Genomic DNA, 57,314 nt, shown 5'->3' on the forward strand with positions numbered 1-57,314 from the left:
CCCGCAGGATCGCCGCTTGCTTGTCGCCCTCCGCCCCGAGGATGGCGGCCTGACGGCGTCCCTCCGCCTCGAGGATCTGAGACTGCTTCGAGCCCTCGGCGGTCAGGATCGTCGCGCGGCGCTCCCGCTCGGCGCGCATCTGCTTCTCCATCGAGTCCTGGATCGAGTGGGGCGGGTCGATGGCCTTGAGCTCGACGCGCGACACCCGCAGACCCCACTTCCCGGTCGCCTCGTCGAGCACGACGCGCAACTGGCCGTTGATGTTGTCACGGCTGGTGAGGGCCTGCTCGAGGTTCAGCCCGCCGACGACGTTGCGCAGTGTCGTCGTGGTGAGCTGCTCCACCGCCGACAGGTAGTTGGCGATCTCGTAGGTGGCCGCGCGTGCGTCGGTGACCTGGAAGTAGACGACCGTGTCGATCGAGACCACGAGGTTGTCCTCGGTGATGACCGGCTGCGGCGGGAACGAGACGACCTGCTCGCGCATGTCCACGAGCGGGCGCAGGCGGTCGATGAACGGGACGAGCAGGTTCAGGCCGGGGGAGAGGGTGCGCTGGTAGCGGCCGAGGCGCTCGACGACACCGGAGTAGGCCTGGGGGATGATGCGGATGGACCGGAAGAGGACCACGATCACGAAGATCGCGACGACGACCAGGAGGACGATCACGAAGATCTGTCCGACGAATGCTCCGACGTCGACCATCAGTCGGTGCTCCTTTCGGGGGAGTCGGATGCCGCGGGGGACCCCGGGGCGGGAAGCGGGGCGGCGGGCGCGACTTCGACGGTCGCCCCGCGCACGGCGGTGACCACGGCACGGTCGCCCGGGCCGAGCGGCGCGGCGGACGGCGCGAGCTCGGCGGTCCACTGCTCTCCGTTGTCGAGGCGGACGTATCCGCGCCCGTCGACGAAGGCGGCGCTGACGCGCGCACCCATCCCGTAGAGCGCGTCGACGTTCGTCGGGTGCGGCTGGCTGGAGCGGTGCAGTGCGCGCAGCAGGAGCGGGCGGATCGTGAACAGGAGCAGGGCCGACACGGCCGCGGCGATGAGCACCTGCAGCCACCAGGGGCCGCCGAGGAGGTTCACGCCGAGGCCGCCGATGAGCGAGCCCGCGGCCAGCATGAGGAAGGTGAACTCGAGGGTCAGCAGCTCGATGATCACGAAGATCACGGCCAGCACGAGCCAGGCGATCCACAGATACTGCGTCAGATCGGGCAGCATGCGAGCTCCCTTCGAGTTCTTGTTCGAACCCTAACACCCGGTCTCTCCGTTGCGGTGGCCGCTCGCCGGTCGGCGCGAGGCCCCGGTTGATAGTGTCGAGAAGGCCACGGCGAACTCCGCCCGGCATCCGTCATTTCGCAGGAGCAATCATGTCCCAGCCCATTCCCGCCGGTTCGCTCGCCGGAAGGACGGCGCTCGTCACCGGGTCCTCGCGCGGCATCGGCGCCGACACGGTCCGTTACCTCGCCGAAGGCGGCGCGAACGTCGTCATCAACTTCCGTAACAAGGCGCCGCGCGCGGAGAAGCTCGCCGCGCAGCTGCGCGAACTGGGCGTCGAGGTGCTCGTCGTGGGGGCCGACCTCACCGACCCGGGTTCCGTCGAGGCGATGATGACCGCCGTGCAGGAGACCTTCGGGCAGCTCGATCTGCTCGTCCTCAACGCCTCCGGCGGGATGGAGAGCGGCATGGGCGAGGACTACGCACTCGTGCTCAACCGTGACGCGCAGCTGAACGTGCTCGACGCGGCCCTGCCGCTTCTGCACGACGGTTCCCGCGTCGTCTTCGTGACCAGCCACCAGGCCCACTTCATCCGCACGACGCCGACCATGCCCGAGTACGAGCCGGTCGCCCTGTCCAAGCGCGCCGGCGAGGATGCGCTGCGTGAGCGGATCCCGGCTCTCGCCGAGCGCGGCATCGACTTCGTGGTCGTCTCCGGCGACATGATCGAGGGCACGATCACCGCGACGCTGCTCGAGCGCGCCAACCCGGGGGCCATCGCCGACCGTCGCGAGTCGGCGGGCAAGCTCTACAACGTGTCGGAGTTCGCCGCGGAGGTCGCTCTGGCCGCCGTCGAACCCGTTCCCGCCGACAACACGAGGCTCGTCGGAGACGTGAGCTCGTTCGGCGGGGAGTGAGCATGCGCGCCGTCGACATCACCTCCCTGACCACGGTCGGTCGCCCGAGCATCGCCCCCGACGGCGCGTTCTCGGTCTTCGCGACCTCGCGCCCCGACCGCGACGCCGACCGCAACGTCGGCCAGATCTGGCGGATCGACCTGCCCGACGGCGAGCCGCGTCGACTGACGCGCGGCACGGCCGACGCCGAGCCGCAGGTGTCACCGGACGGCGGACGCATCGCCTTCGTCCGCGGCGACGCCGACGGTACCCCGCAGGTGTTCGTCCTCCCCGCGACCGGCGGCGAGCCGGTGCAGGCGACCGACGCCCGCGGCGGCGTCGGCTCGTACGCCTGGTCTCCCGACGGCACGCGCATCGCCTTCACCGCCCGCGTGCCCGAGCAGGGCCGCTACGGCACCGTCGAGGGCCGCTCCGCCGATGCGGAGTCGCCGCGGCGCATCACCGGGGTGCGCTGGCACGCGAACGGTCTCGGTTACGTCGGCGACCGTCCGTCGCACGTCTTCGTCATCGATGCGCCGGATGCGGGTGCGGAGCCGTTCTACACGCCCGCGCCGACCGCGGACGGCGCGAACGCGGGCGCCAAGGCGAAGCGGGTCGCAGCGGATGCCGTCGCCCTGACCTCGGGGGCGGCATCGCACCATGGCGTCGTCTTCACCGCCGACGGTTCCCACGTGCTCACGGTGGTCGACGAGATCGAGCACGACCGCCGCGACCTGCGCACCCCCCTCGTCGCGGTCGCCGTCGACGGCTCGGGCAGCGTCGAGGTGATCGGGCGCGAGGCCGGCTATTCCGTCGACGAGGTCGCCGTCGCGGCGGACGGCACGATCGCGATCCTGGCATCGCGGCCGGGTGCGTCGGGCATCGACTTCATCGCCCCCGACGTCGCGCTGTACGTCCTCGACGGTCCGCTGTCGGCGGTCGTCCCGCGTCGACTCACCGATCCCGAGGCGACCGACCTCGGCGAGGTCGGTTCGCACATCACGCCCATCGGTGCCGAGTTCCTCGTGCAGAACCGCACGCGCGGCCGTGTCGAGTTGCTTCGTGTCACCCGCGACGGCGACGTCTCGGTGCTCGTCGACGGCGACGTCGAGGTCGGTGGACACGCGGCGGCGGGGGAGCGGATCGTCTACGCCCACGCGACGCCGCGAAGCCTCGGCGAGCTCTCGCTGGTCGGCGAGGGTGCCCTCACCGCGTTCGGAGACGCGACGGAGCGCTCCATCGTGGTGCGTCCGGAGGAGCGGGAGATCGTCGGTCGCGACGGCTATCCCGTGCACGGCTGGGTCGCCGTCCCGGCGGGTGAGGGGCCTTTCCCCGTCATCCTGCAGATCCACGGAGGACCGTATGCGTCCTACGGCATACACGTCTTCGATGAGACCCAGGTGCTCGTCGATGCCGGCTACGCGGTCGTGTACTGCAATCCGCGGGGGAGTGCGGGCTACGGCCGCGCGCACGGACGCAGCATCCGTGGCGCGATGGGCACGCTCGACCTGGCCGATGTCCTCGACTTCCTCGACGGCGTGGTCGACGGCGACGACCGTCTGGACGGTGCCCGTGTCGGTATCCAGGGCGGCTCGTACGGCGGCTATCTGACCGCGTGGACGATCGCTCACGATCACCGGTTCGCGGCGGCGATCGTCGAGCGCGGGTTCCTCGATCCGGTCAGCTTCCAGGGAACGAGCGACATCGGCTCGTTCTTCGGCGACGAGTACGTCGGCACTGACCCGGAGGACATGGCGCGGCAGAGTCCGATGGCCGTCGTCGGTGCGGTGCGCACGCCCACGCTGGTGATGCACTCGGAGCTCGACTTCCGGTGCCCGCTGGAGCAGGCGACGCGCTACTACACCGCCCTGAAGCGGCAGGGCACCGAGGCGGAGATGCTGATCTTCCCCGGCGAGAACCACGAGCTCACCCGGTCGGGTCGACCCCGACACCGCGTCGAGCGCTTCGACGCGGTTCTCGACTGGTGGGCGCGCCATCTGCCGGCCGGCTGACCGACGGCATCCGCGACGCAGAAGCGCCCCGCGACCTCTCGGTCGGCGGGGCGCTTCTGCGTCGGATCACTTGCCGAACGAGAAGGCGCGTCCGATCTGGATGACACCCATCACGACGGCAGAGATGCCCAGCAGCCACCACAGCACCACGGCGCCCCAGAGCGGCGAGAACAGCAGGGTGACGCCGGCGATGATCGAGATGATCGCGTAGAAGATCGTCCAGCCGCGCGACGGGGCCAGGTCGAGGGTCGACAAGGCAACGACGCCCTCGATGATCCACATGATGCCGACGAGGATGCCGAGGAACGCGGCGAGGGTGACGGCGGTCGCACCGAGGTTGGTGAACGCGACGATACCGGCGACGACGAACAGGACACCGAGCAGCACGTGTCCGATCCGCGACCAGCCGCCCTTTCCGGCGGCGAAGATGCCCAGGCCCGCGTAGACGAGACCGGCGATGATCGCGTAGACCGCGATGAGCGCGGTGACGACCATCGCGGTCTTGCCGGGCCAGACGAGGATGACGATGCCGAGGATGACCGACAACACACCACCCAGACCCAGTGCGGTCCGGATGCCGTTCGTTGCCGTCTTCTCGAGGGACGGTTCAGCAGTCATGGCGAAGCCCTTTCTGAAAATCTCCTGTGAGCGGAGATGTTCTCAGGGTAGCGCTGTTGCGCGGACGGTGCGGAAAGTGACGCGCGGAGTACGCGACGGTTTCGCCGACGGGGGAGAGGGGGTCAGGGCCTCGCGGAGCCGGAATCCTTCTCTGGCTCGCCGCGGCGCTCGATCGCACCGAGGGCGAACGGAAGGCCGACGGCGAGGGAGGTCAGCAGGAGGCCTCCGATGAAGACCAGCCCTTCGTACTCGGCGACGTTGAAAGCGAACCCCATGAGGTACATGCCGCCGAGGAACAGGACGAGGTAGAGGACGAACACGGGGGAGTCTCCTTCGGAGGGAAGCGATCACACGCAGGTGATTCGTGTGCGTACTATTAGTGTACTAACTAATGATCTGCGCGGGTGTCATCACGACCCCGCCGGCGACCCCCAGCCGAGATGAGCATGACCGACCAGACTCTCCCTCCCTCCGCAGACTGCGATCTGCGGGGGATGATCGACCACACGCTGTTGACGCCGGAGGCCACCGCCGCCCAGGTCGACGCGCATCTCCGCGAGGCGCTCGACCTGGGTGTCGGTGCGGTGTGCATCCGTCCGACGCTGATTCCCGCCGATGCGTACGGGCTCCGTGTGGTCACGGTGTGCGGTTTCCCGTCGGGTGCCCACGATCCGCGGGTGAAGGCGCTCGAGGCCGAGCTGGCGCTGGCGCGGGGTGCGGACGACATCGACATGGTCGTCGACCTCGGCGCGGTGGCTTCGCACGACTGGGCTGCCGTTCGTCGTGACATCGATGCCGTCCGCGCGGTCGTGCCGAGCGAGAAGACGCTGAAGGCGATCATCGAGTCCGCGGCGCTCTCGGAGGACGAGATCATCCGCTGCAGCGAGATCGGTGCCGAGGCGGGTGTCGACTACATCAAGACGTCGACGGGCTATCATCCCGCCGGCGGGGCCTCGGTATCCGACGTCGCCCTGATCGCACGGATCGTCGGGCCCCACGTCGGAGTGAAGGCGTCGGGCGGCATTCGCACCCGGGCGCAGGCGATCGCGCTCGTGAACGCGGGAGCCTCCCGCCTCGGCGTCTCGTCGACACGCGCGTTGCTCGCCGACGCAGCTGCGGACGCCGCACCCGTCGGCGGGGATGCCGCGTCGTACTGACGCGCCCGGGGGGTCGCGCACGGGGCGCTCGGTGGCACCCGTCGCGTTCCCACTCGGCCTTCTCGTGTAACGCCGATAATGCACATTATGTCAACTCGAAGAGAGCATCCGATGGTCGAGTGGTGTGCGGCGACGGTCGATGGTCGGTGCGGGAGCGGCTTCCGCTGGCAGCCTCGCTACCCTGAACGGATGACGGACTCCCCTGAGACGTGGCGCGCGATCATCGCGGCGTTGCGCGACGACGACGTCCGTGCGGTCCTCGCGGAGACGGCATCCCCGCCGCGAACGCCACGGGCGCGCGAGCGAGCCCTCGACCGCCTCACGGCTCTCGGCCTGGTGGTGCGCGGCGGCGACGGCATCCGCTTCGACGATGCCCCGCTGCGGGCTCTGCTGGTGGCGCCGCCTCGCCCGCGCGGGCCCGAGCGCTTCCTCGACCACGACGGTCGCATCGATCGGTATCCCTCGCAGCAGGGTGAGCGTGTCGCGCTGCTCCGTCTCGTCACGGAGCGCGCCTTCTCCCCCGGCGTCCTCATGAGCGAGCGCGACGTCAACGAGCGGCTCGAGCCGTACGCGCCGAGCGGCGATGTCGCCGTGCTCCGACGTCACCTGGTCGATCACGGACTCCTCGTCCGCACGCCGTCCGGGTCCGAATACACGCTCGCACGCGAGTAGCGTTGAGGGGTGAGCTCGCCCCGCCTCTCCCCCGCGTCCGTCGGGCCGGATGCCAGAGCCTGGCTCATCTGGGGCGTGGGCGTCGCGGCCTACATGCTCGCCGTGATCAACCGCTCCTCGCTGTCGGCGGTGGGCGTCGACACCGCACAGCGATTCGGGGCGGATGCCGCGACGCTCTCGATGTTCGCCGTCGTCCAGCTCGCCGTCTACGGCGGCATGCAGATTCCGATCGGCCTCCTGCTCGACCGTTACGGCGCCCGCCCGATCATGACGGCGGGGATGCTGCTCATGGCGGCGGGACAGCTGACTCTCGCCTTCTCCCCCAGCGTCGGCGTCGCGATCTTCGCCCGGATGCTGCTCGGCGCCGGCGATGCGGCGATCTTCCCGGGGGTGCTGCGCCTCGTCGCCGTGTGGTTCCCGGCGCAGCGCGGTCCGCTGATGGGTCAGCTCACCGGACTCGTCGGACAAGCGGGACAGCTCCTGGCCCTCGCCCCGCTCGCCGTGATGCTCCATGCCACGAGCTGGGAGATCGTGTTCGGCGGCATCGCCGGGCTGTGCGTGCTGTTCGGCATCCTGGTGTGGGCCGTCATCCGCAATCATCCGCCCGCGCTGCGCGCCGATGTCTCGGTCGACACCAGCACCGGGGCGATCAGGGTGGTGCGCTCGTCCATGGACACCGGCGTCGGCATCCGCGCCGCCTGGGCGCACCCCGGCACCCGCCTCGCATTCTGGTCGCACTTCACCGCCCCCTTCGCCGGCACGGCGTTCGTGCTGCTGTGGGGAACGCCCTTCCTGACGGCCGGTGAGGGGCTCAGCGCCGCCCAGTCGGCGGGCGTGCTGTCCACGTACGTCGTCGTGGGCATGGCGCTCGGCCCGATCATGGGCGACATCTCCCGCCGTATCCCGCATCTGCGCTCGCGCGCCCTGGTGCTGCCGGCGGTGGCGACCCAGTTCAGCGTGTGGATGGTGGTCGTCGCCTGGCCCGGACCTGCGCCGCTCTGGCTGCTGTACGCGCTGGCGGTCGCTCTCGCCATGGGCGGTCCCGCCTCGATGATCGCCTTCGACCATGCGCGCACGCACAACCCGGCGCACCGGTTGAGCACGGCGACGGGTATCACCAACGTCGGCGGCTTCCTCGCCGCGCTGATCGCGATCTTCGCGATCGGTCTGGCCCTCGACCTGCAGGGCGCGGGCACTCCCGACACCTACCGGCTGGACGCGTTCCGCATCGCCTTCCTGGCCCAGGTGCCGCTGTGGGCGCTCGGATGGACCTTCATCGTCATCGAACGGCGCAAGACCCGGGTTCTTCTGGGCATGGACCCGCCGCGCCGCCCGCGCGCGAAGGGCTGAACGGGGCGAGGGTGAGCGCGCTCAGACGGTGCCGTCGCCGGAGGTGCGCGACTCGGTCTGGGTGATCCGCTCCCCCACCCCGGGCTCGACGGTGCGCGTCACCTGCTGCGTCGAGCGACGACGAAGCAGGAGGACGAGCCCGATGATGAAGACGAGCACACCGGCGCCCATCAGGATGTAGCCGATCATGTCGAGGTCCACGTACGGGACGTCGACGTTCACCGCGAAGACCAGGATGGCTCCGATGACGAACAGCGCGATGCCGGCTCCGATGCTCATGGCGTTCTCCTTGGGTGGGGTCCGGGTGGCGGGATGGGACGTCCCCATGGTGTCCGACCCGTGATCGCGTGCCCATGCCCTTGACAGTCACGGGCGCGCGACGCTAGCGCGGGGCGATCTCCACCCATCCGCCGCCGAACTTCGGCTCGCGTCCATCACCCGAGGACGTTCCGGTCAGCCGCCGGCGCACCCAGGGGCCCAGGTGCTCGCGGACGTAGTCGCGCTGAGCGAGCCGCACGGCATCGGGGATGGCCGGCATGCTCCACCATCCGTCGGGCACGGCCTCCCCCAGGGCGTCGAGCACGCGGGCGGCGACCCGATGGTGGCCGCGGCTGTTCATGTGGAGGCGATCCTCGGACCAGTAGGACGGGTCGGACAGTTCGGCGTCGGGCCAGTTGAGGGCGCGGACGACGTCATCACGGTCGCCGACACGGTCGATGACGGCATCCGACATCAGATCGCCCCGCCGCTGGATCAGGCGGCCCATCGGCAGTTGCGCCGACGGGTTCGCGCCCGAGAGGAGGACGAGCGTGACGCCCTCCTCGTCGCAGCGGCGCAGCACCTGGCTGAAGGCGTCGGCGATGTGCGCGATGGACGTCCTCGGGCGCAGCATGTCGTTGCCGCCGCCGTTGAAGGACAGATGCGTCGGCTTCAGCGCCAGTGCCGCCTCCAGCTGCTGACGCACGATCGGCCAGATCAGCTTCCCGCGGATCGCGAGGTTCGCGTACTGAAGGGGTTCCCCACGCGAGTCGGCCCACCCCTGCGCCGCGAGATCCGCCCAGCCGCGGACCCGGCCGTCGGGAAGCTCGTCGCCGACACCCTCCGTGAACGAGTCCCCGATCGCCACGAAACGCACGTCTGTCACCCGCTCAGCCTACGCCGCGCGTCACCCGACACGTCTCCTTCATTCGTCCCCTGTGGTCGCATCCCTGTGCGCAGAGCGACCACAGGGGACGGATGAAGCGGATGCCGGGGCGTCAGCGGTCGTCGAGGGCCGCGCCGCGGTGGTCGGCCGACCCCCATGCCGCAGCGGCGGCGAGGACGAAGAACGCGGCGAACACCACGAACAGCAGCGGGGCTCCGCCGCCCGCGAGCAGGGGCGGCACGCTCAGCGGTGCGACGATCGACGCGATGCGTCCGACGCCGGCCGCCCATCCGGCCCCGGTCGCGCGCAGCGACGTCGGATAGTTCTCGGGCGTGACCGCGTACAGCGCGCCCCACGCGCCCAGGTTGAAGAACGACAGGGCCATCCCCGCCCCGATGATCATGCCCTCGGTCGATGCGGTTCCGAAGACGACGGCGGCCGCGGCGGATCCGGCGAGGAACACCGAGAGCGTGAGGCGGCGACCCCAGACCTCGATCAACCAGGCCGCCACCGCGTAGCCCGGCAGCTGTGCGAGGGTGATGATCAGCGTGAACCCGAACGACTTCACGAGGCCATAGCCCTGCGCGAAGAGGATCGTCGGCATCCAGATGAATGCGCCGTAGTAGGCGAAGTTGACGCAGAACCAGACGGTCCACAGCGCCGCGGTCCGCACGCGGAACTCGCTCGACCAGAGCGCGCGAACGCCTCCCGTGGCGAGTGCGGGGCCGTCCGCCGACCCCGCCGGGGCGTGGCGGCGGTGTCCCCCGCCGAGCACGGGCGACGACTCGAAGCCGGCCGTGATCGCCTCCGCCTGCGCAACGCGCCCGCGGCGCACGAGCCAGCGCGGCGACTCCGGCAGGCCCCAGCGCACCACGAGCGCGTACACGGCCGGAACCGCACCCAGCGCGAACGCCCAGCGCCAGCCGTCGGCGGATGCCGGGACCACGAAGAAGCCGATGAGGGCCGCCGCCGTCCACCCGACGGCCCAGAACGCCTCGAGGATCACGATGAGCCGTCCGCGCATCCGCGCCGGGGCGATCTCGCTCACGTAGGTGCTCGCCACGGGGAGCTCCGCGCCGAGTCCCAGCCCGACCAGTACCCGCAGGGCGATCAGGGCGGCCAGCCCGCCGGCGAGGGCGCTCGCGCCCGTCGCGACGCCGTAGACGAGCAGTGTGATCGCGAACACCGACCGACGGCCGAACCGATCGGCGAGCAGGCCGCCGAGACTCGCCCCGATCGCCATGCCGACGAAGCCCGCCGAGGCGATCCACGACGCCTGCTCCCCCGTCAGCGACCATTGCGCGATGAGCGCCGTCAAGACGAAGGAGACCAGGCCGACATCCATCGCATCCAGTGCCCACCCGAGGCCGGAACCGGTGAGCACCTTCAGGTGCCGACGGGTGAACGGCAGCGCGTCCAGCCTCTCGCCCACGTCGGCGCGCGCCGAGACGCGGGGGGCCGCCGCAGCATCCGTCATGACTGAACCCTTCTCAGGATGCCGCGAGCATCTCGCTCACGAGCGGTGCGACCCGGGTGCCGTACAGCTCGATGGAGTGCATCAGCTTCGCGTGCGACAGGGTGCCGTTCGCGTACTTCAGGTCGAAACGCGTGGCGCCGAGGGTCTTCATCGTGGCCGCGATCTTGCGGGCCACGGTCTCGGGCGAGCCTGCGTAGACGGAGCCCTCGGGCCCGATGTCGTGCTGGAACTGCAGCCGGCTGTACGGCGGCCAGCCGCGCTCGGCGCCGATCGCATTGCGGTTGATCTCCATCGCCGGGTACAGCTCGTCCCAGGCCTGGGCGTCGGTGTCGGCGATGTGGCCCGGCGAGTGCACGCCCACCGGCATCGGGGCGGTGTGACCGAACGAGGCGAGCGAGCGGTGGTAGAGATCGACGTAGGGACGGAAGCGGTCCGCGGACCCGCCGATGATCGCGAGCATGAGGCCGTACCCGTACCGCGCGGTGCGCACCACCGACTCCGGCGAGCCGCCGACACCGACCCAGGCGCGGAGACCGTTCTCCGTCTTCGGGTAGACGTCCGCGGCGGTGAGCGACGCGCGTGTCGTCCCCTGCCACGTCACGGGCTTCTCGGTCAGCAGCTGCGAGAAGAGGTCGAGCTTCTCCTCGAACAGCACCTCGTAGTCGCTGAGGTCGTAGCCGAACAGCGGGAACGACTCGATGAACGAGCCCCGTCCGAGGATCACCTCGGCGCGACCGGACGACAGCGCGTCGAGGGTCGCGAAGCGCTCGTAGACACGCACCGGATCGTCGCTGGAGAGCACGGTGACGGCCGTACCGAGATGGATCTTCTCGGTACGGGCCGCCGCCGCGGCGAGCACGAGTTCGGGGCTCGACACCGCGAACTCGTGCCGGTGGTGCTCCCCCACGCCGAAGAACGACAGGCCGACCTGATCGGCCAGCACCGCCTGATCGACGATGTCGCGGATCGTCTGCGCGTCGCTCAAGCGCGTGCCGTCGTCGCCGACCGTGACGTCGCCGAAGGTGTCCAGTCCCAACTCTGCATTCATGTGAATGAGAACCTTCCGCGCGTCGGCCGCATTCCCGGTCAGCCCTGCGCGAGGGCCATCCGCAGGGTGTCGAGTCCGACACCGCCCAGTCGCAGCGCCCGCATGTGGAAGCGCTTGATGTCGAAGTCGTCGCCCTCGCGTTCGGCGGTCTCGTCGCGGATCTGCTCCCAGATACGCTGTCCGACCTTGTAGGAGGGCGCCTGACCCGGCCAGCCGAGGTAGCGGTTCACCTCGAACTGGATGAACTCGTCCGACATGTTGACGTTGCGGCGCATGAACTCGAGCGCGAAGTCGGCATCCCAGATGCCCTCGCCGTCGGGGCGCGGCTTGCCCAGGTGCACGCCGATGTCGAGGACGACGCGGGCGGCGCGCATACGCTGACCGTCGAGCATGCCGAGACGGTCGGCGGGGTCGTCGAGGTAGCCCAGCTGCTCCATGAGGCGCTCCGCGTACAGGGCCCAGCCCTCCGCGTGACCGCTGGAGCCCGCGAGGAGGCGGCGCCAGGAGTTGAGCTCGGCACGGTTGTAGACGGCCTGCGCGATCTGCAGGTGGTGACCGGGGACGCCCTCGTGGTAGACCGTCGTCAGCTCGCGCCAGGTGTCGAAGGAGTCGACGCCCTCGGGCACCGACCACCACATGCGGCCGGGACGGGAGAAGTCGTCCGTGGGACCGGTGTAGTAGATGCCGCCCTCGTTGGTGGGCGCGATCATGCACTCCAGGCGACGGATCTGCTCCGGGATGTCGAAATGGGTCTTGCCGAGCTCCTCGACCGCGCGGTCGCTCGTCGCCTGCATCCACTCCTGCAGCGCGACGGTGCCGCGAAGCTTGCGGGCCTCGTCGTTCTCCAGGAACGCGACGGCCTCCTCGACGCTGGCTCCCGGAAGGATCTCGTTCGCGATGGCCTCCTGCTCGGCGACCATGCGGGCGAGCTCTTCCAGACCCCACTCGTAGGTCTCATCCAGGTCGATGACCGCGCCGAGGAAGCTCCGGGAGTGCAGTGCGTACAGCTCACGACCGACGCCGTCCACCTCGGAGGCCGCGGGAGCGAGCTCGGTGCGCAGGAAGTTCGCGAGCTCGTCGTACGCGACCCGCGCCGCACCGGCGTGACCGGACAGCGTCTTGGCGAGCGAGGCGGGCAGCTGCCCCTCGGCGGGGGCGGCATCGGCGGCGAAGGTCGCGAAGAAGCCGTTGTCGGACGTGTACCGCGCGATCTGACCGATGACCTCGGTGACCTGGCGGCGGGCCGGCACGACCCCGGTCGCGATCCCTTCGCGGAGGGTCTCGATGTAGCCGCCGATCGCCTCGGGGATGGCGGACAGCCGCGTGGCGATGACCGACCAGTCGTCGATCGTGTCGGTGGGCATGAGGTCGAAGACGCTGCGCAGCTCCTGCGCGGGCGAGGCGATGACGTTGACGTCGCGCAGGTGGGCGCCCGCCTCGTACAGCGCGATCGAGAGCTCCAGGTCTCCGCTCAGGTCGGCCTTGGTGACGACGTCGACGTCGTCGACCGGCTCGGCGGCCTGCAGGGCGGCGAGGGCGGCGCGCGCGGCGTCCACGCGCGCGGCGGCGCCGGCGAGCGAGTAGTCGTCGAGTCGACCGTTGTGCTCGAAGCGTCCGATGTAGGTGGCCAATCCCGGGGAAAGCTCGGCACAGGTGTCGACCCATGCCTCAGCGATCGCGTCGATCGGCGTGGGGGTACGGGGGGAATCAGTCATTCTTCGAGCCTAATCCCGACACGGCCTCGACGTGGGGCGGGATGCCGACGACCGCGGAACCGGATGCCACCGCGACCGCGCCCTCTCAGTGCCCCGCGATGTCCCAGTTCTCGCCCCGGCCGATCTGGACGTCGAGCGGCACCGACAGCTCCGCGGCGTCGCCCATGCGGTCGTGGACGATCTTCTCGACCGTGTCCCACTCCCCCGGTGCCACCTCCACCACGAGCTCGTCGTGGATCTGGAGCAGGACCCGCGACGCGACGCCCTGCGCGCGGAACTCGTCGTGGATGCGGAACAGCGCGATCTTCATGATGTCCGCGGCGCTGCCCTGGATCGGGGCGTTCAACGCGGCGCGCTCCGCGTTCTCGCGCAGCACGCGGTTGGGGCTCGCGAGATCGGGGAAGGGGCGGCGGCGCCCGAAGATCGTCTCCGTGTAGCCGTCGATGCGCGCCTGCTCGACGGAGGAGCGCAGGTAGTCGCGCACCGCGCCGAAGCGGGCGAAGTACTCGGTCATCAGCAGCTTCGCCTCGGACTGTTCGATGCGCAGCTGCTTCGACAGGCCGAACGCGCTCAGGCCGTACACCAGGCCGTAGCTCATCGCCTTGACCTTGGTGCGCATGGCGGACGTCACGTCGGCCGGCTCGACGCCGAACACCCGTGCCCCGACGAACCGGTGCAGGTCCTCGCCCGAGTTGAACGCCTCGATCAGACCGGCGTCGCCCGAGAGGTGCGCCATGATGCGCATCTCGATCTGCGAGTAGTCCGCCGTCAGCAGGGTCTCGTAGCCCTCGCCGACCTCGAACGCGGCGCGGATGCGCCGAGACTCCTCGGTGCGGATGGGGATGTTCTGCAGGTTCGGGTCGGTGCTCGACAGACGCCCCGTCTGGCTGCCCGTCTGCACGTACGTCGTGTGGATGCGGCCGTCGGAGCCCGCGGCGCGATCGTTGCCGATCGACGAGTCGAGCGACTCGATGATCTGCCGGAGCTTGGTGGCTTCGCGGTGCTGCAGGAGCAGATCGAGGAACGGATGCGGGTGCGACTCCTGCAGGTCGGCGAGCACCGCGGCATCCGTCGAGTACCCGGTCTTCGTCTTGCGCGTCTTGGGCAGCTCGAGCTGCTCGAACAGCACGTCCTGCAGCTGCTTGGGCGAGCCGAGGTTGACCTCCCGCCCGATCTCCGCGTAGGCGAGCTGGGCCACGGCGTCGGCCCGCGCGCCGAGCTCCGTGGAGAACGCCGAGAGCTTCTCGTGCGAGACGGCGACGCCGGCCAGCTCCATGTCGGCGAGCGTGTCGAGGGTGGGCAGCTCGATCTCGGTCATGACGCGGGCGACGGATGCCGGGATCTGCGCACGCATCTCGTCGGCGACCCGCAGCGCGTACCACGAGAGCTGGCCAGGGGTCGCGCCCTCGGTCTCGGGCACGAGCTGGGTGGGATCCGCCTCGGGGAGCTTCTCGTCGAGGTAACGGTCGACCAGGTCGGACAGCCCCTTGTCGGGGAAGCTCGGCCGCAGCAGCCAGCCGGCGAGGATCGGGTCGAAGACGAGCCCCTGCAGGCGCACGCCCGCGCGGCGCAGGGCCTTCACCTGGGGCTTCGCGTCGGCGATGACCTTGGGCGCCGCGCTCTCCAGCCACGGCCGGAGCACGGCCGCCGTGTCGGGCGACCACGTCGTCTCGACGGCGCTGTCGGCCAGGGCGAGTCCGACGCGGGCGGGAAGGCCGGCGTCGGTCGTCACCGTCACGGCGACGTCGGCGGCATCCGGGGTGAGATCGCGGGCGCCGATCCAGGCGGCCAGCGCGGCGGCATCCGCTTCTGCGGGCTTCGGGGCGGCGACCGCGGCCGCGGCGTCGTGGGCGCCCTCGTCGGGGTCGGCGCCGACGGCCTCGAACACGCGCGGGAGGAGGGTGCGGAACTCGAGCCGCGCGAAGATGTCGCGAACGGCCTGCGCGTCGATGGGCTGCACCACGAGGTCGGACGGCTCGACGCCGAGCTCCACGTCGCGAAGGAGCGCGTTGAGCGACCGATTGCGGCGCACGTCGTCGAGATGGTCGCGGAGGTTTCCTCCGACGACACCGGTGATCTTGTCGGCGTTCTCGATGAGCGCATCCAGCGTGCCCCACTGCGTGAGCCACTTCACGGCGGTCTTCTCCCCCACCTTCGGCACGCCGGGCAGGTTGTCGCTCGTCTCGCCGACGAGGGCGGCGATGTCGGGGTAGTTGACCGGCGGGAGGCCGTACTTCTCGACGACCGCGGCGGGCGTGTAGCGCTTGAGCTGCGAGACGCCCTGCACGCTCGGGTAGAGCAGCGTGACGTCGTCGGTGACGAGCTGGATCGTGTCGCGGTCGCCCGAGCACACGAGCACGTCGAAGCCCTCCGCGGCTCCCTGCGTCGCGAGCGTCGCGAGGATGTCGTCGGCCTCGATGCCCTCCTTGGTGAGCACCGGGACGTTCATCGCGGCGAGGCAGTCCTGCAGCAGCGGGATCTGGCCCTTGAACTCCGCCGGCGACTCGGACCGGTTCGCCTTGTACTCCGGATACACGTCGGTGCGGAACGAGTGGCGCGAGGTGTCGAAGGCCACCGCGAGGTGGGTGGGCTGCTCCGCCTTGACGAGGTTGACGAACATCGACAGGAAGCCGTAGATGCCGTTCGTGTGCTGCCCGTCACGGGTCGTGAAGTTGTCGACCGGGAGGGCGAAGAACGCACGGTAGGCGAGCGAATGGCCGTCCACGACGAGAAGGGTAGGCTTTGCGGAGTCCGTCACCCTGCAACTCTAGACGGGGGCATGGACACCGCAGCCTCCGATCCGATCGCTTCCGAAGGTGGATGATGACCGCTGAGAACACCCCCGCCGACCTCGACGGTATGGCCTGGGCGCGGCAGCGCGGGATGGGCGCGCTGGCCGAGAAGATGGGCATCGAGTTCGTCGAGTTCACGATCGAGCGCTCCGTCGCGACCATGCCCGTGGCGGGCAACACGCAGCCCGTCGGGCTGATGCACGGCGGTGCCTACGTCGTGCTCGGCGAGTCGCTGGGCTCGATGGCCGCGAACCTCCACGCCGGGCCGACGCGCCTGGCCGTCGGCGTCGACATCAACGCGACGCACACGCGGTCGGCGACCAGCGGCATCGTGACGGGGGTGTGCACGCCGGTGCACCTCGGGCGCAGCATCACGGTGCACGAGATCGTCGTGACCGACGAACAGGGACGGCGATGCTCCACGATCCGGATCACCAACATGATCACGGATCGCCCGGCGGTCTGACCCCCTCAGCGGGGCGCCGAGCCGCGGGAGACCGCGCGCGGCGTCAGGACTTCTTCGGCGAGAGCTGCTCGATGATGGCCTTGGCGACGTCCTGCATCGTCAGGCGACGGTCCATCGACGCCTTCTGGATCCAGCGGAACGCCTCCGGCTCGCTGAGGCCCATCTTCTCGTTGAGCAGCCCCTTGGCGCGGTCGACGAGCTTGCGGGTCTCGAAACGCTCGACCATGTCGGCGACCTCGGCCTCGAGCGTGATGATCTGCTCGTAGCGCGCGAGGGCGATCTCGATCGCGGGCAGCAGGTCGTTCGGCGTGAACGGCTTCACCACGTAGGCCAGGGCGCCGGCCTCGCTGGCGCGCTCGACGAGCTCCTTCTGGCTGAACGCCGTCAGCAGCACGACGGGGGCCACGTGGTTCTTGCTGAGCTTCTCGGCGGCGCTGATGCCGTCGAGCACGGGCATCTTGACGTCCATGATGACGAGGTCGGGGCGCAGCTCGGTGGCGAGCTGGACCGCGGTCTCACCGTCGCCGGCCTCGCCGACGACATCGAAGCCGTTGTCCCGGAGGATCTCGACGATGTCGAGGCGGATCAGCGATTCGTCCTCCGCGACGACGACGCGTCGGGGGGCGGATGCCGTGGGAGTCGTGCTCGGTTCCTGCTCAGTCACCTTTGAATCCTACGGTATGGTCAATCCCGGACGCGCGCCGACGAGCGTCCGCGTGCGCCGGTGTGGCGGAATGGCAGACGCGACCGACTCAAACTCGGTTGTCTTCGGACGTGTGGGTTCGACTCCCACCACCGGCACGGAAGATGCGCAACGCGAAAGGGCGGATGCCGGCAATCCCGGCATCCGCCCTTCGTCGTTCGTGCTGCGACCTACTTCTCCGTCTGGTAGATCGGCGCCTTGCCGTGGACGGCGTCGCCGATCCGGTGCACCCGGATGTCGTTGGTCGAGCCGATGATTCCGGGAGGGGAACCGGAGATCACGACGACCTTGTCCCCTTCCTGGGCGAGGCCCTGACCGAGGAAGAACTCGTCGACCTGGAGGAACATCATGTCGGTGTGGGCGACGTGCTCGACGAGCGTCGACTGCACGCCCCACGTCAGCGCCATGCGGCGGCGGATCGCCGGGTCGACGGCGAAGGCCATCATCGGGATGCCGGGACGCAGGCGCGACATACGACGCGCCGTGTCACCGGACTCCGTGAAGATCGCGATGTACTTCGCCTCGATGAACTCGGCGACCTCGTTCGCGGCCAAGGTCAGGATGCCGCCCTGCGTGCGGGGCTTGGCGCTGAACGGACGGATCCGCTCCAGGCCGTGCTCCTCGGTCGACTCCACGATGCGGGCCATCGTCTGCACGGTGACGACCGGATAGTCGCCGACGCTCGTCTCACCCGATAGCATGACCGCGTCGGCGCCGTCGAGCACCGCGTTGGCGACGTCGGACGCCTCGGCGCGCGTGGGGACGGGGGCGTGGGTCATCGACTCGAGCATCTGCGTCGCGACGATGACGGGCTTGGCCATCCGGCGGCACATCTCGACGGCGCGCTTCTGGACGACCGGCACGGCCTCCAGCGGCAGCTCGACGGCCAGGTCGCCGCGGGCGACCATGATGCCGTCGAACGCGTCGATGATCTCCTCGAGGTTGTCCACCGCCTGCGGCTTCTCGATCTTGGCGATCACGGGGACCTTGCGGCCCTCCTCCGCCATGATCTCGTGCACGCGGGTGATGTCGGCCGCGTCGCGGACGAAGGACAGCGCGATCAGGTCGGCACCCGCCTTCAGCCCCCAGCGGAGGTCCGCCTCGTCCTTCTCGGAGAGCGCGGGGACGCTCACGGCGACGCCCGGGAGGTTGATGCCCTTGTTGTTGGACACGGTTCCCGCGACGATGACCTTGGTCGTGACGACCGGACCGTCGACGCTCTCGACCTGGACGCGCACCTTGCCGTCGTCGATGAGGAGGAAGTCGCCGGGCTTGACGTCGCCGGCGAGGCCCTTGAAGGTCGTGCCGACGAGATCGCGGGTACCCACGACGTCATCGGTGGTGATGCGGAAGGTCTCCCCGACGGCGAGGTCGTGCGGTCCATCGCTGAACTTGCCGAGACGGATCTTGGGGCCCTGCAGGTCGACGAGGATGGCGACGGCGCGTCCCGCGTCGTCGGCGGCCTTGCGCACGTTGGCGAAGCGGACTTCGTGCTCGGCGTACGAGCCGTGGCTCAGGTTCATTCGGGTGACGTCCACGCCCGCCTCGATGATCGCGCGGATCATCTCGTACGATTCGGTGGCCGGTCCCAGGGTTGCGACGATCTTCGCGCGTCTCACTGAAGACTCTCCGGTCTCTATGGGTTGTTCGGGGTTGATTTCAGCCTACGCGGGCTGAAGGCCGATCGCGACGTCCGTCGGGCGCACCGGTGACGGCAGGCTCGTGCGGCCCATCAGGTACTCGTCGACGGCGGCGGCCGCCGCGCGCCCTTCCGCGATCGCCCAGACGATCAGGGACTGGCCACGGCCGGCGTCTCCGGCGACGAACACGCCGGGCGCGGTCGTCTGGTAGTCATCGCCGCGCTCGACGTTGCCGCGGCCCGTGAACACGGTACCCAGCTGCGACTCGAGCTCGGCGCGCTCGGGGCCGGTAAAACCCATCGCGATGAGGATGAGGTCGGCGGGGATCTCGCGCTCGGTGCCGCTGCGGGGCACACGGCGCCCGTCGGGGAGGTACTCCGTCTCGGCGACGCGGAGCGCGCGCACCTCGCCGGCCTCGTTGCCGAGGAACTCGACGGTGGAGGCCAGGAAGCTGCGCTCCCCGCCCTCCTCGTGCGCCGAGGAGACCTCGAACACCGTCGGCGTCATCGGCCACGGCTGGTGGTCCGGGCGGCCCGCCGGGGGCTGCTTGCCGATCGCCAGGTTGGTCACGCTGAGGGCGCCCTGACGGTGCGCCGTGCCGATGCAGTCGGCACCGGTGTCGCCGCCGCCGATGACGATGACGTGCTTGCCCTCGGCGTGGATCTGGTGGGGCACCTGGTCGCCGGCGACGGCCTTGTTGGACTCGACGAGGTACTCCATCGCGAAGTGCACGCCCGCGAGGTCGCGGCCCGGGATCGCGAGTTCGCGAGGCAGCGTGGAGCCGGTCGCGATGACCACCGCGTCGTAGCGGGCCCGCAGCTCGCTCCAGGTGATGTCGGTGCCGATCTCCACACCGGCGCGGAACCGCGTGCCCTCGTCCTGCATCTGACGCAGGCGCGACTCCAGGTGGCGCTTCTCCATCTTGAAGTCGGGGATGCCGTAGCGCAGCAGGCCGCCGATGCGGTCGTCCCGCTCGTAGACCGCGACGGTGTGACCGGCCCGGGTCAGCTGCTGCGCCGCCGCGAGTCCCGCGGGGCCCGAGCCGACGACGGCGACGGTCTTGCCGGTGAGCCGCGCGGGCGGCTCCGGCTCCACCCAGCCGTTCGCGAACGCCTCGTCGATGACGGAGACCTCGATCTGCTTGATCGTGACCGCGGGCTGGTTGATCCCGAGGACGCAGGCGCTCTCGCACGGCGCCGGGCACAGCCGCCCGGTGAACTCCGGGAAGTTGTTCGTCGCGTGCAGACGCTCGATCGCGGAGCGGCCCTCGCCGCGCCACGTCAGGTCGTTCCACTCCGGGATCAGGTTGCCCAGCGGGCAGCCCTGGTGACAGAACGGGATGCCGCAGTCCATGCAGCGGCCGGCCTGACGACGCAGCACGGCGGAGTCGCCGGGCTCGTAGACCTCTTTCCAGTCCATGATGCGCACGGGAACCGGCCGGCGCGCCGGGAGCTCGCGCTCGGTGGTCTTCAGGAAGCCCTTCGGGTCAGCCACCGGTCACCTCCAGGATGCGGGTCCAGACGACGTCGCCGTCGGGGTCGAGCCCCTCGGCGGCCGCCTCCTGGCGGGTCTGCAGCACCGCGGCGTAGTCGCGCGGCAGGACACGGACGAAGTTCGCGGCCTCGGCCTCGAGATCGTCCAGAAGTGCGGCGCCGAGCGCCGAGTCGGTCTCGGCGACGTGACGCTCGAGCAGGTCGCGGAGGATCTCCACGTCACCGGAGCCCATGTCGAGCAGCTCGAGCTCGCCGGTGGCGAGCGCCTCGCGGTTGACGAGGTCGCGGTCCAGCTTGTAGATGTATGCCGTCCCGCCCGACATCCCGGCGCCGAGGTTGCGCCCCGTCGGACCGAGGATGACGGCCAGACCGCCCGTCATGTACTCGAGCGCGTGGTCGCCCACGCCCTCGACGACGGCGGTGGCGCCCGAGTTGCGCACCAGGAAGCGCTCTCCGACCACGCCGCGCAGGAAGAGCGTGCCCTGCGTGGCGCCGTAGCCGATGACATTGCCCGCGATGACGTTCTGGGCGGCGTCGAAGCTCGCGCCGCGCGGCGGGCGCACGACGATCTCGCCACCGGACAGCCCCTTGCCGACGTAGTCGTTCGAGTCGCCCTCCAGCCGCAGGGTGATGCCCGACGGCAGGAACGCGCCGAAGGACTGGCCCGCGGAGCCCGTCAGGTTGATCTCGATGGTGCCGGACGGCAGGCCGTGCTCGCCGTGGGCGAGCGTCACGCGGTTGCCGAGCATCGTGCCGACCGCGCGCTCCGTGTTGCGGATCGGCAGGTCGATCGAGAAGTGACCGCCGTGGACGATGACGTCCTGCGCGCGCTCGATGAGCTGCACGTCGAAGTGCTCGTCCAGTTCGTGGTCCTGGTCGCGGAGGTGGCGACGGGGCACGTCGGGCGCGAACGCCGGGCCCTCGAGGATGGGCGCGAGGTCGAGTCCGCTGGCCTTCCAGTGGTCGATCGCGCCGTTCATGTCCAGCACCTCGGTGCGCCCGACCGCCTCGTCGATGGAGCGGAAGCCGAGCTCCGCGAGGTACTCGCGCACCTCCTGGGCCAGGAACTCCATGAAGTTGACGACGAACTCGGGCTTGCCCGAGAAGCGGCTGCGCAGCACCGGGTTCTGCGTCGCGACGCCGACCGGGCAGGTGTCCAGGTGGCACACCCGCATCATGATGCAGCCCTCGACGACCAGGGCGGTCGTCGCGAAGCCGAACTCCTCGGCGCCCAGCAGCGCCGCGATCACGACGTCGCGGCCGGTCTTGAGCTGACCGTCGGCCTGCACCACGACACGGTCGCGCATGTCGTTGAGCATGAGCGTCTGCTGCGTCTCGGCGAGCCCCAGCTCCCACGGGGTTCCCGCGTGCTTGAGCGAGTTCAACGGGCTCGCGCCCGTGCCGCCGTCGTGCCCCGAGACGAGGATGACGTCGGCGAGCGCCTTGGCGGTGCCGGCGGCGACCGCGCCGATGCCGGACTGGCTCACGAGCTTCACGTGCACGCGGGCCTTGGGGTTCGCGCGCTTGACGTCGAAGATGAGCTGCTTGAGGTCTTCGATCGAGTAGATGTCGTGGTGCGGCGGCGGCGAGATGAGCCCGACGCCGGGCGTCCCTCCGCGCGTGCGGGCGATCCAGGGGTACACCTTGCCCGGGGGCAGCTGCCCGCCCTCACCGGGCTTCGCGCCCTGGGCGAGCTTGATCTGGATGTCGTCCGCGTGCGTGAGGTACATGCTCGTCACGCCGAACCGGCCCGACGCCACCTGCTTGATGGCACTGCGGCGCTCGGGGTCCAGCAGACGGTCGACGTCCTCGCCGCCCTCCCCCGTGTTCGACTTGGCGCCGATCGAGTTCATCGCGATCGCGAGCGTCTCGTGCGCCTCCTTCGAGATCGACCCGTAGCTCATCGCGCCGGTGGAGAACCGCTTGACGATGGAGGACACCGGCTCGACCTCGTCGATCGGCACGGGCGGGCGCACGCCGGTCTTGAGCTTGAACATCCCGCGCAGGGTCTTCAGCTCGGCCGCCTGGTCGTCGACGAGCTTCGTGTACTCGCGGAAGATGTCGTACCGACGGGTCCTGGTCGCGTGCTGCAGCCGGAACACCGTGTCGGGGGTGAACAGGTGGGGCGCGCCGTCCCGGCGCCACTGGTACTCGCCACCGGTCCAGAGGCGCTCGTGCGCGCGGACCGCGCCGTCCTCGGGGTAGGCGTAGTCGTGGCGAGCCTGGTTCTCGGCGGCGATCTCGCGGACGCCGACGCCGCCGAGCTTGGTCTCGGTGCCGGTGAAGTACTTCTCGATGAGCTCCTCCGACAGGCCGACGGCCTCGAAGACCTGCGAGCCCGCGTAGGACGAGACGGTCGAGATGCCCATCTTCGACATGATCTTCAGCACGCCCTTGCCGAGCGCGTAGATGAGGTTCTTGACGGCCTTCTCGGGCGTGATGCCGGTGATGAAGCCGGCGCGGACGAGATACTCGACCGTCTCCATCGCGAGGTAGGGGTTCACCGCCGAGGCGCCGTAGCCGATGAGGGTCGCGACGTGGTGCACCTCGCGGACGTCGCCGGCCTCCACGACGAGGCCGACCTTCATCCGGTTCTCCTTGCGGATGAGGTGGTGGTGCACGGCCGACAGCATGAGCAGCGACGGGATCGGCACGAGGTCCTTGTTCGAGTCGCGGTCGCTCAGGATGATGAACTCGGCACCGTCGGCGATCGCGGCATCCACTTCGGCGGAGATCTCGTCGAGGCGACGCTCGAGGGCGTCCTCGCCGTGCTCGAGGTGGTAGAGGCCGCGGATCGTCACGGAGCGCCGTCCGGGCAGGGCCTTGTCGATGTTCTGGAGCTTCGCCAGCTCGTCGTTGTCGATCACCGGGAAGTCGAGCGTGATCGTCCGCGTGTGCTCGGGACCCCACTCGAGGAGGTTGCGCTCGGGGCCCAGGCCCAGGGCGAGCGAGGTGACGACCTCTTCGCGGATCGAGTCCAGCGGCGGGTTGGTGACCTGCGCGAACTGCTGCACGAAGTAGTCGAACAGCAGACGAGGCCGCTTGCTGAGCACGGCGATCGGGGTGTCCGAGCCCATGGCGCCCAGCGGCTCCGCACCGTTCTGGCCCATCGGGGTCAGGAGGATGCGGACCTCCTCCTCCGTGTAGCCGAAGGTGCGCTGGCGGCGTGTGATGGAGGCGATCGGATGCACGATGTGCTCCCGCTCCGGCAGTTCCTTCAGGCGCACGCGGCCGGCGTCCAGCCACTCCTGCCACGGCTGCAGAGCCGCCAGCTCGGCCTTCACCTCGTCGTCCTCGATGATGCGACCCTGCGCGGTGTCCACGACGAACATGCGGCCCGGGCGCAGGCGTCCGCGGCGCTTGATGCGCTCGGGGGCGAAGTCGAGCACACCGGTCTCGCTGCCGATGACGACCAGTCCGTCGGTCGTCTCGGTCCAGCGGCCGGGGCGCAGGCCGTTGCGGTCGAGCGTCGCGCCGACGAGCGTGCCGTCGGTGAAGATGAGCGCGGCCGGGCCGTCCCACGGCTCCATCTGCATGGAGTGGTACTCGTAGAACGCACGCAGATCCGGCGCGATGTCGGCCTGCTTCTCGTAGGCCTCCGGCACCATCATCATGATCGCGTGCGGCAGGCTGCGTCCCGTCAGGGTGAGCAGTTCGAGCACCTCGTCGAAGGATGCCGAGTCGCTCGCGCCCTCGGTGCAGATCGGAAGCAGCGGGCGGATGTCGCCGATCAGCTCGGACTCGAGCTGCGACTGACGTGCGCGCATCCAGTTGCGGTTGGCGCCGACGGTGTTGATCTCGCCGTTGTGGGCCAGCATGCGCAGCGGCTGCGCGAGGGGCCACGACGGGAACGTGTTGGTCGAGTAGCGCGAGTGCACGACCGCCAGCTCGCTCTGGAAGCGCTCGTCCTGCAGGTCGGGGTAGAAGGGCTCGAGCTGGAGCGTCGTGACCATGCCCTTGTAGCCGAGCGTGCGCGCGCTGAGCGACACGAAGTAGGCGTCGTGCTCGCGACGGGCCCGCTTGCGCAGGCGGTAGACGCGCCGGTCGAGCTCGATCCCGCTGAGCGCGGGGGCGTCGCCCACGGCGGGGCGCGACACGAAGAGCTGCTCGAAGTGGGGACGGGCCTCGTAGGCCAGCTTGCCGAGGTGCTCCTGCTCGGTCGGGACGTCGCGCCAGCCGAGCACCGTCAGGCCCTCGGTCTCGGCGATGCGCTCGACGCCCGCCTTGATGTCGGCGCGGGCCGCCTCATCGAGCGGGAGGAACGCCATGCCGGCGGCGTACTCCCCCACCGGCGGCAGGTCGAAGTCGACGACGGCGCGCAGGAACGCGTCGGGCATCTGCGTGAGGATGCCGGCGCCGTCGCCCGTGCCGGCGTCGGAGCCGATCGCGCCGCGGTGCTCGAGGTTGCGCAGCGCCGTCAGCGCCAGCTCGACGATGTCGTGGCCCGGCTCGCCGCGGAGCGTGGCGACCATCGCCAGGCCGCAGGCATCCTTCTCGAAGGCCGGGTTGTACATCCCCTGCTTGGCGGGGAAGCCGGATGCGGGGCGCATCACGGGCTGTTCGTGGGTCTCTTCACGACGGGGGCTCGAAGCCATGGCAACCGTCCTCATGGTCAAACTGATCGGGGACGACGTCGGCCCTGGGCATTCAGCGGAGGTGTGTTCAGCGGAGGAGAAATCGAAGCGTGGCGGGCACCGGGGAGGTGACTGCGGTGCTACTTCGATGCGACGGTGCTTGTGGCTGCGTCCGCGATGGAGCCGGGCGTCGGGGGTGCGCTGACGTCCACGAATTCATCGGTGTTCTGCGATTGTACAGCCCCGCCCCGCTCGCGGCCGCGCATGTACGGCGACGGCTCGAAGCCGGGGTGACGACGCGTCTGCACCACGAAGATGGCCAGACCCACGATGACCCCGAAGATGGCCGCCCACACGTTGGTGCGCAGGCCGAAGAACACCTCGCTCGGGTCGATGCGGATGCTCTCCCAGACGATGCGACCGGCGCTGTACCAGACGAGGTAGATCGCGAACAGACGGCCCCACTGCAGCCGGAAGCGGTGGCCGGCCCACAGGAGGACGAAGACACCCATCGTGTTCCAGATGACCTCGTAGAGGAACGTCGGGTGGAACAGCGTGCCCGCGGGCAGGCCGACCGGCCAGGCCGCGTTCGGGTAGTCGATCTGCAGGCCCCACGGGAGGTCGGTGGGCAGGCCGTACAGCTCCTGGTTGAACCAGTTGCCGAAGCGTCCCATCGCCTGCGCGAGCAGCAGCCCCGGGGCCAGGGCATCGGCGAAGGTCCAGAAGCGGATGCCGGTCCACTTGCAGCCCAGCCACGCACCGATGGCGCCGCCGATGAGGGCGCCGAAGATGGCGATGCCCCCGTCCCAGACGTTCCAGATCGCGTCGCGGACGAAGGGGTTCCACCAGTCGCGGCCCTGCTCGAAGTAGAAGCCCCAGTGGGTGACGACGTGGAAGGCGCGCGCCCCGACGATCGCCAGCGGCACCGCCAGCAGGCAGATGTCGATGACGACCCAGGCCTCGGCTCCGCGCTTGGTCAGTCGGTGGTTGGTCATGAACGCCGCGACGACGATCCCCGCGAGGATGCACAGGGCGTAGAAGTGGATCGTCAGCGGGCCGATCTGGAAGGAGCTGATCGACGGGCTCGGGATGCTGGCGACGACGGAGGCGGAGGAAAGCACGAGGGGCAGTCTACTTCGCCGCCGGGATCGTCACGTGTCGCCGCGGACGGCTCAGGAGCCGGTGCCGCCCGTGAGCGCGCGGGTCTCGGCGGCGAGGGCCGCCACGCCGCCGTCGCGGAGGGCACGGACCAGAGCCGTCCCGACGATGGCGCCGTCGGCGTACTCCAGCACTCCGGCGACCTGTTCGGCGGTCGAGATGCCGATTCCGACGCAGGCGTGCTCGACGCCGAAACCGCGGAGGCGGGCCACGAGGGTGCGGGCGGCGGCATCCAGTTCTGCGCGCTCCCCCGTGATGCCCATCGTGGAGACGGTGTAGACGAAGCCGGTGGAGGCCTCTGCGATCATCCGCAACCGCTCGTCGGTCGAGGTCGGTGCGGCGAGGAAGACGCGGTCCAATCCGGTGCGCTCCGAGGCGGCGATCCAGTCGGGTGCGGCGTCGGGGGTGATGTCGGGCGTGATCAGGCCCGCTCCCCCCGCCGCGACGAGCTCGTCGGCGAACCGGTCCACGCCGTACTGCAGCACCGGGTTCCAGTAGGTCATCACGAGGATGGGCACGTCGACGCGCGCGGCGATGGCGCGGACGGCCGTGAAGGTGTCCCGCAGCCGGAAACCGCCGGCGAGGGCCGCCTGCGTGGCCTCCTGGATGATGAGCCCGTCCATCACGGGGTCGGAGTAGGGCGGCCCCAGCTCGAGGATGTCGGCGCCGTTGTCGGCCAGGGCGACGGCGGCGTCGATGCTCGTCTGGAGGTCGGGGAACCCGAGCGGCAGGTAACCGACGAACGCCCCCCGCCCTTCGGCCTTCGCGGCGTCGATCGCCGCGGCCACGCGCGAGGTCACTGCGCGGCCCCCTCGTCGTAGAGCCCGAACCAGCGGGCGGCGGTGTCCATGTCCTTGTCGCCGCGGCCGGAGAGGCTGACGGCGATGATGGCGTCCGGGCCCAGCTCGCGGCCCAGGCGCAACGCGCCCGCGAGGGCGTGGGCGGACTCGATCGCCGGGATGATGCCCTCGGTGCGCGAGAGCAGGCGCAAGGCGTCCATGGCCTCGGCATCCGTGGCGGGGATGTACTCGGCGCGGCCGATGTCGGCGAGCCACGCGTGCTCCGGCCCGACACCCGGATAGTCCAGGCCCGCCGAGATCGAGTGCGACTCGACGGTCTGGCCGTCCTCGTCCTGCAGCACGTAGGTCTTCGCGCCGTGGAGCACACCGGGCCGTCCGCGCTCGATGGATGCCGCGTGCTTCGGTGTGTCGACGCCGTCGCCGGCCGCCTCCACGCCGTACAGCTTCACCTTCTCGTCGTCGAGGAACGCGTCGAACATGCCGATCGCGTTCGAGCCGCCGCCGACGCACGCGACGACGGCGTCGGGCAGGCGCCCGGTCTCGTCGAGGAGCTGGGCGCGCGCCTCCTCGGAGATGATCTTCTGGAAGTCCCGCACCATGGCCGGGAACGGGTGGGGCCCCGCCGCGGTGCCGAAGATGTAGTTGGTCGTCTCGACCGATGCCACCCAGTCGCGGTACGCCTCGTTGATCGCGTCCTTGAGCGTGCGCGACCCGGTCGTGACGGGGATGACCTCGGCGCCGAGAAGACGCATGCGGGCCACGTTCAGTGCCTGGCGCTCGGTGTCGACCTCGCCCATGTACACCGTGCACTCGAAGCCGAACAGCGCAGCGGCCGTCGCGGTCGCGACACCGTGCTGGCCGGCGCCGGTCTCGGCGATGACGCGCTTCTTGCCGAGCCGCTTCGTGAGCAGAGCCTGCCCGATGACGTTGTTGATCTTGTGCGAGCCGGTGTGGTTGAGATCCTCGCGCTTGAGGAAGATCCGGGCGCCGCCCGCGTGCTCGGCGAAACGGGGCACCTCGGTCAGCGCCGACGGGCGCCCCGCGTACGAGTGCAGCAGGCTCTCGAACTCCGCCTGGAACGCGGGGTCGGCCTTGGCCGACTCGTACTCCGCGGTCAGCTCGTCGATCGCGGCGATGAGCGATTCGGGCATGAATCGACCGCCGAAGTCGCCGAAGAACGGTCCGTGCTGGTCACGCAGGCTCATGATCCGGCCTCCAGGAAGGCATGCAGGGTGGTGACGGGGTCGTTCGTGACGAGCGCCTCCCCCACCAGGACGACGTCGGCGCCGCCGGCGCGGTAGTGCGCGACGTCGGCCGGGGCGAGCACCGCGGACTCGGCGATCTTCACGGCATCCGCCGGGAAGTGCTCGGCGAGCGAGCCGAACAGGTCGCGGTCCAGCTCGAAGGTGGACAGGTTGCGGGCGTTCACGCCGATGAGCTTCGCGCCCAGGTCGGCGGCGCGCTCCAGCTCCTCGCGGGAATGCGTCTCGACGAGCGGCGTCATGCCGAGCTGGAGCACCAGCTCGTGCAGTCGGCTCAGCAGCGGCTGCTCGAGGGCGGCGACGATCAGCAGCACCAAGTCGGCGCCGGACGCACGTGCCTCCAGCACCTGGTAGGGCGTCGCGATGAAGTCCTTGCGCAGGACGGGCACGTTGACGCGTCCCTTCACCGCCTCGAGGTCGGCGAGGGAGCCCTTGAATCTGCGCGCCTCGGTCAGCACGGAGATCGCCGAGGCTCCGCCCTCCTCGTACAGCGCGGCCTGGAGGGCGGGATCGGGGATCGCCGCGAGATCGCCGCGGGACGGGCTCGCGCGTTTGACCTCGGCGATGATCTTCACCCGGTCGGCGGGGGCGAGGGCGGCGAGGGCGTCGAGCGCTGGGGCCTGTGCGAGGGCGTCACGCTCGACATCGCGAAGAGGACGTGCGTCCTCCCGCGACCGGGCATCTTCCACCGCACCGGCCGTCAGGCCATCGAGCATGTCAGTGCTGCTTCGGGGCGTACTTCGGGCCCTTGGCGCCGTAGCCGGCCTTCGCCATGCCCCACCCGACGAGTGCGCCGACGATGAGCAGGCCCACCGAAGCCCAGACCAGGATCGGCATGTCGAACCAGTAGAAGACCGTGCCGAGCGTCACGGCGAGCAGCATGATGACCACAGCCGTCCAGGCGGCGGGCGAGTGTCCGTGGCCGGGGTCGTCGATGCTGTTGCTCATGATGCTCCTCGGAGTGATTCGGGGGTTCTCCGCCAGTCTAGCGGGCGGTGGGATCGTCGCCGTGCGACAGGTCGTCCCAGGAGTCGATCGCGTCGTAGGGGCGGGACGCCGCCGCCGCGGACGGCGCGGCGGCTCCCGCGCCGGTCCCGCCGTCGGTGCGGTAGCGCCGGCCGCTGCGGCGCCAGAGGTGCGCCGTCGCGATCGTCAGCGCGCCCCCGGCCACGATGAGCACCCCCGCCACGACGGTCAGCCAGGGCCACGGCGTGGCGGTGACGGACGTCACGAGGCCGGCGATCGCGGCCGTACCCGACAGGCCCGTCGACGTCGTGACCGCGGCGGCGACCGCATCCAGCGGCTGCTCGATCGCGATGCGGGCGGCGGCGACGGTCAGCGTGCCGCCGATGAGGAGGGCGAGCGCGCCGAACGCATACCGCAGCGCGCGGCCCACCACCGTCAACGCGAGTCCCAGCGCGAGGGCCGCCAGACTCAGCGGTGCCAGCATCGTGAACGCCTTCGCCCCCGCCACCTGCAGGGCCGCGGTCGCGCCCGCGTCGAGGGTCACGTCGAGCCAGGTCTGGGTCGACGAGATGATCGCCAGCGCTCCGCCGGCGATGATCGCCAGCACCGCAAAGCTGCGCGCACGTGCCGTCACGACGCGTCGCCGCCGGAATCGAGGGGCGCCCAGGCGACGACGGGCGACAGGTCGTCGGCGTCGAAACAGGTGTGGTCACCGGTGTGGCAGGCCGCGCCGATCTGCTCGACGGCGATCAGCAGGGTGTCGCCGTCGCAGTCCAGCCGCGCGCCGCGGACGTACTGCGCGTGTCCGGAGGTGTCGCCCTTGCGCCAGTACTCCTGGCGGGACCGCGACCAGAACGTCACGCGGCCCTCCGTCAGCGTGCGGCGCAGCGCCTCGGCATCCATCCACCCGAGCATGAGCACCTCGCCGGTGTCGTGCTGCTGGATGATCGCCGGGACGAGCCCGTCGTCGTTGAAGGCGACGCGGCCGATGCGGGGGTCGTCGACGGCGGTCATCGGCGCACCTCGATGCCGTCCGCGCTCAGCGCGTCCTTGACCTCGCCGATCGTCAGCTGGCCGGAGTGGAACACGGATGCCGCGAGCACGGCATCGGCTCCGGCGTGCACGGCCGGGGCGAAGTGGTCGACGCTGCCGGCGCCGCCGGAGGCGATCACCGGCACCGACGACAGCTCGCGCATGAGCCCGACCAGCTCGAGGTCGAAGCCGTCCTTGGTGCCGTCGGCGTCGATCGAGTTGACGAGCAGCTCGCCGGCGCCGCGGTCGATGGCCTCACGGGCCCAGTCGAGGGCGTCGAGGCTCGTGGCCGTGCGTCCGCCGTGGGTCGTCACGACGAACCCGGAGCGGGTGCCGGGTGCGCGCTTCACATCGAGCGAGAGCACGAGCACCTGGGCGCCGAAGCGGTCGGCGATCTCGCCGACGAGGTCGGGGCGCGCGATGGCCGCGGAGTTCACGCCGACCTTGTCGGCACCGACGGCGAGCAGTCGCGCGACGTCGTCGGCGCTGCGCACGCCCCCGCCCACGGTGAGCGGGATGAAGACCTCTTCGGCCGTGCGCCGCACGACGTCGTACGTCGTCGCCCGGTCGTCCACCGTCGCGGTCACGTCGAGGAACGTCAGCTCGTCGGCGCCCTGGGCGAAGTAGAGCGCGGCCAGCTCGACCGGGTCGCCCATGTCGCGCAGGTTCTCGAAGTTCACGCCCTTCACGACGCGGCCGGCGGCCACGTCGAGGCACGGGATCACCCGTCGTGCGAGCGACATGTCAGAGCCTCGCGTTGTGGATCGGCGTCACCAGGATGGCGCGGGCGCCGATGGCGTAGAGCGCGTCCATGACCTGATTGACCGTCGTGCGCGGGCTCATCACGCGCACCGCCACCCACTCCGGGTCGCGCAGCGGCGAGATGGTGGGCGACTCGATGCCGGGTGCGATCGCCACCGCGTCGTCGACCAGCGACGCCGGCAGGTCGTAGTCGATGAGCACGTAGCGACGCGCGACCATGACGCCGCGCAGGCGCCGCAGCAGGGTCTCGGTGCCCTCGGCCTCGGTGGGAGCCCCGATGAGCACGGCCTCCGACTGCAGGAGCACCGGTCCGAAGATCTCCAGGCCCGCCTGCTTCAGTGTCGTGCCGGTGGAGACCACGTCCGCGACGGCATCCGCCACGCCGAGCTGCACCGCCGACTCGACCGCACCGTCCAGCGGCACGAGGTCGACGGCGACGCCCTGCTCGTCGAGGAAGCCGTCGACGAGGCCCGGGTAGGCCGTCGCGACCCGCAGGCCCTCGAGGTCGGTCACCGCGGTGAAGCGTCCGGGAGGGCCGGCGAAGCGGAACGTCGAGCCGCCGAAGCCGAGCTGCTCGATCTCACGTGCCCCCGGCATCCGGGCGTCGAGGAGCAGGTCGCGGCCGGTGATGCCGACATCGAGGGCGCCGGAGCCGACGTAGGTCGCGATGTCCTTCGGACGCAGGTAGAAGAACTCGACCTCGTTGATCGGGTCGATGACATGGAGATCCTTGGGGTCGCGACGGCCGGTGTATCCGGCCTCCGCGAGCATCTCGGCGGCGGTGTCGGCGAGCGACCCCTTGTTCGGCACGGCGATGCGCAGCATGGGTGAAGGGCTTTCGGTAGCGGGACGAGCAGAGGCGGGAGCGCGCTCAGAGATGTCGGTACACGTCGTCGAGGGTGAGGCCCTTGGCCAGCATGAGCACCTGCAGGTGGTACAGCAGCTGGGAGATCTCCTCGGCCGTCTCGTCGTCGGACTGGTACTCCGCGGCCATCCACACCTCGGCGGCCTCTTCGACGATCTTCTTCCCGATGGCGTGCACGCCGCGGTCGAGCTGCGCGACCGTGCCGGAACCCTCGGGACGGGTCTCGGCGGTCGTCGTCAGCTCCGCGAACAGGGCGTCGAACGTCTTCACCCTGACAGGCTACCGGTCCGCGCCGGGGGCGAGCGCCGTCCGGGCGGCCGGCGGGCGGGTCAGTGCCGGTGGTGATCGGCGGCGAGGCGACGCAGGGCGGCGATCGCGCGGTCCGGCTCCCCCGCGCCGAAGACGGCCGAGCCGGCGACGAACGTGTCGGCGCCGGCCTCGGCGGCCTGGGCGATCGTCGCCTCCGAGATGCCCCCGTCGACCTGCAGCCACACCTGCGAGCCGCGCCGGCGGGCCTCGTCGTGCAGTCGCGCCAGCTTGGGCATCTGGTCGGCCATGAACGACTGTCCGCCGAAGCCGGGCTCCACGGTCATGACGAGGATCTGGTCGAACTCGTCGAGCACGTCGAAGAGCCCCTCGACCGCCGTCGCGGGCTTCACCGCCACGCCGGCGCGGGCACCGATCGCGCGCAGGCGGCGCGCGAGGGCCACGGGATCGGTCGCGGCCTCGAGGTGGAAGGTGACCGATGCCGCACCCAGCTCGGCATAGCCGGGAGCCCAGCGGTCGACGTCCGAGATCATGAGGTGCACGTCCAGCGGCACCGGGCTCGTCGCCTGGATGCGCTCGACCATCTGCGGCCCGAACGTCAGGTTCGGCACGAAGTGGTTGTCCATCACGTCGACGTGGACGAAGTCGGCGGTCCCGATGCGGGCCAGCTCGGACTGCATGTTCACGAAGTCGGCGGCCAGGATGCTGGGGTTGATGCGGATGTCGCCGGTCACGGCACCACCCTAGCCGCCGCCGACGGGCCCGCGGGGCCGCTCAGCGCTTGCGCAGCAGCGAGATGGACATGGCATCGGTGCCGTGACGGTGCGGCCACAGCTGCGCGCGCCCGGACCCGTCCGCGGGTGCGGCGAGATCGATCGGTGCGTCGGAGATCCCCGCGACGACCGCACGCGCATCGATCTCCTCGATGGTGTCGCCGTGGGTGCGCAGGGCGTCGGCGACGACTGCGGCGGTCTCGGCCAGGTGTGGCGAGCACGTGACGTAGGCGACGATGCCGCCCGGGCGCAGTGCCCCGATCGCGGCATCGAGCAGTTCGGTCTGGAGCGCGGCGAGCTCGGGGACGTCGGCGGGCTGCTTGCGCCAGCGCGCCTCGGGACGACGGCGCAGGGCGCCCAGGCCGGTGCAGGGGGCATCGACGAGGATGCGGTCGTAGCGCCCGCGGGCGGCCCGTGTGCGACCGTCCTCCTCCGACACCGGAACCTCCAGCGGTACCGACGCGACCGAGTCGCGCACGAGCGGCGCGCGAGCCGGCGACAGCTCGTTCGCCTCCAGCTCCGCGCCGTGGGCGAGCGCCTCCGCCGCGAGCACCGCCGTCTTGCCCCCCGGCGCGGCACAGAGGTCCAGCCAGCGCTCGCCGGGTGCCACCGGGAGGGCGCGGGAGAGGGTGAGCGCCGCCAGCTGGGATCCTTCGTCCTGCACGCGGACCAGGCCCCCGGATGCCGCGACCAGCGCACCGGGATCGCCCCCGGCGGAGCGGAACCCGAGCGGCGAGTACGGCGTCGGCGCGGCGTCGGCGGGCCGGTGCGCCAGTCCGGGGAGAGCGGCGAGGGTGACCACCGGCGCCGCATTGTCGGCGGCGAGGAGCGCCTCGAGCTCGTCGGCGCGGCCTTCCGCGGCCAGGGCGCGGCGGAAGGCGCGGATCACCCACACCGGATGCGCGTAGCGGAGGGCGAGCCGCTCGTCGTCCGACCGCGCCCCCGCCGCGAGACGCTCGTCCCACTCGTCCGGCGTCCGCTCGCTGACGCGACGCAGCACCGCGTTCGCGAAGCCCGCCGCCGACGCGCCGACGGCTTTGCGCACCTGGCGGACGGTCTCGTTGACGGCCGCGTGCGCGGGCGTGCGCATCGCCAGCAGCTGATGGACCCCCAGCAGCAGGGCGTCGCGCACGGCGGGGTCGATGTCGGCGACCGGGCGACGTGCGGCATCCGCGATGATCGCGTCGTAGGTGCCCTCGCGGCGCAGCGTGCCGTAGGTCAGCTCGGTGGCCAGTCCGGCGTCGGGGCCGGTGAGCCCGGCCCGCGTGATCGCACGCGGCAGCAGGAGGTTGGCGTACGCGTCGGAGTCGTGCACGGCGCGCAGTACGTCGTAGGCCACCCAGCGCGGCGACCCGCTCACGAGGCCGCCTCCCCCGACGACGGCAGCTCGATGCGCGGGTCGTCGACCCGCACGCCGCGCCACCAGTCCCCCGCCGCCATCGCGCTCTTGCCGGCCGGCTGGACGGTCTTCAGGACCACGCTGGTGCCGCCGCCGGCACCGAGCAGGATGTCGCGGCCCGAGGCGCTCACCACGCCCGGCTCCAGCCCCGCATCCGGCCCGCGGTGCGCCGCGAGGATCTTCAGCCGCGCGCCGTCGAAGCTCACGTGCGCCCCGGGCTCGGGCGTCGTGCCGCGGAAACGGTCCAGCACGACGTCGGCGGGAGCCGTGAGGTCGAGGGCGCCATCGGCGATGGACAGCTTCGGAGCGAGCGTGGCCGTCCCCGTCTGCGGCGTCGCGCGCGCGGTTCCCGCCGCGATCTCGTCGACGACGCGCACGAGCAGCTCGGCGCCGGCGTCGGCCAGCTCGGTGAGCACCTCCCCCGCGGTCGCGCCGCGGGGGACGTCGTAGCGCACCTCTGCGAAGACATCACCCGCATCCAGGGCGGCGACGAGCTGGAACACGCTCGCCCCCGTGGTCCGGTCCCCCGCGATGAGCGCGTGCTGCACCGGGGCTGCGCCCCGCCAGCGCGGCAGGAGGGAGAAGTGCAGGTTGATCCACCCGTGCTTCGGCATCGACAGCAGCGGTTCCCGCACGAGGCCGCCGTAGGCCACGATGACGCCGAGATCGGGCGCGAGGGCGTCGATCGCGGCGCTCGCCGCGGCGTCGAGGCGGTCGGCCTTGACGATCGGCACCCCCAGGTCCGCTGCCGCCGCCGCCACCGCGGACGGCGTCAGCACCCGCTTGCGACCGAGGGGCGCGTCGCTGCGGGTGACGACCCCGACGAGATCGTGAGCGGATGCCGCGACCGCCCGCAGGGACGGGACGGCGGGCGCCGGTGTGCCGGCGAAGACGATGCGCATGGGGTACCTCGGTTGATGACGACGATCACGGCGGCGAGCCCGCCGGATCAGAGATCGAGTTCGGGGACGTCGAGCCGCACCCGCAGTGTAGTGCGCGCGCCGCTGTTCGCCCCGCGCGCCGGTCCGCGACGGGCGGCGCGACGCCCCCGCAGGGCCTCGGCGACGACGGCCGCGCGCAGCGTCTCGGCGACAGCCTTGCCGTGGGCGTAGTCGAAGCGCACGAGGGCGCGGACCACCCCCTCCTCGACGGGGACGGGACCCAGGATCGCGCCCGCGGGGGCGGCGAGCGTGGGAACGGCCTCGCGGACCGCGCTGAGCGCCCCCTCGACGGCGGTCACGGTGCCCTCGACCGCCGCGACGCGGATCACCGGCGGCATCGCGAGCGGCGCGCGGTCGGCGAGCTCCGCGCGCGCGTAGGCCGGCTGCGTCCAGGTCGCGAGGGCGCGTGCGACCGGTCCCGCGACACCCACGAGGTGCACGGGGGCCGTCGGGGCCGCGAGCGCGGCCGCGTTCGACCACCAGCGCAGCGCGGACTCCCCGATGCGCAGCTGCTCGGCCAGCAGCATCCGGTCGCCGTCGAGCAGGATCACCGCCCGGTAGCCGCCGCGCGCGAACGGCTCGGCGCCGCGGGTCGCGATGACGAGCGCCGGCCGCTCGTCGACGTGGGTCACGGGATGCGCGCCGTCGGCGACGATGACGCGGGTGTGGGGGAAGGCGCGTCCGAGCTCGTCCGCCGTGCGCTCGCTGCCCGACGACGCCATGCGCAGCTTCACCGAGCCGCAGTTCGCGCACGTCCAGGCGGGGGCGGAACGGCCGCACCATCCGCAGTCGGGGGTCGCTCCGGGGCGGCGCGCCCGCAGCGGGCCCGTGCAATGGCGGCAGCGGGCGGGCGTGCGGCAGTCGGCGCACACCAGCACCGGCGAGTAGCCCGGGCGGGCGACCTGCACGAGGACCGGTCCCTCGTGCAGGGCGTCGCGGGCGGCGGCGAACGCGCTCGACGGCACGCGGGCTCCCCGCGACTCGCCCTCGCGTGTGGCCGACAGCACGACGGTCGGGCTCGGCCGGCGGCCCGCCGGCAGGTCGCGCACCCAGCCGAGCTGCACCAGCCGCTCCACATCGGTCGTGCGCGTGTGACCGGCGAACACGAGCGCCGAGCCCTCCAACTCCTGGCGGAGGAGGGCCGCGTCGCGCGCGTGGACGCCGGGACTGAGCGGCTCGGCCAGCAGGGGGTCGCCGTCGTCCCACACGACGACGCAGGCCGTGTCGTGCGCGGGGGCGTAGACCGTCGACCGGTTGCCGACCACGATGCACGGCGACGGCGTCAGCAGCCGCAGGTAGGTGGCGTAGCGCTCGGGGCCGGAGCGGCGCGCGTCGTCGCGCACCACGGCGTCGTCGGGTGCGCGCCCCGCGAGCGCGGTCAGGAGCTGGTCCTGGTCGCGGTGATCGGGCACCACCAGCACGGTGCTGCGCCCGTCCGCCAGCGTGCGCACGGCGATCGCGGCGACCAGGTCGGCCCACGCGCCGACCGGGCGATCGGGCGCGGGGCGCGGCGGCGCGTCGAGGGCGAGCCGCTCCCCCGCCGCGACGGCCTCGGACAGCCCCGGATAGGCCGCGAGCACGCCGTCGGCCCAGGCCGCGGCATCCGTCGACACCTCGGCGGCGGAGGCGTCCGCATCGCCGGCGGCGAGCCACGCCTTCTCCGCGCGCACCATCCGCTTCGGGATCACCAGCCTCAGGATGTCGCTCGCCGAGCCGGCGGCGCGGTCGGCCGCGCGTCGGGCGAGCGCGTACAGCGCCGGGGTCAGCACGGGCACCGACGAGACGACCGCGTCGAGCTCGGAGAGCGGCCGCTCGGGCGCCTCCGCCGTGTGCACGTCGACGAGGTAGCCGTCCACGACGCGCCCCGCCGTCCGCAGCGGCACGCGCACCCGGACTCCCGGCACGGCGTCGGCGACGAGCGATGCCGGGACCTCGTAGTCGAAGAGCCGGTCCAGCTGCGGCAGGGGCGAGTCGATGAGGACCCGGGCGACGACGATCACGGCGTCGGTCAGAGACCCGTGGCGGCGCGCAGCTCCTCGACGCGGTCGGTGCGCTCCCAGGTGAACTCGGGAAGCTCCCGGCCGAAGTGGCCGTAGGCGGCCGTCTGCGCGTAGATGGGCCGCAGCAGGTCGAGGTCGTCGATGATCGCCTTCGGACGCAGGTCGAACACCTCTCGGATCGCCCGGGTGATCTTCTCGTCGGACACGTGCGCGGTGCCGAACGTCTCGACGTAGAGCCCGACGGGCTCCGCGCGACCGATCGCGTACGCGACCTGCACCTCGAGGCGGTCGGCGAGACCGGCCGCGACGGCGTTCTTGGCGACCCACCGCATCGCGTAGGCGGCGGAGCGGTCGACCTTGGACGGGTCCTTGCCGCTGAACGCGCCGCCGCCGTGGCGGGACGCGCCGCCGTAGGTGTCGATGATGATCTTGCGGCCGGTGAGACCGGCGTCGCCCTTCGGGCCGCCGGTGACGAACGGGCCCGCGGGGTTGATGACGTAGCGGACGTTCGACACGTCGAGGCCGGTGGTGGCGAGGATGGGGTCGATGACCTCGGCCTGCACCGCGGCGCGCAGGGCGGGCAGCGAGATGTCGGGGTTGTGCTGGGTGGAGAGCACGACGGTGTCGACGGTGCGCGGCACCGGACCGTCGTAGCCGAGGGTCACCTGGGTCTTGCCGTCGGGACGCAGGAACCCGAGCGCGCCGGAGCGGCGGGCATCCGTGAGACGCTCGGCCAGCCGGTGGGCGGTCCAGATCGCCATCGGCATGAGCTGCGGTGTCTCGTTCGTCGCGTAGCCGAACATGATGCCCTGGTCGCCCGCGCCGAGCGCGTCGACGGGGTCGACCGAACCGCCCTCGCGGTGCTCGATCGCGTTGTCGACGCCGGCGGCGATGTCGCCGGACTGCTCGCCGATCGACACCGTGACGCCGCAGGAATCGCCGTCGAAGCCGGTCTCGCTCGAGGTGTAGCCGATGCGGTTCACGACCCGGCGGACGATGCCGGGGATGTCGACGTACCCGTCGGTGCGGACCTCGCCCGCCACGTGCACGAGGCCCGTGGTCACGAGGGTCTCCACCGCGACACGGCTGCCCGGGTCGACCGTCAGCAGGGCGTCGAGGATCGAGTCGGAGATCTGGTCGCAGATCTTGTCCGGGTGCCCCTCGGTGACGGATTCGGACGTGAACAGACGCAGCGCGCTCATCGGTGCTCCAGACGACAACGGGTACTCGACAATCATGCCCGCGATCTCCGACACGACGTCGTCGTAGCGGGGATCACGGGCATGCCGACGCCATACGGCGTCATGAAGTCAGCGGAGGATCACTCGGCCGCGCGCAGGCGCAGCTTGTCCTCGTGGATCTCGTGCAGCGCGATCGTGAGGGGCTTGTCCTCGACGCTCGAGTCGACGAGCGGACCGACGTTGTCGAAGAGGTTCCCCTCGTGCAGGTCGGAGTAGTAGTCGTTGATCTGGCGCGCGCGCTTGGCCGCGTAGATCACGAGCTGGTACTTGGAGTCGACCTTGTCGAGCAGTGCGTCGATGGGCGGGTCGATGATGCCCTTGTCACGTCCGGCCATGATGAACCTCCAGGATCGAATGGCGGTGGGAAAACTCGCGGGGACACGCCCACGCGGGAGAACTCGTGGCCGCAGGATGCCGCGGCATCCGTTCATTCTATCAGCGCGGACTCGGCGATCGCTTTCATCCGTCCCGCGACGTCGCTTCTGCGGGTGCGATCCGACCTCGCGGGACGGATGAAGCGGCGCTCAGCGGGCGAGGGCCGCGATCTCGGCGGCGGCGCGGGCGACGTCGTCGTTGACGACGCGGTAGTCGAACTCGCCCTGGGCGGCGAGTTCCACCTTGGCCGTCTTGAGGCGTCGGGTCCGCTCCTCGGCTCCCTCGGTCCCGCGCCCCACGAGGCGGTTGACGAGCTCGTCCCAGCTGGGTGGGGTGAGGAACACCAGCGTCGCGTCGGGCGCGGCGGCGCGCACCTGGCGCGCGCCCTGGAGGTCGATCTCCAGCAGCACCGTACGGCCCGCGGCCAGCGCCTCGTCGATCGGCCCGCGCGGTGTCCCGTAGCGGAACGCGTTGTGCACCGTGGCGTGCTCCAGCAGGGCGCCGTCGGCGATGAGCCGGTCGAAGCCGGCGTCGTCGACGAAGAAGTAGTGCTCACCGTCGACCTCGCCCGGTCGCGGCGCACGGGTGGTGGCCGAGACGGACAGCAGGATCTCGGGGTGGTGCTCCTTGATGTGGGCGGCGACGGTGCCCTTGCCGACGGCGGTGGGGCCCGCGAGCACGATCAGCCGGCTGCGGCCGCCGCGGGGCTGCAGCGGCGGGAACCGGGTGTCGAGCCACTCCTTCAGCGCGACGCGTTGGCGGGCGCCGAGGCCGCCGAGCCGCTTGACGGGGGCGATCTCGAGGTCCGCGAGGATGCGGTCGCGCTTGCCCTCGCCGATGGCCGGCAGCGCCGTCAGGAACTCGGTGATCCGCATCGCGCCGGCGGGGCTCTCCGGCGCGTCGAGCGCGCGCTGCAACAGCTCCTGCGGCGTGATGACCCGCATCGCGACGTCGTGCTTGAGGGCCGCGCGTTCGCGGCGCGCGGCGACGGCGCGACGGGATGCCGCGACACGGTCGACCTCGGGAGGTGTGCGGGAGTCAGCCATGGGATCCTCCACGGTACAGGGCGGCGCGTTCGGCGATCCGCGCGGCGAGCCGGTCGGGTCCGGCGGACAGGATGCTGCGGCTCTCGCTCGCGATCACGCCGTCGGCGAGGCCGCCGAACACGCGCGTCAGGTCGGCGGGCTCGGCGCCCTGGGCTCCGAAGCCGGGGGCGAGGATCGGCACGGTCCGCCCGAACGGTCGCAGGCCGCGGTCCGCGAGGTCGACCGTCGCGCCCACCACGAGGCCGAGCGAGGCCCAGTCGCCCGTGGAGGAGTCGGCGGCGACCACCTCGGCGGCGACGGCGGCGGCGACCGGGGCGCCGGTGTCCACGTGCGCCGTCTGCAGCTGCGCCGCCTCGGGGTTGCTCGTCGCGGCGAGGACGAAGGCGCCCTTCCCGTGGGTCAGCGCGGAGGCCAGCGTCGAGGCGAGCGCGCCGACGCCGAGGTACGGGCTCAGGGTGAGGGCGTCCGCCTCCAGCGGCGCCCCGGGCGGTAGCCACGCGGCCGCGTACGCGTCCATCGTCGTGCCGATGTCGCCGCGCTTGGCGTCGGCGATCACGATCAGCCCCGCGGCGCGGGCGGCCGCCATGACCTCTTCGAGGGCGGCGAACCCGGCGGCTCCGAACCGCTCGAAGAACGACACCTGCGGCTTGACGATCCCCACGGTGGATGCCGCGGCATCCACCGTGCGCAGCCCGAACTCGCGCACGCCCTGCGCGTCGACACCGAGCCCCCACTCCCGCAGGAGCGCCTCATGGGGATCGATGCCGACGCACAGGCGTCCGCGCGTGGCGACGGCCCTCTGCAGTCGCGAGCCGAACGAGCTCACACCGCGGCCCGCTGCTCGGCGGCCTGGAGAGCCTCGGCGCGGTCGACGGCGTACTCCTGGAGGCTGCGCACGGCGAAGCCTTCCCGCAGCACCGGCAGCGCGCTGACCGCGGCGCCGAGGACGGCCATCGTGGTGAACAGCGCCTTGTCGGCGGCCACGGCCGCCGCGCGGATCTCGTACCCGTCGGCGCGCGCGATGCCGCCGGAGGGCGTGTTCACGACGATGTCGATCTCGCCCGCGTTGATGAGGTCGACGACGTTGCGCTCCCCCGACTCCTGCGTGTCGGAGTACTTGTTCACGACGTCCACGCGGATGCCGTTGCGCGCGAGGATCTCGGCCGTGCCCGACGTCGCGACGAGGCGGAAGCCGAGCTCCTGCAGGCGGTGTGCCGGCAGGATCACGGCGCGCTTGTCGTCGTCGGCCACCGACAGGAACACCGTGCCCGAGGTCGGCATGCCGCCGTAGGCCGCCGCCTGGCTCTTGGCGAACGCGGTCGGGAAGTCGCGGTCGATGCCCATGACCTCGCCGGTGGAGCGCATCTCCGGGCCGAGCACGGAGTCGACGGTGTGGCCGTCGGCGGTGCGGAACCGCTTGAACGGGAGCACGGCCTCCTTGACGGCGACTGGAGCGTCCAGCGGCACGCGCGAGCCGTCCTCGACGGGCAGCAGGCCCTCCGCCTTGAGCTCGGCGATGGTGGAGCCGGCCATGATGCGCGACGCCGCCTTGGCCAGCGGGATGCCGAGCGCCTTCGACACGAACGGCACGGTGCGCGAGGCGCGCGGGTTCGCCTCGATCACGTAGAGCACGCCCGCCGACACGGCGAACTGCACGTTGAGCAGACCCCGCACGCCGACGCCTTCCGCGATCGCCTGCGTGGCGGTGCGGACGCGGTCGATCTCGGTGCGACCGAGCGAGATGGGCGGGAGGGTGCACGACGAGTCGCCGGAGTGGATGCCGGCCTCCTCGAGGTGCTCCATGACGCCGCCGATGTACAGCTCGTGGCCGTCGTAGAGCGCGTCGACGTCGAGCTCGATCGCGTCGTCGAGGAAGCGGTCGACCAGCAGCGGCTTGCCCTCCTCGATGACGACCTCACCGGCGGTGCGCACGAAGTAGTCGCGCAGGCTCTCGGTGTCGTAGACGATCTCCATGCCGCGGCCGCCGAGCACGAAGCTCGGGCGCACGAGCACGGGGTAGCCGATCTCCTCGGCGATCGCGACGGCGCCCGCCTCGTCGACGGCCGTGTCGTGGCGCGGGGCCACGAGTCCGGCGCGGTCGAGCAGCTGCGAGAACAGCTCGCGCTCCTCGGCGATGTCGATGGCGGCGGGAGAGGTGCCGAGGATCGTGTAGCCGGCCTCCTCGATGCCCTTCGCGAGTCCCAGCGGCGTCTGACCGCCGAGCTGGCAGACCACGCCGAGGATCGTGCCCGACGCGCTCTCGGCGTGCAGGACCTCCAGGACGTCTTCGAGCGTGAGCGGCTCGAAGTACAGCCGGTCGCTCGTGTCGTAGTCGGTCGAGACGGTCTCCGGGTTGCAGTTGACCATGATCGTCTCGTAGCCGGCGTCCGACAGGGCGAACGAGGCGTGCACGCACGAGTAGTCGAACTCGACGCCCTGGCCGATGCGGTTCGGGCCTGACCCGATGATGACGACCTTGGTGCGATCGCTCGGCGTGACCTCGGTCTCGTAGTCGTAGCTGGAGTAGTGGTACGGCGTCAGGGCGGGGAACTCCCCCGCGCACGTGTCGACCGTCTTGTACACCGGGCGGATGCCGAGGCCGTAGCGGACGCCGCGGATCTCGGCCTCGGTCACGCCCCGCAGCTGCGCGAGCTGCGCATCGCTGAAGCCGTGCTCCTTGGCCAGACGCAGGGTCGCGGCATCCAGCTCGGCGGCGGCCTGCACGAAGGCGGCGACCTCGTTGATCAGTGCCATCTGGTCCAGGAACCACGGGTCGATCTTCGTGGCCTCGAACGCCTGCGCGACCGTGGCGCCCTTGCGCATCGCCTGCTGCAGCGTCACGATGCGCCCGTCGGTGGGGACCTTCGCGATCTCCAGCAGCTCCTCCACCGAGCGGGGCTCTTCGCCCCAGTGGAAGCTCGATCCGCGCTTCTCGAGCGAGCGCAGCGCCTTCTGCAGCGCCGTCGTGTAGTTGCGGCCGATCGCCATCGCCTCACCGACCGATTTCATGGTGGTCGTGAGCGTCGCGTCGGCGTTCGGGAACTTCTCGAAGTTGAAGCGCGGCACCTTGACGACGACGTAGTCGAGCGTCGGCTCGAAGCTCGCCGGCGTCGCCTGGGTGATGTCGTTCGGGACCTCGTCGAGGCGGTAGCCGATCGCGAGCTTCGCAGCGAGCTTCGCGATCGGGAAGCCCGTCGCCTTGGAGGCGAGGGCCGACGAGCGCGAGACGCGCGGGTTCATCTCGATGACGATGATGCGCCCGGATGCCGGGTCGACGGCGAACTGGATGTTGCAGCCGCCGGTGTCCACGCCGACTGCGCGGATGATGTCGATGCCGATGTCGCGGAGCTTCTGGTACTCGCGGTCGGTCAGGGTCAGCGCGGGGGCCACCGTGATCGAGTCGCCGGTGTGCACGCCGACCGGGTCGACGTTCTCGATGGAGCAGACGACGACCGTGTTGTCGGCCATGTCGCGCATGAGCTCGAGCTCGTACTCCTTCCAGCCGAGGATCGACTCCTCCAGGAGCACCTCGGTGGTCGGCGAGTCGCGCAGGCCCGCACCGCCGATGCGGCGCAGGTCCTCCTCGTCGTAGGCGAAGCCGGAGCCCAGGCCGCCCATCGTGAACGAGGGGCGCACGACCAGCGGATAGCCGAGCTCGGCGGCGCCGGAGATCAGATCATCCATCGTGTGGCAGATGACGCTGCGGGCCACGTCGGCCCCGGCATCCAGCACGAGCTGCTTGAAGATCTGACGGTCCTCGCCCTTGCGGATGGCGTCGACCTTGGCGCCGATGAGCTCGACGCCGTACTTGTCGAGGATGCCCTGCTCGTGCAGCGCCATGGCGGCGTTGAGCGCGGTCTGGCCGCCCAGGGTCGGCAGGATCGCGTCGGGCTTCTCCTTCTGGATGATCGTCTCGATCACGGCGGGCGTGATCGGCTCGATGTAGGTCGCGTCCGCGAAGTCGGGGTCGGTCATGATCGTCGCCGGGTTCGAGTTGACGAGGATGACGCGCACGCCCTCCTCGCGCAGCACGCGGCAGGCCTGGGTTCCCGAGTAGTCGAACTCGCAGGCCTGGCCGATGACGATCGGGCCGGAGCCGATGACGAGGACGCTCGTGATGTCGTCGCGCTTGGGCATCAGTTCTTGTTCTCCAGAGAGGTGCGCACCATGTCGGCGAAGCGGTCGAAGAGGTAGTTGGCGTCGTGCGGGCCGCCGGCGGCCTCGGGGTGGTACTGCACGCTGAACGCCGGGATGTCGAGGGCGCGCAGGCCCTCCACGACGTTGTCGTTGAGGCCGATGTGGCTCACCTCGACGCGGCCGTAGCCGTTCGGGCTGAGGGTCTCGCCGTCCAGCGGAGCGTCCACGGCGAACCCGTGGTTGTGCGCCGTGATCTCCACGCGCCCGGTCTGCTTGTCGAGCACCGGCTGGTTGATGCCGCGGTGGCCGAAGGGCAGCTTGTACGTGCCGAAGCCGAGCGCACGGCCGAGCAGCTGGTTGCCGAAGCAGATGCCGAAGAAGGGCAGGCCGTCGTCGAGCACGTTGCGCAGGAGCGTGACGTGGTCGTCGGATGCCGCGGGGTCGCCCGGACCGTTGGAGTAGAAGACGGCCACGGGGTCGATCGCGCGGACCTCGTCGATCGTCGCCGACTGCGGCAGCACGTGCACGTCGAACCCGCGGGCGGCGAGGTTGAGCACGGTCGCGCGCTTCACGCCGAGGTCGAGCACGGCCAGGGCGCCCAGCCTCTGCACGTCGGCGGCGGCGGGCGTGACCTCGACCTCGCTGACCGAGACGGCTGCGGAGAGGTTCTGGCCGGCCATCTCGGGCGCTTCGCGCACGATGCGCAGCTGCTCCTCGGGGTCGAGGGCCGCGGCCGCGCCGGAGAACACGCCGCCGCGCATCGAGCCCGACGAGCGGAGCACGCGGGTGACGGCGCGGGTGTCGATGCCGGCGATGCCGACGATCCCGTCGCGCACGAGGGCGTCGTCGAGCGACTCGTCGGCACGCCAGTTGGAGACCACGCGCGAGGGGTCGCGCACGATGTAGCCGGCGACCCAGATGCGGCGTGACTCGGGGTCTTCGCCGTTCATCCCGGTGTTGCCGATGTGCGGCGCGGTCTGCAGGACGATCTGTCCCGCGTAGGAGGGATCGGTGAGCGTCTCCTGGTAGCCGGTCATGCCGGTGGAGAAGACGACTTCGCCGAGGGTCGTGCCACGTGCGCCATAGGCGCGGCCGGGGTGGCGGGAGCCGTCTTCGAGGACGAGGACGGCGGGGTCGAGCAAGAAGGTCATGCGGCGTTTCCCGTCGAGGTGGTGGAGGTCTGGTCTGTCGCGGTCGGGGTCGAAGGCGGCAGGAGGGCGGAGATCGCAGCGGCGAGGGCGGAGGCCGACTCGTCCTGCGGGCGGAGGTAGCTGTCGACGATCTCGGTGGAGCCGTCCGAGCGGTTCGCGAGCCAGGCGATGCGCACGAGCCCGCCCGCCTCGACCACACGGTCGATGGCCGTGTTGGCGAGGTCGACGCCGGAGATCCGCTCGAGAGCGAGGAACATGCGCGGCTGGCCCACGAGGTCGAGGGCGACGCCCCGATCGGTGACCGTCACGTCGAGGCGCGAACGGAAGCCGAGCCCGCGGATCGCGAGGCGTTCCAGGGCGTCGTCGTGCCGGGTCGTCGCGACGTAGAAGCCCGAGCTGCGAACCTGCTCGCGGGCGTCCGTCGGCGCCTCGCCGAACGGTGCGGCGAGCCCGCCGTCCCGCCGGGATCGTCGTCGCCACGCGACCACACCGAGCGCCAGGAGCCCGACGGCCACGGCGATCATGACGAGCAGTGCCCCTTCACGGGTCATGACGTGACCTCCTTCATGGCGGTGGCCACGACGCCGTCGGCGACCGTCGGAGCGCCGCGGAAGAACGTCCACCGCACCTCGCCCGGCAGTTCGCGGCCCAGGTAGGGAGAGTTGACGCTGCGTCCGCGCAGATCGTCGCGGCCGAACGTCCGCACCGGCGCCGGGTCGTACAGCGTGAGCGAGGCCGGTGCTCCCACGGTGAGCGGCGTGCCGGCGTCGGCGAGGCGGCCGATGCGGGCCGGTGCGGCCGACATCACGCGGGCGACGTCGTCCCACGACAGCATCCCGGTCTGCACCATCGCCTGGTGGACGACCCGCAGCGCGGACTCCAGCCCCACCATGCCGTTGGCGGCCGCCTGCCACTCGCACGACTTGGCCTCCGCCGGGTGCGGGGCGTGGTCGGTGGCGACGATGTCGATCGTGCCGTCGGCGAGGCCTTCGCGCACGGCCTGCACGTCCTCGTCGCGGCGCAGCGGCGGGTTCACCTTGTAGCGGGCGTCGTAGCCGCGCACGAGATCCTCGGTGAGGAGCAGGTGGTGCGGCGTGACCTCGGCGGTGACGTTCACGCCCCGCTTCTTCGCCCAGCGGATGATGTCGACCGACCCGGCCGTCGAGAGGTGGCACACGTGCAGGCGGGAGCCGACGTGCTCGGCCAGCAGCACATCGCGGGCGATGATCGACTCCTCGGCCACGGCGGGCCAGCCGGCGAGGCCCAGCTCGGCCGAGACCGTGCCCTCGTTCATCTGGGCGCCCTCGGTCAGCCGCGGATCCTGTGCGTGCTGCGCGACGACGCCGTCGAACGCCTTCACGTACTCCAGCGCGCGGCGCATGATGAGCGGGTCGAAGACGCAGAAGCCGTCATCGCTGAAGACGCGCACGCGGGCGCGGGAGGATGCCATCGCGCCCAGCTCGGCGAGGCGTTCGCCCTTCTGCCCCACCGTCACGGCGCCGATCGGCTGCACGTGCACGTAACCGGCCGCCTCGCCCAGCGCGAGCTCCTGCTCGACGACACCGGCCGTGTCGGCGACCGGCGAGGTGTTCGGCATCGCGAACACCGTCGTGAACCCGCCCGCCGCGGCGGCGCGCGAACCGGTCAGCACCGTCTCCGACGCCTCGTAGCCGGGCTCGCGCAGATGCACGTGCAGGTCGACCAGGCCGGGCAGGGCGATGAGCCCGTCGGCATCCACCACATCGGCGCCGACGCGGGTGAGCCCGGTGCCGATCTCGGCGATGCGGCCGCCTTCGAGCACCAGGTCGGCGGCCTCTGCCCCGTTCAGGCGGGCGCCGCGGATGATCGTCGGGCGCTCCGGGGTGTGTGGAACCGTCACGGGGCGTGCTCCTCTGCGTTCGTGTCGCGCTCGCCGGGTCGTTCGCCGGCCAGCACCAGGTACAGCACCGCCATCCGCACCGAGACGCCGTTCGCGACCTGCTCCAGCACGGTCGAGCGCGGGGAATCGGCGGCGTCGGCGGAGATCTCCAGGCCCCGGTTCATGGGGCCCGGGTGCATCACCATGCTACCGTCCGGCAGAGCGGCCAGACGCTCGGCATCCAGTCCCCATCGACGCGAATACTCCCGTTCAGTGGGGAAATACGCCGCGTTCATGCGTTCCAGCTGAATCCGCAGCATCATGATCGCGTCCGGTGCGCCCGCGATGGCCTCGTCGAGGTCGTAGACGATGCGCGCCGGCCACGCCGAGACATCCTGAGGGATCAGCGTCGGAGGAGCGACGAGAGTGACCTCCGCGCCGAGCGTGTGCAGAAGCCAGACGTTCGAGCGCGCGACGCGCGAGTGCAGGATGTCGCCGACGATCGCGACCCGCACGCCCGCAAGGTCTCGGCCGCGGCTGTCGTCGCCGAAGCGGCGCTTGCGGATCGTGAACGCGTCGAGCAGCGCCTGGGTCGGGTGCTCGTGCGTGCCGTCGCCGGCGTTGACGACGCCCGCGGTGATCCAACCGCTCGTGGCGAGGGTGTGCGGTGCTCCGGACGCGCCGTGACGGATGACCACGGCATCCGCGCCCATCGCCTGCAGCGTCTGGGCGGTGTCCTGCAGCGACTCCCCCTTGCTGACGCTGGAACCCTTGGCGGAGAAGTTGATGACGTCGGCCGACAGTCGTTTCGCGGCCGCTTCGAAGGAGATGCGCGTGCGCGTCGAGTCCTCGAAGAAGAGGTTGACGATCGTCTTGCCGCGTAGCGTCGGCAGCTTCTTGATCTCCCGCGACTGGGTGTCGCGCATGTCCTCGGCGACGTCGAGGATGCGCAGGGCCTGCTCGCGTGCGAGCGTGCGGGTGTCGAGCAGGTGCCTCATGATGCGATCGTCACCTCTTCGACGCCGTCGACTTCCGCGAGGTGCACGTTGACGCGCTCGCTGCGGGCGCTCGGCAGGTTCTTGCCGACGAAATCGGGGCGGATCGGCAGCTCACGATGGCCGCGGTCCACGAGGATGGCGAGCCGCACCGCGGCGGGGCGGCCGATGTCGCCGATCGCGTCCAGGGCGGCCCGGATGCTGCGTCCCGAGAACAGCACGTCGTCCACGAGGACGACGGTCTTGCCGTCGATCCCCCCGGCCGGGATCTGCGTCGGGCGCGGCGTGCGGGTGGGATTGCGGTGCAGGTCGTCGCGGTACATCGTGACGTCGAGGGCGCCGACGGGGACGCTCGAGCCGGAGATCTCGCCGAGGAGGCCGCCGATGCGCTCCGCGAGGGTCACCCCCCGGGTCGGGATGCCGAGGAGGACGAGGCCGTCCGCCCCTTTGTTGGACTCCAGGATCTCGTGGGAGATCCGAGTCAGTGCGCGGGCGATGTCGGCTGTCTGCATCACGGTACGCGTGTTACCGGTGCTCATCCGTCGCTCCCTTCTCCGCCTCACGGGACGGTGTTAAAGGTTGCTGTGGTACGTCACCCACTCTACCCGACCCGGGCGGCGCTTCAGGTGGTGGATCGCCCCGGCGCGATCGCGCGTCGTACCCCGGCGCGGGCGGCCGTGAGACCGAGCACGAGCAGCGTCACCGACCAGAAGCCCCCGAGGGAGACGGCGTCGCCGAAGAGCAGGTCCTCGAGCCACAGCACGACGAACTTGCTGCCGGGCAGGATCAGCACCAGCATCACGATCGAGGTGACACGCCGCGCCGCCGTCGACGCCGCGCGCAGCCGTGCCACGACCCGCTTCTTGATCCGCAGCACCAGCTCGAGGACGAGCTTGAGCATCACCGCCGTTGCGAGCGAGACGGCGAAGCTCTCGGTGATGACGCCCGGGACGAACTCGGCGGTCAGGTTGAGGATCACGAGGTAGACGAGGACGTCCACGAGGTGCAGCGGGTCGATCTTCATGCCAAGGTCCTCCCTCGCGGACCCCCGGTGTAGTGGTCGCGCTCACTCTAGGGCAGGCCGTTGAAGCGCATGAGAACACTTTCACGCGGCGTGTGATGTTTCCTCTCTCGATCTGGACTTTTCCACCGTGCGGTGTCGGAGGCCCTCGGCAGAATGGGGGTATGGACCTCCTCGCAACGCACCTCGACGACCTGCGTTCGCAGGTCGTGGACGTGCTGCGCGCGGTGGTCTCGAACCGTGTCTTCGAGCGGGGCACCGAAGGCGAGCTCGCCCGGCAGATCGCCGCGATCGCCGAGATCGGCCGCTTCGTCGAGGCGCTCCTGATCGACGCGACCGGCGAGGTCATGCGCCGGTCGGAGAACCCCGTGCGCGACGAGCGGATGACCTCGCACCTCGGATGCCGCGACGTCACCGATCTGCTGCAGACGCTCACCCGGCTCGAACCGCGGTCGGCAGTCCGGCTGCAGCGGGCGGCGACGGCTGTCCGCCGCGCCGTGTCGCCCACGACCGGTGAGGCGCTCGACGCGCCGTTCCCGTCGGTGCGGGCCGCGATGGTCGACGGGGTGGTCGGCACCGACGGCATCCTCGCGATCACCGGACCCCTCCAGCAGACCGCGCCGCGCGTCTCCACGGCCGCGCGGAGGGACGCCGCCGATGTCGTCGTCGCCGAGGCGCGGGGCGAGGGGCCGGATGCCGCGCCGCCCGCATGCGCCGAGCTGCTGCGCATCCACGCGCAGACGTGGGCGCTCGCGCTAGATCAGGACGGCGCCGAGCCGCGCGAGCGGGTGGCCGAGCGGAAGCGCTCGCTCGTGCTCGGTGTCGCCACCGCGGCCGGAGTGCCCGTCCGAGGAACCCTGCTGCCCGAGGTGGCGGCGCAGCTGCAGACCATTTTCGATGCCCACCTCTCCCCCGCGGTCGCCTTCGACGACCCGTTCACCGCCCTTGACGACGACCCGCTCGTCGCCCGGGACGAGCGCACCCGCCCGCAGAAGCAGCACGATGCCCATGAACAGCGGCGTGCCCGAGGTCACGGCACCGCCGTGGCACGGCAGGGATCATCGGTGGCGGCCGGTGACGACGTCGCCCGTGCGACTCACGAAGCGCGCGAAACGAATCCTGACGACGTGAATCCCGTGCGTCAGAGCCGGTTCACGGCGTCTGCGCGGAGGCCGTCTCGCTGACGCGCGCCGCGCGGATCGGATGCCCCGGTGCGGTGAGGCACTGTCCGCTCGCCAGGTCCCACTTCCAGTCGTGGAGGGCGCACGTGAGCACGCCGTCCTCGATCTTGCCGGTCTTGGTGAGGTCGGCGCGCAGGTGCGGACAGCGCCGCTGCACGTTCCAGCCGTCGATCTCGGCATCCTCGGTCTGATCCGACTGCTCGGCGTACCAGTTCTCGACGTACTCGATGCGGTCGCGCGACAGGCACTTCAGGAACGTGGTGAGGAACTCGTTGAACTTGCCGCTGCGGCCCACCTCGAACTGCATCGACAGGAAGATCGAGTTCGACCAGTCGATCTCGTGGTCGCGGATGTTCGTCGAGACGAGATCGGCGGGGACCGTGTACCAGTAGATGCACTCCTCCCCCGCGTACGCGCGGACCTTGGCCTTCGGGAAGTCGACGACCATGTCGAGTTCGCCGATGCGGAAGCGGACGTTGCCGCCCACCCCGGTGCGGATCGTGCGGGCGCGGCGCAGCAGCGGCTCCCACCACTCCTGCAGTGCCGCGAGCATCTCGTCGGGTGCCATCGGCTCGGCGCGGGTGGCGATCTCGGCGATGACCTCGCCCTGACGGCTGTCGCGCTGTTCGGCGAGGTAGGCCCACTTGTCGTCGAAGACGCGGTCGATCTCCTCCGCCGAGTAGAGGGTCTGGGTGATCTCGATCGCCCCGCCGTCGAGGTCGACCTGCGTGCCGGGCACGAACTCGTAGCCCTTCTGGTCGGGACGCTCGTCGCGCATGTGCGCGAGGAACTGACGCTGATCGGTGAAGATCGAGTCGTCCTCCAGGCCCCACCCGTTGAAACGGAACAGGTCCTCGCGCAGGAACATGGGCGGACCCGCCATCGGGAAGACGTGCTCGGCATCCACCTTCTCGATGTAGTACATCGCGCGCTTGTTCTGCGCGTCGCGCTTGAGCTTCGCGAAGTGCTGCTTGGAGTCCTGCGGCAGGTCGTAGACCATGGGCCACCAGATCGCCCCCGACACCTGCGTGAAGTACGCGTCGGGCTTCGAGAACGAGAGCAGCCGGTCGAGGTCGAGCGGATGCGAGTCGTTCTGGTTCAGGATGCTGGCGGTGCCGTCGTCCACGCTCAGCGAGGAGTCGCCGATCGGGCCGTCACTGGGCGCGCGCAGCGGCGTGACCATGATCTTCAGCCCGCCGGGGTACTCGATCGTCCGGCCCGCCTGGGTGTAGACGATGTTGTCGTAGCCGAGGCGGCGGAGGTCCACCTCGAGGTCGTCGGTCGGGTACTCCGGCAGCAGAACGCGGATGTCCTTCGGCACGTACCGCTCGAGCAGGGTCGGGTCGAAGTGGTCGCGGTGACGGTGCGAGATGTAGAGGAAGTCCGCCTTCCCGAAGCGCTCCCAGTCCAAGCCGCGGTTGTCGGGGAAGGGGAACCACGAACCGAAGAAACTCGGCCCCATCACGGGGTCGCACAGGATGCTGCCGCCCGTCGTCTCGATGAACATTCCGGCGTGGCCGAGGCCTGTGATCCGCATGGGTCCTCCTGGTCGAACAGCTCCCGAGTCTACGCGCGAGAGGCTGTGCGCCCGCTCAGGCGAGGCGGGAGTCAGGGTGCGGAGAGACCGAGGCGCGGGTACAGGCGGGCGAAGCCCTCGGCCAGACCGCCCTCCAGGGCGTCGACGACATGGCCGGCCCCGGGCACCACGTAGCTGTCGACGTTCCATCCGACCGCCGCCGCCGCCGCGGCGGCGCGGCGCGCCTGATCGATGTACGCGGGATCGTTCTGTCCCGCCGTGAACAGAGCCCACTCGTCGGGGTAGGCGGCGGTGTGCGACGCGAGGATGCTCGTGGGCTTCGCCGCGTCGTAGGCCGCGGACGATCCGCCGAAGACGTCGGCGATCGTCTCGTCGGGGTGTTCGGAGCCGGGCTCGATCTCGCCGCTGACCGAGAGGAGGTTGCCCCAGACATCCGGATGCTCCGCCGCGTACTTGAAGGCGCAGCCGCCGCCGTTCGAGTATCCGACGATCGTCCACTGGCTGGGGCTCTGCTCCACCGGCAGCGTCCGAGCGAAGTCCACGACGTCCTGGGTCACGTAGGTCTCGACGTTGCCGTACTTGGCGGAGTCGGCGCACGCGGGGTCTCTGTTCGGGTCGCCGAGCTGGTCGACCACCAGCACATAGGGCGCGAGCCCGTTGTTCTTCTGCGCTTGAGCGTCCAGGATCTTCGCGATGTACTGCGGATCCGGATCCCCGGGCTGGCCGAGCATCATGATCACCAGCGGCAGACGAGGCGGATGAGCGGTGCGGGCCGCGGGCGGCTTGTAGATACCCGCCATCCGCGCCGTGAAGCCCGACCGGGTCGCGGGGATGTCGACCGTTCCCTGTTCGCCCGTCGTGGGCATGTCGGCCGGTGGCTGCCACGAACGGTAGAGGGGAACGCCGTCAGCGGTGCCGTCGACATCCGTCGGCACGCTGATGGGCCGGTTGATCTGGATGTGGAGGAAGCTCCCGACCGTCGGATTGAGACCGTAGTAGGCATTGATCCCCAGCGTCGTGGTGACCAGGAACAGCGGGACCGACAGCAGCGCCACCACCCGGCGTCGCCACGACACCGCCCACACGCTCGCCAGCGCCAGCCCGACGGCGGCGAACCCGGCAGTGCCCCAGGCGATCGCCTGCCACGGCAGCGGCATGCCGAAGAGGTTCCTGATCCGCGCGAAGAGAGCGAACGCGACGGCGGCCGCGCCGCCGATCGACATGGCGACGGCTGCCCGCAGCGCCCACCGGCGTACGCCCCGCCGGATCAGCAGGAAGACGACGGCAGCGAGACTCGTCACGCAGAGCGTCAGGATGAGCCACGGCTCATCGATTCTGAGTTCGAGGATCGATTGCACCAGCCGAGCCCTTCTGAGACAGGTCGTCGCGGCGGGGTCAGGCGGTGCGGGCGATACGTCCGAGCACGCCGTGCACGAACGAGCCGGAGTCGTCGGTGGAGAACTCCTTCGCGAGCTCCACGGCCTCGTCGATGGCGACCGCGGAGGGCACCTCGTCGTTGAACATGAGCTCCCAGACGGCCAGGCGCAGGATGGCGCGGTCGACGGCCGGCATCCGCTCGAGCTTCCAGTCGCGCGCGTGCGTGACGATCTGCTCGTCGATCTCGTCGCGGTTGTCGATGACGCCGTCGACGATCTCGCGTGCGTACAACCAGGACGCCTCGCGGGCGGGCTCGTTCGCCGCGCGCTTGGCCTCGGCCGCGAGCGTCACGGCGAGGTCGTCACCGCGGACGTCGGACTGGTAGAGGATGTCGAGGGCGCGCTTTCGCGCCTTGGAGCGTGCGCTCATGTGATCGGATGCCGCGCGTCAGTTGACGCGGCCGAGGTAGTCGCCCGTCCGGGTGTCGACCTTCACCTTGGTGCCGGTCTCGAGGAACAGCGGGACCTGGATCTCATAGCCGGTCTCGACGGTCGCGGGCTTCGTGCCCGCCGACGAGCGGTCGCCCTGAAGACCGGGCTCGGTGTAGGTGATCTCCAGCACGACGGAGGCCGGGAGCTCGATGTAGAGCGGGTTGCCGTTGTTGAGCGCGATCTGCACCTGCTGGTTCTCGAGCAGGAAGTTCGCGGAATCGCCGACCGTCGCGGCGCCGACCGTGATCTGGTCGTAGTCGGCGACGTCCATGAAGACGTAGCCCTCGCCGTCGTTGTAGAGGTAGGTGAAGTCGCGGCGGTCGACGTTCTCGATCTCCACCTTCGCGCCGGCGTTGAACGTCTTGTCGACGACCTTGCCGGTCATGACGTTCTTGAGCTTGGTGCGGACGAAGGCGCCGCCCTTGCCGGGCTTCACGTGCTGGAACTCCACGACGCTCCAGAGCTGTCCGTCGATGCTGAGGACGACGCCGTTCTTGATGTCTGCGGTCGATGCCATGAGTGTGGAGTTTCCGTTCGTGAGTTCGAGGTGGCGCACGCGGTGGCGCGCGGCCGACAGTCGATCTTAGCCCACGCGCATCCGCGGGCCCGGGCGTCAGCCCTCCGCCGCACCCGTGATGACGTCGATGAGCAGAGCGACCGCGCGCGCGTAGCCCGAGACGCCCTCGCCGATGACGTGGACGGCGGCGACGTCCGCGACGTAGGAGTGGTGCCGGAAGGCCTCGCGTTCGAGGATGTTGGAGATGTGCACCTCGGCGACCGGCAGCGAGACGCCCGCGAGCGCGTCGCGGAGCACGACGGACGTGTGCGTCAGGCCCCCCGGATTGATCACGATCCCGGCGCAGTCGGTGCGCGCATCGTGGATCGCGTCGAGGAGCACGCCCTCGTGATTGCTCTGCACGGCCCGCACCTCGAAGCCGCGCTCCGCGGCGGCATCCCGGGTGAGGCGTTCGACGTCCGCGAGGGTGTCGCGACCGTAGATCTCGGGCTGGCGGGTGCCGAGGAGGTTGAGGTTGGGGCCGTTGACCAGCAGCAGTCGTCGCGTCTCGCTCATCGTCGGCACACTATCAGCGCGGCCGCTCACCGGGCGGCGTCGCCTTGCGCGGTGAGGCGGATGGGGGCGTTTCCGGCGCCGAAGCCGGCGTAGCCGTCGCGGCGCTCCACGAACTCCCAGAAGATCTGCCCGACGGTGCGGGTGTAGACGTGCAGGTACTCACCGTCGGCGTCGCGGTCGTACGCGATGTCGAGCGCGCGCAGCTCGCTGATGACCTCGGCGGGCAGGTCGAAGCGGGCCGCGAGGTCGTCGTAGTAGTTCTGCGGCATGCGCAGCAGCTGCATCCCCCGCGCGCGGGACGCGCGGGCCAGCGCGCGGACGTCGTCGCACGCGAACGCGACGTGTTGCGCCAGACCCGTGGCGCTGCCCTGTTCGGCCACGATCGGGGGCGCGACGTTCAGCGGCAGTCGCACGCCGTCCTCGCCGGGCCCGGCGAGGACCCGGCTGCGCACCAGCCCCTGCGGGCCCGGCACGTCGGTGCTGCTGGCGACGTGGAGGCCGAAGGCCGCCGTGTAGAACAGCGTCGTCTCGTCGATCTCCTGCCACGGCTGCGTCATGCTGACATGGTCGAAGCCCGTCACGGCGCTCGCGGCGGCGACCTCGCCGTGCTCGAACTCGCGGGTCCAGGAGGGTTCGCCGGCGTCGGCGGCCTGCGTCCAGAACACCGCCATCCCGCCGGGGGCCACGGCGGCGTCGAGCTGCTGCTCGCGGGCGTAGGTGCGTCGGTACGCCCGGGGCGTCTGCAGGGCGTCGACGCGGCGCGACACGGCCTCCGCGTCGTCGACCTCGAAGCCGACGGCCGCCAGGTGAGGCGCCATGTCGCGCGCGTGCTGCTCGTTGAGCACGACCCGCGCCCGCCCGGCCGACCACAACGTCACCGGCTTGGAGCGGTGGCGTCCGCGGGAGGTGAACCCCGCCTGCGAGAGCAGCGCTTCGACCGGAGAAGTGTCCTCGGCGCGTATCTCGACAAAGTCGATGCCCGAGGGCGCTGCGGAGTCGGGCAGCATCTCCAGGTCGGGCAGATCGGGATACCGACGCGCCACGGCGTCCTCGAGCCATTTCAGGGACCGGTGCGCGTGCAGCGCCGTGCGCGCGGAGTCCGTCTGCCGGAAGGTGTCGTTGAAGACCTCGAGCGACCACGGCCCCGAGTAGCCGGCGTGCAGCACCTGACCCATGAAGCCGACGAGATCGAAGCTGCCCTCCCCCGGGAACAGGCGGTGATGCCGGCTCCACGACAGCACGTCCATCGACAGTCGCGGCGCGTCGGACAGCTGCAGGAAGAAGATGCGCTCGCCCGGGATGTCGCGGATCGCGGACGGGTCGTGGCCGCGCGAGAGGATGTGGAACGAGTCGAGGCACAGCCCCACGGCCGGGTGGTCGGCGAGCTGCACGACCCGCCACGCCCGGCGGTAGTCGTCGATGAAGCGTCCCCAGGCGAGCGCTTCGAACGCGATGCGCACACCGTGCCGCGCGGCGACATCGCCGAGGCGGCGCAGCTGCACCGCGCTCACCTCGTCGTCGTCGACCGTCGCCGTCGCCACGTTGCTGCAGCACAGCACGAGGCCGATGCCCAAGCGCGCGGCGAGGGCGAACTTCGCCTCGGCGCGGTGCAGCACGCGGGCGAACTCCGCCTCGTCGACGCCTTCGACGTCGCGCAGCGGCTGGAAGAGATCGAGCGTCAGGCCGAGGCGGTCGGCGACGGCGCGGATCTCCTCCGGGCTCTCGGGCGCCGCGACCAGGTCGGGCTCGAAGACCTCGACGCCGTCGAAGCCGGCCTCGGCGCAGGCGTGCAGCTTGTCGACGAGAGTGCCGCTGACGCACACGGTCGCGATCGAGGTTCTCATGCCGGGAAATGTACCATCCGGTACATACGTGCGGTAGGCCTCGCCTCCGAGGTTCGGTCTCGCCCGTCGATATCCTGAGCGGATGGTGGTCCAGCAGCGCGACGCGGAACGCACCCGGGCGGAGCTGCTCGCGGTGGCGACGGAGGTGTTCGCGCAGGACGGCTACTCGGGTGCGCGTGTCGACGACATCGCGGAGCGCACCCGCACGACGAAGCGGATGATCTACTACTACTTCGGCAGCAAGGAGGGCCTGTATCTCGCGGTGCTCGAGAACGCGTATCGCGGCATCCGTGATGCGGAGCGCGGGATCGACCTGGCCCACACCGATCCCCTCGCGGCGATCCGGGAGCTGGCGGAGCTGACGTTCGACTATCACGTCACCCACGACGACTTCATCCGTCTGGTCTCGATCGAGAACATCCATCGTGGAGCGTTCATCCGCCGCATCGAGGCGCTGCGCTCCCTCTCCCAGCCGGCCAAGACGCTGCTCGACGACATCTTGGAGCGCGGGCGCGCCGACGGCGTCCTGCGGTCCGATGTCGACGCGATCGACGTGCACCTGGTCATCAGCGCCTACTGCGTGTTCCAGGTGGCCAACCGTCACACCTTCGGCTACCTGTTCGACATGGACTTCGACGACCGCAGTGCGCACCTGCGCGCGCTCATCGGCGACGTCGTCGTCTCCTGGCTCGCCGCGCGCTGAGCGCGAGGATGGCCGGGGTTTTTCCCGGCCGATCCTTGACGTCGTGGAATTGCCGTGGTTCACTCTGAACGTACCGGTTAGTACATAGACC

53 protein-coding genes and 1 tRNA gene (1 of these 54 cut by a window edge) are annotated in these 57,314 nt (G+C 70.8%); 9 read left to right on the plus strand and 45 right to left on the minus strand.

Going from position 1 to position 57,314, the window contains the following annotated elements; genetic code table 11:
• Positions 1-700, minus strand: the 5' portion of a protein-coding gene (locus AC6CQV_RS05520; protein WP_223848937.1) for an SPFH domain-containing protein. Its footprint begins 281 nt before the window's first position; 700 of the gene's 981 nt are visible here — the first part of the coding sequence; it begins with the start codon at positions 698-700; its stop codon lies off the left edge, out of view.
• Positions 700-1,215, minus strand: a complete 516-nt coding sequence (locus tag AC6CQV_RS05525; protein WP_060958644.1) for an NfeD family protein — start codon at positions 1,213-1,215, stop codon at positions 700-702. Before AC6CQV_RS05525 ends, AC6CQV_RS05520 begins: the two co-directional genes overlap by 1 nt.
• Positions 1,216-1,364: 149 nt before the next feature.
• Here AC6CQV_RS05525 and AC6CQV_RS05530 point away from each other — a divergent pair, with 149 nt between their 5' ends.
• The gene (locus AC6CQV_RS05530) at positions 1,365-2,129 is read left to right on the plus strand and encodes an SDR family oxidoreductase (protein WP_060958643.1); all 765 of its coding nucleotides are present in this window, start codon (positions 1,365-1,367) and stop codon (positions 2,127-2,129) included.
• Between the two features lie 2 nt (positions 2,130-2,131).
• Positions 2,132-4,120 (plus strand): S9 family peptidase, encoded by a 1,989-nt coding sequence (locus AC6CQV_RS05535; RefSeq protein WP_498260483.1) that lies wholly within the window; start codon positions 2,132-2,134, stop codon positions 4,118-4,120.
• 66 nt (positions 4,121-4,186) lie between these two features.
• On the opposite strand, the gene AC6CQV_RS05540 is transcribed toward AC6CQV_RS05535, so the two are convergent.
• Both AC6CQV_RS05540 and AC6CQV_RS05545 read right to left on the minus strand, forming a co-directional pair.
• The gene (locus AC6CQV_RS05540) at positions 4,187-4,738 is read right to left on the minus strand and encodes an HdeD family acid-resistance protein (RefSeq protein ID WP_060958641.1); all 552 of its coding nucleotides are present in this window, start codon (positions 4,736-4,738) and stop codon (positions 4,187-4,189) included.
• A 122-nt stretch (positions 4,739-4,860) separates the two neighbouring features.
• Positions 4,861-5,058, minus strand: a complete 198-nt coding sequence (locus AC6CQV_RS05545) for a hypothetical protein (RefSeq protein ID WP_498260484.1) — start codon at positions 5,056-5,058, stop codon at positions 4,861-4,863.
• A gap of 126 nt (positions 5,059-5,184) precedes the next feature.
• On the opposite strand from AC6CQV_RS05545, the gene deoC reads away from it, so the two are divergent.
• The 3 genes from deoC to AC6CQV_RS05560 all read left to right on the plus strand — a co-directional run bounded on the left by deoC (position 5,185) and on the right by AC6CQV_RS05560 (position 7,917).
• Complete coding sequence (deoC, locus tag AC6CQV_RS05550) at positions 5,185-5,895, plus strand: deoxyribose-phosphate aldolase (RefSeq protein WP_498260485.1); 711 nt, start codon at positions 5,185-5,187, stop codon at positions 5,893-5,895.
• A gap of 189 nt (positions 5,896-6,084) precedes the next feature.
• On the plus strand, positions 6,085-6,567 hold the full coding sequence (locus AC6CQV_RS05555; protein ID WP_492490638.1) for a DUF2087 domain-containing protein: 483 nt from the start codon (positions 6,085-6,087) through the stop codon (positions 6,565-6,567).
• A gap of 9 nt (positions 6,568-6,576) precedes the next feature.
• Positions 6,577-7,917, plus strand: coding sequence for an MFS transporter (locus tag AC6CQV_RS05560; RefSeq protein ID WP_101306417.1), 1,341 nt, complete (start codon positions 6,577-6,579; stop codon positions 7,915-7,917).
• Between the two features lie 21 nt (positions 7,918-7,938).
• On the opposite strand, the gene AC6CQV_RS05565 is transcribed toward AC6CQV_RS05560, so the two are convergent.
• From AC6CQV_RS05565 to polA, 6 genes are all read right to left on the minus strand, one after another.
• Positions 7,939-8,196: a DUF6458 family protein gene (locus AC6CQV_RS05565; protein ID WP_060958637.1), complete on the minus strand. Its 258-nt coding sequence runs from the start codon at positions 8,194-8,196 to the stop codon at positions 7,939-7,941.
• A 103-nt stretch (positions 8,197-8,299) separates the two neighbouring features.
• On the minus strand, positions 8,300-9,061 hold the full coding sequence (locus AC6CQV_RS05570; protein ID WP_174524648.1) for an SGNH/GDSL hydrolase family protein: 762 nt from the start codon (positions 9,059-9,061) through the stop codon (positions 8,300-8,302).
• 112 nt (positions 9,062-9,173) lie between these two features.
• Positions 9,174-10,538, minus strand: coding sequence for an MFS transporter (locus AC6CQV_RS05575; RefSeq protein ID WP_191008641.1), 1,365 nt, complete (start codon positions 10,536-10,538; stop codon positions 9,174-9,176).
• Between the two features lie 13 nt (positions 10,539-10,551).
• The gene (locus AC6CQV_RS05580) at positions 10,552-11,586 is read right to left on the minus strand and encodes an LLM class flavin-dependent oxidoreductase (RefSeq protein WP_101306415.1); all 1,035 of its coding nucleotides are present in this window, start codon (positions 11,584-11,586) and stop codon (positions 10,552-10,554) included.
• Positions 11,587-11,624: 38 nt separating this feature from the next.
• A complete protein-coding gene (locus tag AC6CQV_RS05585) occupies positions 11,625-13,301 on the minus strand; it encodes a DUF885 domain-containing protein (protein WP_101306414.1) in 1,677 nt (558 codons plus the stop codon).
• An 85-nt stretch (positions 13,302-13,386) separates the two neighbouring features.
• Positions 13,387-16,059 carry a DNA polymerase I gene (polA, locus tag AC6CQV_RS05590; protein ID WP_101306413.1) on the minus strand — a complete coding sequence of 891 codons (2,673 nt, stop codon included), beginning with the start codon at positions 16,057-16,059 and terminating at the stop codon, positions 13,387-13,389.
• 65 nt (positions 16,060-16,124) lie between these two features.
• Between polA and AC6CQV_RS05595 the strand changes: the two genes are divergently transcribed.
• Positions 16,125-16,559 (plus strand): hotdog fold thioesterase, encoded by a 435-nt coding sequence (locus AC6CQV_RS05595; protein WP_060958850.1) that lies wholly within the window; start codon positions 16,125-16,127, stop codon positions 16,557-16,559.
• A gap of 43 nt (positions 16,560-16,602) precedes the next feature.
• Here the strand turns inward: AC6CQV_RS05595 and AC6CQV_RS05600 are convergent, their stop codons facing one another.
• Positions 16,603-17,223 carry an ANTAR domain-containing response regulator gene (locus AC6CQV_RS05600; RefSeq protein ID WP_060958632.1) on the minus strand — a complete coding sequence of 207 codons (621 nt, stop codon included), beginning with the start codon at positions 17,221-17,223 and terminating at the stop codon, positions 16,603-16,605.
• 56 nt (positions 17,224-17,279) lie between these two features.
• Here AC6CQV_RS05600 and AC6CQV_RS05605 point away from each other — a divergent pair.
• A tRNA-Leu gene (locus AC6CQV_RS05605) sits at positions 17,280-17,360 on the plus strand.
• 72 nt (positions 17,361-17,432) lie between these two features.
• Here AC6CQV_RS05605 and pyk read toward each other — a convergent pair.
• From pyk to AC6CQV_RS05745, 28 genes are all read right to left on the minus strand, one after another.
• Complete coding sequence (gene pyk / locus AC6CQV_RS05610; RefSeq protein WP_060958631.1) at positions 17,433-18,881, minus strand: pyruvate kinase; 1,449 nt, start codon at positions 18,879-18,881, stop codon at positions 17,433-17,435.
• 45 nt (positions 18,882-18,926) lie between these two features.
• Entirely contained in the window at positions 18,927-20,396 is a 1,470-nt protein-coding gene (locus tag AC6CQV_RS05615) for a glutamate synthase subunit beta (protein WP_060958630.1), read from the minus strand.
• The gene (gltB, locus tag AC6CQV_RS05620; RefSeq protein WP_061781741.1) at positions 20,389-24,990 is read right to left on the minus strand and encodes a glutamate synthase large subunit; all 4,602 of its coding nucleotides are present in this window, start codon (positions 24,988-24,990) and stop codon (positions 20,389-20,391) included. The genes AC6CQV_RS05615 and gltB overlap by 8 nt, the downstream gene beginning before the upstream one ends.
• Before the next feature lie 119 nt (positions 24,991-25,109).
• The gene (lgt, locus tag AC6CQV_RS05625; RefSeq protein WP_060958628.1) at positions 25,110-26,090 is read right to left on the minus strand and encodes a prolipoprotein diacylglyceryl transferase; all 981 of its coding nucleotides are present in this window, start codon (positions 26,088-26,090) and stop codon (positions 25,110-25,112) included.
• Between the two features lie 51 nt (positions 26,091-26,141).
• On the minus strand, positions 26,142-26,927 hold the full coding sequence (trpA, locus tag AC6CQV_RS05630) for a tryptophan synthase subunit alpha (protein WP_498260486.1): 786 nt from the start codon (positions 26,925-26,927) through the stop codon (positions 26,142-26,144).
• Positions 26,924-28,132, minus strand: a complete 1,209-nt coding sequence (gene trpB / locus AC6CQV_RS05635) for a tryptophan synthase subunit beta (RefSeq protein WP_060958626.1) — start codon at positions 28,130-28,132, stop codon at positions 26,924-26,926. Before trpB ends, trpA begins: the two co-directional genes overlap by 4 nt.
• Positions 28,129-28,905, minus strand: coding sequence for an indole-3-glycerol phosphate synthase TrpC (gene trpC / locus AC6CQV_RS05640; protein WP_498260487.1), 777 nt, complete (start codon positions 28,903-28,905; stop codon positions 28,129-28,131). Before trpC ends, trpB begins: the two co-directional genes overlap by 4 nt.
• Before the next feature lies 1 nt (position 28,906).
• On the minus strand, positions 28,907-29,137 hold the full coding sequence (locus tag AC6CQV_RS05645) for a DUF6704 family protein (RefSeq protein ID WP_060958624.1): 231 nt from the start codon (positions 29,135-29,137) through the stop codon (positions 28,907-28,909).
• Between the two features lie 37 nt (positions 29,138-29,174).
• Positions 29,175-29,789, minus strand: a complete 615-nt coding sequence (locus AC6CQV_RS05650) for a Trp biosynthesis-associated membrane protein (RefSeq protein WP_205283018.1) — start codon at positions 29,787-29,789, stop codon at positions 29,175-29,177.
• Complete coding sequence (hisI, locus tag AC6CQV_RS05655; protein WP_060958622.1) at positions 29,786-30,169, minus strand: phosphoribosyl-AMP cyclohydrolase; 384 nt, start codon at positions 30,167-30,169, stop codon at positions 29,786-29,788. Before hisI ends, AC6CQV_RS05650 begins: the two co-directional genes overlap by 4 nt.
• Positions 30,166-30,930, minus strand: coding sequence for an imidazole glycerol phosphate synthase subunit HisF (gene hisF, locus AC6CQV_RS05660; protein ID WP_060958621.1), 765 nt, complete (start codon positions 30,928-30,930; stop codon positions 30,166-30,168). Before hisF ends, hisI begins: the two co-directional genes overlap by 4 nt.
• A 1-nt stretch (position 30,931) precedes the next feature.
• A complete protein-coding gene (gene hisG, locus AC6CQV_RS05665) occupies positions 30,932-31,774 on the minus strand; it encodes an ATP phosphoribosyltransferase (RefSeq protein WP_061781743.1) in 843 nt (280 codons plus the stop codon).
• 46 nt (positions 31,775-31,820) lie between these two features.
• The gene (locus AC6CQV_RS05670) at positions 31,821-32,084 is read right to left on the minus strand and encodes a phosphoribosyl-ATP diphosphatase (protein ID WP_060958619.1); all 264 of its coding nucleotides are present in this window, start codon (positions 32,082-32,084) and stop codon (positions 31,821-31,823) included.
• Positions 32,085-32,143: 59 nt separating this feature from the next.
• Positions 32,144-32,761 (minus strand): ribulose-phosphate 3-epimerase, encoded by a 618-nt coding sequence (gene rpe / locus AC6CQV_RS05675; RefSeq protein ID WP_240191345.1) that lies wholly within the window; start codon positions 32,759-32,761, stop codon positions 32,144-32,146.
• 94 nt (positions 32,762-32,855) lie between these two features.
• On the minus strand, positions 32,856-34,214 hold the full coding sequence (locus tag AC6CQV_RS05680; RefSeq protein ID WP_498260488.1) for an RsmB/NOP family class I SAM-dependent RNA methyltransferase: 1,359 nt from the start codon (positions 34,212-34,214) through the stop codon (positions 32,856-32,858).
• A complete protein-coding gene (gene fmt / locus AC6CQV_RS05685) occupies positions 34,211-35,155 on the minus strand; it encodes a methionyl-tRNA formyltransferase (protein ID WP_191008636.1) in 945 nt (314 codons plus the stop codon). Before fmt ends, AC6CQV_RS05680 begins: the two co-directional genes overlap by 4 nt.
• Before the next feature lie 47 nt (positions 35,156-35,202).
• A complete protein-coding gene (locus AC6CQV_RS05690) occupies positions 35,203-37,194 on the minus strand; it encodes a primosomal protein N' family DNA-binding protein (protein ID WP_498260489.1) in 1,992 nt (663 codons plus the stop codon).
• A gap of 8 nt (positions 37,195-37,202) precedes the next feature.
• Positions 37,203-38,396, minus strand: coding sequence for a methionine adenosyltransferase (gene metK, locus AC6CQV_RS05695; RefSeq protein ID WP_498260490.1), 1,194 nt, complete (start codon positions 38,394-38,396; stop codon positions 37,203-37,205).
• Positions 38,397-38,515: 119 nt separating this feature from the next.
• Complete coding sequence (gene rpoZ / locus AC6CQV_RS05700) at positions 38,516-38,770, minus strand: DNA-directed RNA polymerase subunit omega (protein ID WP_060958614.1); 255 nt, start codon at positions 38,768-38,770, stop codon at positions 38,516-38,518.
• 189 nt (positions 38,771-38,959) lie between these two features.
• Entirely contained in the window at positions 38,960-39,856 is an 897-nt protein-coding gene (gene gmk, locus AC6CQV_RS05705; protein WP_191008634.1) for a guanylate kinase, read from the minus strand.
• On the minus strand, positions 39,849-40,682 hold the full coding sequence (gene pyrF / locus AC6CQV_RS05710; protein ID WP_498260491.1) for an orotidine-5'-phosphate decarboxylase: 834 nt from the start codon (positions 40,680-40,682) through the stop codon (positions 39,849-39,851). Before pyrF ends, gmk begins: the two co-directional genes overlap by 8 nt.
• Complete coding sequence (gene carB, locus AC6CQV_RS05715) at positions 40,679-43,993, minus strand: carbamoyl-phosphate synthase large subunit (protein WP_060958611.1); 3,315 nt, start codon at positions 43,991-43,993, stop codon at positions 40,679-40,681. The genes pyrF and carB overlap by 4 nt, the downstream gene beginning before the upstream one ends.
• Positions 43,993-45,144 carry a glutamine-hydrolyzing carbamoyl-phosphate synthase small subunit gene (gene carA, locus AC6CQV_RS05720; RefSeq protein WP_101306402.1) on the minus strand — a complete coding sequence of 384 codons (1,152 nt, stop codon included), beginning with the start codon at positions 45,142-45,144 and terminating at the stop codon, positions 43,993-43,995. Before carA ends, carB begins: the two co-directional genes overlap by 1 nt.
• Positions 45,141-45,695 carry a PH-like domain-containing protein gene (locus AC6CQV_RS05725; RefSeq protein ID WP_101306401.1) on the minus strand — a complete coding sequence of 185 codons (555 nt, stop codon included), beginning with the start codon at positions 45,693-45,695 and terminating at the stop codon, positions 45,141-45,143. The genes carA and AC6CQV_RS05725 overlap by 4 nt, the downstream gene beginning before the upstream one ends.
• Positions 45,692-47,023, minus strand: a complete 1,332-nt coding sequence (locus tag AC6CQV_RS05730; protein WP_498260492.1) for a dihydroorotase — start codon at positions 47,021-47,023, stop codon at positions 45,692-45,694. Before AC6CQV_RS05730 ends, AC6CQV_RS05725 begins: the two co-directional genes overlap by 4 nt.
• Complete coding sequence (locus AC6CQV_RS05735; protein WP_060958608.1) at positions 47,020-48,000, minus strand: aspartate carbamoyltransferase catalytic subunit; 981 nt, start codon at positions 47,998-48,000, stop codon at positions 47,020-47,022. The genes AC6CQV_RS05730 and AC6CQV_RS05735 overlap by 4 nt, the downstream gene beginning before the upstream one ends.
• Entirely contained in the window at positions 47,997-48,536 is a 540-nt protein-coding gene (gene pyrR / locus AC6CQV_RS05740) for a bifunctional pyr operon transcriptional regulator/uracil phosphoribosyltransferase PyrR (RefSeq protein WP_060958607.1), read from the minus strand. The genes AC6CQV_RS05735 and pyrR overlap by 4 nt, the downstream gene beginning before the upstream one ends.
• An 83-nt stretch (positions 48,537-48,619) precedes the next feature.
• Positions 48,620-49,021, minus strand: a complete 402-nt coding sequence (locus AC6CQV_RS05745) for a hypothetical protein (protein WP_101306399.1) — start codon at positions 49,019-49,021, stop codon at positions 48,620-48,622.
• 161 nt (positions 49,022-49,182) lie between these two features.
• Here AC6CQV_RS05745 and AC6CQV_RS05750 point away from each other — a divergent pair, with 161 nt between their 5' ends.
• Positions 49,183-50,202: a 13E12 repeat family protein gene (locus AC6CQV_RS05750; RefSeq protein WP_498260493.1), complete on the plus strand. Its 1,020-nt coding sequence runs from the start codon at positions 49,183-49,185 to the stop codon at positions 50,200-50,202.
• Here the strand turns inward: AC6CQV_RS05750 and AC6CQV_RS05755 are convergent.
• The 6 genes from AC6CQV_RS05755 to AC6CQV_RS05780 all read right to left on the minus strand — a co-directional run bounded on the left by AC6CQV_RS05755 (position 50,171) and on the right by AC6CQV_RS05780 (position 56,520).
• A complete protein-coding gene (locus AC6CQV_RS05755; protein WP_498260494.1) occupies positions 50,171-51,736 on the minus strand; it encodes a Rieske 2Fe-2S domain-containing protein in 1,566 nt (521 codons plus the stop codon). The two genes, AC6CQV_RS05750 and AC6CQV_RS05755, sit on opposite strands and share 32 nt — an antisense overlap.
• 71 nt (positions 51,737-51,807) lie before the next feature.
• Complete coding sequence (locus AC6CQV_RS05760) at positions 51,808-53,037, minus strand: alpha/beta hydrolase (protein ID WP_498260495.1); 1,230 nt, start codon at positions 53,035-53,037, stop codon at positions 51,808-51,810.
• 94 nt (positions 53,038-53,131) lie between these two features.
• Positions 53,132-53,542: a transcription antitermination factor NusB gene (gene nusB / locus AC6CQV_RS05765; protein WP_101306397.1), complete on the minus strand. Its 411-nt coding sequence runs from the start codon at positions 53,540-53,542 to the stop codon at positions 53,132-53,134.
• An 18-nt stretch (positions 53,543-53,560) separates the two neighbouring features.
• Complete coding sequence (efp, locus tag AC6CQV_RS05770; protein WP_060958603.1) at positions 53,561-54,121, minus strand: elongation factor P; 561 nt, start codon at positions 54,119-54,121, stop codon at positions 53,561-53,563.
• A 96-nt stretch (positions 54,122-54,217) separates the two neighbouring features.
• Positions 54,218-54,676, minus strand: a complete 459-nt coding sequence (gene aroQ, locus AC6CQV_RS05775) for a type II 3-dehydroquinate dehydratase (RefSeq protein ID WP_498260496.1) — start codon at positions 54,674-54,676, stop codon at positions 54,218-54,220.
• Between the two features lie 26 nt (positions 54,677-54,702).
• On the minus strand, positions 54,703-56,520 hold the full coding sequence (locus tag AC6CQV_RS05780) for a sugar phosphate isomerase/epimerase and 4-hydroxyphenylpyruvate domain-containing protein (protein WP_498260497.1): 1,818 nt from the start codon (positions 56,518-56,520) through the stop codon (positions 54,703-54,705).
• Positions 56,521-56,602: 82 nt separating this feature from the next.
• Between AC6CQV_RS05780 and AC6CQV_RS05785 the strand changes: the two genes are divergently transcribed.
• Complete coding sequence (locus AC6CQV_RS05785) at positions 56,603-57,223, plus strand: TetR/AcrR family transcriptional regulator (RefSeq protein WP_060958600.1); 621 nt, start codon at positions 56,603-56,605, stop codon at positions 57,221-57,223.
• Positions 57,224-57,314 lie beyond the last annotated feature (91 nt).

This window comes from Microbacterium sp. EG9, from assembly GCF_059759475.1.

Coding starts and splice junctions, on each gene's coding strand:
- carB (WP_060958611.1), bottom strand. CDS start 43,993: ATGCCCAAGCGCGACGACATCACGAGCGTCCTCGTCATCGGCTCCGGC.
- AC6CQV_RS05755 (WP_498260494.1), bottom strand. CDS start 51,736: ATGCGGATCACAGGCCTCGGCCACGCCGGAATGTTCATCGAGACGACG.
- AC6CQV_RS05540 (WP_060958641.1), bottom strand. CDS start 4,738: ATGACTGCTGAACCGTCCCTCGAGAAGACGGCAACGAACGGCATCCGG.
- AC6CQV_RS05745 (WP_101306399.1), bottom strand. CDS start 49,021: ATGAAGATCGACCCGCTGCACCTCGTGGACGTCCTCGTCTACCTCGTG.
- rpe (WP_240191345.1), bottom strand. CDS start 32,761: ATGCAGTCCGAGCTGGCCCGCATCGGGACCGCCGACTTCGTCCACGTC.
- carA (WP_101306402.1), bottom strand. CDS start 45,144: ATGACCTTCTTGCTCGACCCCGCCGTCCTCGTCCTCGAAGACGGCTCC.
- AC6CQV_RS05555 (WP_492490638.1), top strand. CDS start 6,085: ATGACGGACTCCCCTGAGACGTGGCGCGCGATCATCGCGGCGTTGCGC.
- gltB (WP_061781741.1), bottom strand. CDS start 24,990: ATGGCTTCGAGCCCCCGTCGTGAAGAGACCCACGAACAGCCCGTGATG.
- AC6CQV_RS05575 (WP_191008641.1), bottom strand. CDS start 10,538: ATGACGGATGCTGCGGCGGCCCCCCGCGTCTCGGCGCGCGCCGACGTG.
- pyrR (WP_060958607.1), bottom strand. CDS start 48,536: ATGAGCACCGGTAACACGCGTACCGTGATGCAGACAGCCGACATCGCC.
- AC6CQV_RS05525 (WP_060958644.1), bottom strand. CDS start 1,215: ATGCTGCCCGATCTGACGCAGTATCTGTGGATCGCCTGGCTCGTGCTG.
- AC6CQV_RS05785 (WP_060958600.1), top strand. CDS start 56,603: ATGGTGGTCCAGCAGCGCGACGCGGAACGCACCCGGGCGGAGCTGCTC.
- AC6CQV_RS05735 (WP_060958608.1), bottom strand. CDS start 48,000: ATGAGGCACCTGCTCGACACCCGCACGCTCGCACGCGAGCAGGCCCTG.
- AC6CQV_RS05780 (WP_498260497.1), bottom strand. CDS start 56,520: ATGAGAACCTCGATCGCGACCGTGTGCGTCAGCGGCACTCTCGTCGAC.
- AC6CQV_RS05535 (WP_498260483.1), top strand. CDS start 2,132: ATGCGCGCCGTCGACATCACCTCCCTGACCACGGTCGGTCGCCCGAGC.
- deoC (WP_498260485.1), top strand. CDS start 5,185: ATGACCGACCAGACTCTCCCTCCCTCCGCAGACTGCGATCTGCGGGGG.
- AC6CQV_RS05580 (WP_101306415.1), bottom strand. CDS start 11,586: ATGAATGCAGAGTTGGGACTGGACACCTTCGGCGACGTCACGGTCGGC.
- AC6CQV_RS05595 (WP_060958850.1), top strand. CDS start 16,125: ATGACCGCTGAGAACACCCCCGCCGACCTCGACGGTATGGCCTGGGCG.
- AC6CQV_RS05725 (WP_101306401.1), bottom strand. CDS start 45,695: ATGACCCGTGAAGGGGCACTGCTCGTCATGATCGCCGTGGCCGTCGGG.
- hisI (WP_060958622.1), bottom strand. CDS start 30,169: ATGACCGCCGTCGACGACCCCCGCATCGGCCGCGTCGCCTTCAACGAC.
- hisG (WP_061781743.1), bottom strand. CDS start 31,774: ATGCTGCGCATCGCCGTGCCGAACAAGGGGTCGCTCGCCGACACCGCC.
- trpB (WP_060958626.1), bottom strand. CDS start 28,132: ATGAGCCTGCGTGACCAGCACGGACCGTTCTTCGGCGACTTCGGCGGT.
- hisF (WP_060958621.1), bottom strand. CDS start 30,930: ATGTCGCTCGCACGACGGGTGATCCCGTGCCTCGACGTGGCCGCCGGC.
- aroQ (WP_498260496.1), bottom strand. CDS start 54,676: ATGAGCGAGACGCGACGACTGCTGCTGGTCAACGGCCCCAACCTCAAC.
- AC6CQV_RS05645 (WP_060958624.1), bottom strand. CDS start 29,137: ATGAGCAACAGCATCGACGACCCCGGCCACGGACACTCGCCCGCCGCC.
- AC6CQV_RS05565 (WP_060958637.1), bottom strand. CDS start 8,196: ATGAGCATCGGAGCCGGCATCGCGCTGTTCGTCATCGGAGCCATCCTG.
- AC6CQV_RS05585 (WP_101306414.1), bottom strand. CDS start 13,301: ATGACTGATTCCCCCCGTACCCCCACGCCGATCGACGCGATCGCTGAG.
- AC6CQV_RS05750 (WP_498260493.1), top strand. CDS start 49,183: ATGGACCTCCTCGCAACGCACCTCGACGACCTGCGTTCGCAGGTCGTG.
- metK (WP_498260490.1), bottom strand. CDS start 38,396: ATGAGCGCGCTGCGTCTGTTCACGTCCGAATCCGTCACCGAGGGGCAC.
- rpoZ (WP_060958614.1), bottom strand. CDS start 38,770: ATGGCCGGACGTGACAAGGGCATCATCGACCCGCCCATCGACGCACTG.
- gmk (WP_191008634.1), bottom strand. CDS start 39,856: ATGGCTGACTCCCGCACACCTCCCGAGGTCGACCGTGTCGCGGCATCC.
- trpC (WP_498260487.1), bottom strand. CDS start 28,905: ATGCTCGATGGCCTGACGGCCGGTGCGGTGGAAGATGCCCGGTCGCGG.
- efp (WP_060958603.1), bottom strand. CDS start 54,121: ATGGCATCGACCGCAGACATCAAGAACGGCGTCGTCCTCAGCATCGAC.
- nusB (WP_101306397.1), bottom strand. CDS start 53,542: ATGAGCGCACGCTCCAAGGCGCGAAAGCGCGCCCTCGACATCCTCTAC.
- AC6CQV_RS05530 (WP_060958643.1), top strand. CDS start 1,365: ATGTCCCAGCCCATTCCCGCCGGTTCGCTCGCCGGAAGGACGGCGCTC.
- fmt (WP_191008636.1), bottom strand. CDS start 35,155: ATGCGCATCGTCTTCGCCGGCACACCGGCGCCCGCCGTCCCGTCCCTG.